This is a genomic window from Stenotrophomonas sp., from assembly GCF_050737075.1.
Taxonomy (GTDB): Bacteria; Pseudomonadota; Gammaproteobacteria; order Xanthomonadales; family Xanthomonadaceae; genus Stenotrophomonas.
Genome location: NZ_JBOHXV010000042.1, coordinates 1 through 41,065, shown reverse-complemented (window position 1 = coordinate 41,065; position 41,065 = coordinate 1). Strand labels below are relative to the sequence as shown.

Here is a 41,065-nt window from a genome sequence, read left to right as displayed (position 1 = left end):
GGGCAGCCGCCTCCATGCGATCCTGGCCGAACAGCACCAGTTCCTTGTCCGCATGGTCGCGATTGAAGGCGATGATTGCGTCCACGTCGCGCACCGGCGCCTTGTGGGTGGTCAGGTAGCGCTGCAGGCCGGCCTTGAATTCATGCAGCAGCACGGTCTGCTCGGCGTCCTCCCACTGGTCCTGGGTGGGCAGGGTGACCGGCACCACCACCGCGCCGGCATCGCGCAGCACCCCGAGGGCGTGCTCGAGGGCGGGCGCGACGCCGGGCTGCTGGTCGAGCGGCCCGTGCAGCACGCCGATGCGGGCCCCGCGCAGGCCGTTCGGGTTGAGCCGCGCGGTGTAGTCGTACACCGCGCGGCCGGGCATTGTGGCGGTGGCCGGGTCGGCGGCGTCGCGGCCGGCCATGGCGGTCAGCAGCGCCGCCGCATCGGCCACGCTGCGCGCCATCGGGCCGGCCGTGTCCTGGCTGAAGGAGATCGGGATGATGCCCTCGCGGCTGACCAGCCCCACCGTTGGCTTGAGTCCGACCACGCCGTTCACGGCCGCCGGGCAGACGATGCTGCCGTCGGTCTCGGTGCCCACCGCGGCGGCGGCCAGGTTGGCGGCCACGGCCACCGCGCTGCCGCTGCTGGAGCCGCAGGGCGAGTGGCTGAGCCGATAGGGATTACGGGTCTGCCCGCCGCGTGCGCTCCAGCCGGATACCGACTGGCTGGAGCGGAAATTGGCCCATTCGCTGAGGTTGGTCTTGCCCAGGATCACGGCCCCGGCCGCGCGCAGGCGGGTGACCAGGAAGGCGTCGTCCGGGCGGAACCTGGCCAGTGCCAGCGAGCCGCCACTGGTGCTCATCGGGCGCGCGCCGATGTTGTCCTTGATCAGCAGCGGGATGCCATGCAGCGGCCCGCGCAGCTGGCCACGGCGGCGCTCGGCGTCCAGCGCGGCGGCGTCCTTCAGGGCGTCCGGGTTGAGTTCGATCACCGCGTTCAGGCGCGGCCCGGCGCGGTCCAGGTGGGCGATCCGTTCCAGGTAGGCGCGGGTCAGGGTGACGCTGTCCAGCTCGCCGGCGGCCATCTGCGCCTGCAGGGCGCTGATATCCGTTTCGGCATAGACGAAGGGGGTGTCGCGCGGGTCGGCCGGCGCCGCGGCATGTGCCTGGCTCAGCAGCGGCACAGGCGATTGCGCGCAGCCCGCGAGCGCGATGGCGATCACCATCGATGTCAGTGGCACGCGCATGAAAGTGTTCCCGAAACCGGTGCTCAGGCTAACCAGCGCCATGCACCCTTGGCAACTCAGGCGGTTGGATCGACGGGGCGGGTGCGCTTGCGGATGTCACGGGCGAGCACGCCGACCACGATGAGATTGATCACCAGCACCGACCACGAGGCCCAGCCGGGGTGGCGGATGATGGCGTAGATGTCGAACGGCAGGTAGATGCCGGCGGTGACGCAGCCCAGCCAGGAAGCCCAGGCCTTGGCGCGCCAGAGGCCCCAGGCCTCGAAAAGATGCAGGATGCCGTAGGCGACCATCGCCGCGGCGGCGAGGTGGACGGCATCGGGGCTGATCATGTTGAGCAGCGAAGGCAGCGTGCCGTGATCCGGGTCCAGACTGAAACGCCGGATCAGGGCATTGACCGCATCGCGCAGTGGCTGCGGGCCGAGCATTTCCAGCCCGGTCGCAGCCAACAGCGCCAGAACCGCCTTGCTGGCTTCCAGCAAGGCGATCAGGTGGAGCCCCGGATGCTTGTGAGGATCCGGGTTGTAGGGGGTGTCGGTCACGAAGGTGTCCGATCAGCCGCCGCGCGACGCCTTCTTGCGGTCGCTCTCGGTCAGCCCCTTCTTGCGAAGGCGGATTTCCTTCGGGGTGATCTCGACCAGCTCGTCGTCTTCGATGAAGTCCAGGGCCTGTTCCAGCGAGTACTTGATCGCCGGGGTCAGCTGGATCGCATCGTCCTTGCCCGAAGCGCGCATGTTGGTCAGCGGCTTGGTCTTGATCGCGTTGACGGTCAGATCGTTGTCCTTGGAGTGGATGCCGATCAGCTGACCTTCGTACACGTTGTCGCCTTCAGCAGCGAACAGCTTGCCGCGTTCCTGCAGCGGCCCCAGCGAGTAGGCGGGGGTGGCGCCCGGCGCGTTGGCGATCATCACGCCGTTCTGGCGCTTGGCGATGGCGCCCTGTTCCTTCGGGCCGTAATGGTCGAACACGTGGAACAGCAGGCCCGAACCCTGGGTCAGGGTCTTGAACTCGTTCTGGAAGCCGATCAGGCCACGGGCCGGGATCTGGTATTCCAGGCGCACACGGCCCTTGCCGTCCGGCTCCATGTTCTTCAGCTGGCCCTTGCGGGTGCCCAGCTTTTCCATGACGCCGCCCTGGTGCTGTTCTTCGATGTCCACCACCAGCTGCTCGATCGGCTCCATGGCCTGGCCGTCGATCTGCTTGATGATGACTTCCGGGCGCGACACAGCCAGCTCGTAGCCTTCACGACGCATGTTCTCGATCAGCACCGACAGGTGCAGTTCGCCACGGCCGGAGACCAGGAACTTGTCGGCGTCTTCCAGCTGCTCGACCTTCAGGGCCACGTTGTGGACCTGCTCGCGGTCCAGACGGTCCTTGATCTGGCGGCTGGTCAGGAACTTGCCACCGGACAGGTCCTTGTTGCCGGCGAACGGCGAGTTGTTGACCTGGAAGGTCATCGAGATCGTCGGTTCATCGACGGTCAGCGCCGGCAGTGCTTCCGGGGTGTCCGGGTGGCACAGGGTGTCGGAGATGGTCAATTCCTGGATGCCCGAGATGGCGACGATGTCGCCGGCTTCGGCGGTGTCCTGCTCGATGCGCTCCAGGCCCAGGAAGCCCAGCACCTGCGCGACCTTGCCGTTGCGCTTCTTGCCTTCACGGTCGATCACCGCGACCTGCATGTTCTTCTTCAGGGTGCCGCGCTGGATGCGGCCGATGCCGATCACGCCCACGAAGTTGTTGTAGTCCAGCTGGCTGATGCGCATCTGGAACGGACCGTCCGGGTCCACTTCCGGCTTCGGCGCGTGCTGCATGATCGCTTCGTACAGCGGGGTCATGTCGCCGTCGCGCACGCTGTCTTCCAGGCCGGCATAGCCGTTCAGGGCCGAGGCGTAGACGATCGGGAAGTCGAGCTGCTCATTGGTGGCGCCGAGCTTGTCGAACAGGTCGAACACCTGGTCGATCACCCAATCCGGACGCGAGCCCGGGCGGTCGACCTTGTTGACCACGACGATCGGCTTGAAGCCCATCGCGAAGGCCTTCTGGGTGACGAAGCGGGTCTGCGGCATCGGGCCGTCCATGGCGTCAACCAGGATCAGCACGGTGTCCACCATCGACAGCACGCGCTCCACTTCGCCGCCGAAGTCGGCGTGTCCGGGGGTGTCGACGATGTTGATGCGGTTCTTGACGCCGGTGCGCTTGTCTTCCCAGGTGATGGCCGTGTTCTTGGCCAGGATCGTGATGCCACGCTCCTTTTCCTGATCATTGCTGTCCATGACGCGTTCAGCGAGCACGGTGCGCTCGGAAAGCGTGCCGGACTGCTTGAGCAGCTGGTCGACAAGGGTGGTCTTACCGTGGTCGACGTGGGCGACGATGGCGATGTTGCGAAGATTTTCGATAGACATGCGAAAGGGGGCCAGTCGGCGCCGGATTTGGAAAAAGAAGTCCAACATTATACGGCTTCCATGACCAAACGCGAAAACTACCTTCGGCGTATTCAGGTAATGCCGGCCGGCGCCCGGCACACGGGTACCTGAGGGCCGGCCAACGGCCGGTGCTACCGGGGCCTTTGCGACCATGGTCAGGCAGGCCCAAAACGCACCCGGGTGTATCATTGCGGGCTGACAACAACCCGAATACCAAGGATCCCCATGTCCCTCATCGCCACCTTCGACACCACCCAGGGCCCGATCAAGGTCGAGCTGTTCGCCGACAAGGCGCCCAAGACCGTCGCCAACTTCGTGAATCTGGTCAAGAAGGGCTTCTATGACGGCCTGATCTTCCACCGCGTGATCCCGGACTTCATGATCCAGGGCGGCTGCCCGAAGGGCCAGGGCACCGGCGGCCCGGGCTACAAGTTCGAGGACGAGAAGAACGGCGTGAAGCACCAGATCGGCTCGCTGTCCATGGCCAATGCCGGCCCGAACACCAACGGCAGCCAGTTCTTCATCACCCACATCAAGACCGACTGGCTGGACGGCAAGCACACCGTGTTCGGCCAGGTGCTGGACGGCCAGGCCATCGTGGACTCGGTCAAGCAGGGCGACGTGATCCACTCCATCACCCTGGAAGGCGACACCGACGCCGTGCTGTCCGCGCAGGCCGACCAGGTCGCCGAGTGGAACAAGATCCTTTCGGCCTGATCCTTTCCAGCGGCCTCCCATGACGGGAGGCCGTTTCGCGTTTACGGCCGCCCCGCCAGGTCTTTCCCCGCCCGGTGGCCACTCCCACACAGCTTCTTAGCAGAGGAAATCCCCATGAAAGCACCTGTTCGTGTTGCCGTGACCGGCGCCGCCGGCCAGATCGGCTACGCCCTGCTGTTCCGCATCGCCTCCGGCGAAATGCTGGGCAAGGACCAGCCGGTCATCCTGCAGCTGCTCGAGCTGCCGGTCGACAAGGCCCAGGCCGCCCTGCGCGGCGTGATGATGGAACTGGAAGACTGCGCGTTCCCGCTGCTGGCCGGCATGGTCGGTACCGATGACGCCGAAGTGGCATTCAAGGATGCCGACATCGCCCTGCTGGTCGGCGCGCGTCCGCGCGGCCCGGGCATGGAGCGCAAGGACCTGCTGCTGGAAAACGCCAAGATCTTCACCGCGCAGGGCGCGGCGTTGAACAAGGTCGCCAGCCGCAACGTGAAGGTGCTGGTCGTCGGCAACCCGGCCAACACCAATGCCTACATCGCCATGAAGTCGGCGCCGGACCTGAACCCGCGCAACTTCACCGCCATGCTGCGCCTGGACCACAACCGCGCGCTGAGCCAGCTGTCGTCCAAGCTGGGCAAGTCGGTCGGCGGCATCGAGAAGCTGGTCGTGTGGGGCAACCACAGCCCGACCATGTACCCGGACTACCGTTTCGCCACCGCCGACGGTGCGTCCGTTGCCGATGCGATCAACGACCAGGAATGGAATGCCGGTACCTTCATTCCGACCGTGGGCAAGCGCGGCGCGGCGATCATCGAAGCCCGTGGCTCGTCCTCGGCTGCCTCGGCCGCCAATGCCGCCATCGACCACGTGCGCGACTGGGTGCTGGGCAGCAACGGCAAGTGGGTGACCATGGGCGTGCCGTCTGACGGTTCCTACGGCATCCCGGAAGGCGTGATCTTCGGCTTCGCGGTGACCACCGAAAACGGTGAGTACACCCTGGTCAAGGATCTGCCGGTCGACGACTTCAGCCAGAAGTACATCGACAAGACCCTGGCCGAGCTGGAAGAAGAGCGCAGCGGCGTCGCCCATCTGCTGGGCTGATCCCTTGGATCGGTAGGTACCGACCGTTGGTCGGTACGCATTGAAAAACGCCGGGCTTGCCCGGCGTTTTTTTGTTCCGCTACCCGGCCCGCAACCGCCCCGCATCTTTCGCCGGCGGGGCGCCGAACACGCGCGCGTAGTCGCGGCTGAACTGCGAGGGGCTTTCGTAGCCGACGCGGAAGCCGGCGCTGGCCGCGTCCAGTGCATCGCCCACCATCAACCGGCGTGCCTCCTGCAGGCGCAGCCGGGTGCGGAATTCCAGCGGACTCAGCGTGGTGATCGCCTTGAAGTGCTGGTGGAAGCTGGAGCGGCTCATGCCGGCCACCTCGGCGACCTGTTCGATCCGGCAGGGCTGGTCGAAATTCGTCTTGATCCACGCGATGGCGCGGGCGATCTGGTTGAGCCGGCTGTCGGCCTGCGCGATGTGGCGCAGGATGCCGCCGCCGGGTCCCTGCAGCAGCCGGTACAGCAGTTCGCGCAGCGTCAGCGGCGCCAGTGCGTCGATGTCAGACGGTGCGTCCAGCAGCGCCAGCAGGCGCACCGCGGCGTCCAGCAGTTCCGGGCTGGTGCGGTTGAGCGACAGCCCGCTGGCGGGCGCTGGCGCGCGCATGGGTGCTGCAGGATGCGCGAGGGCGAGCTCGGCCAGCGTGGCCATGTCCAGGTCCAGCTGCAGGCACAGATAGGGCCGGGCAGGACTGGCCTCGATCACCGAGCCCATCACCGGCAGGTCCACCGAAGCAATCAGATAGTGCTGCGGATCGTAACGGTACGAGGTGGCGCCCAGATGCGCCTGTTTGACGCCCTGGCCGACCAGGCACACGGTGGGTTCGTAGATCACCGGCATCGGCAGCGTCGGCGACGCGGCGCGGATCAGCTTCACGCCCGGCAGTGCGACGGCATGCGTCCCGTCGGTCGGCGCGTGGCGGTCAAGCAGGGCAACGAAGGCGTCGAGTCGGTCCATGCCGCCGGATGGTACAGGCCGTCCGGCGCACCGGACGTGCAGGCTGGACGATCGTGCAAGCCTGCTGGACGGGCGGGCTACCGCCGCCTGTGGCTGCCGGCGGAAGATTTCCGGCAGTTCCCCTGACCCAAGGCCCCTGCAGATGACCACCACCGCCCTCAACCACTACCGCCTGCTCGGACGATCCGGCCTGCGCGTGTCGCCGCTCTCGCTGGGCACCATGACCTTCGGTGCCGACTGGGGCTGGGGCGCGGACGCCGCCGAGGCCGCGCGCATCTTCGATGCGTATGTCGAGCGTGGCGGCAACTTCATCGACACCGCCGTGAACTACACCAACGGCAGCGCCGAACGGATTCTTGGCGGGCTGATCAAGGACAAGCGCGAACGCATCGTGCTGGCCACCAAGTTCACCATGGCGCGCGAGGCCGGCAATCCCAATGCCGGTGGCAACCACCGGCTCAACCTGGTGTGCTCGGTGGAAACCAGCCTGCGCCAGCTCGATACCGACCGCATCGACCTGCTGTACCTGCATGCGTGGGATTTCACCACGTCGCCCGAGGAGGTGATGCGCGCGCTCGACGATCTGGTACGCGCGGGCAAGGTGCTTTACCTGGGCATCTGCAACACCCCGGCATGGCGCGTGGCGCAGATGCAGACCCTCGCCGACCTGCGCGGCTGGTCGCCGTTCGTTGCGCTGCAGATCGAGTACAGCCTGCTCGAGCGCACCGTGGAGCACGAGCTGATGCCGATGGCCGAAGCGCTTGGTCTCGGCGTGCTGCCCTGGTCGCCGCTGGGCGGCGGCGTGCTCACCGGCAAGTACAGCCGCGCGGATCTGACCGACGACAATGCTGCCGACGTATCGCCCACGCGCAAGGGCGTGATCGCGTCCACCGGACACCTGACCGGGCGTGCCCTGGACATCGCCGACGTGGTCGGTGCGATCGCCGGGGAGCTGGGCGCCACCCGCTCGCAGGTCGCCCTGGCCTGGACGCTGCGGCATCCCGCCGTGGTCTCCCCGGTCATGGGCGCGCGCACCCTGGCGCAGTTGCAGGACAATCTGGGTGCGCTGGACATCGTGTTCAGCGATGCGCAGCTGCAACGCCTGGACGCGGCCAGCGCGCCGGCACCGATCTTCCCCGCGCGTTTCATCGCACGGCCGATGGCGCAGCAGCTGATCAGCGGTGGGAGCCACATCCGGAGTCGGTAGCAGCGGGCCGTCCTACGACCAAGGTCGGACGGCCGGCCTACCGCCATCGGACTATGCTCGATCCCATGACTTTGTCTGGGAGGGCTGTCATGCGTTACGAAGATGTCTACCGGCGATCCATCGACGAACCCGAGGCGTTCTGGGCCGAGGAGGCGGAGCGGATCTACTGGCACAAGCGGCCAGAGCAGATCCTGGACTACAGCAACCCGCCGTTCCGGCGCTGGTTCGTGGGCGGGGAGACCAACCTCTGCTACAACGCCGTGGATCGCCACCTGGTCGACCGCCCCGATCAGCTGGCGCTGGTAGCCATTTCCACCGAAACCAACGGCACCCGCGAGATCACCTACCGCGAGCTCCATCGCGAAGTGAATGCCTTTGCCGCCGTGCTGCAGCGGCTGGATGTGAAGCGCGGCGACCGCGTGGTGATCTACATGCCGAACATGGCCGAGGCGGTATTCGCCATGCTGGCCTGCGCCCGCATCGGCGCCATCCACTCGGTGGTGTTCGGCGGGTTCGCCGCGCACAACCTGGCGTTGCGCATCGACGATGCCGAGCCGAAGCTGCTGATCATCGCCGACGCCGGCAAGCGCGGTGGCAAGGTCATTCCGTACAAGGCGATGGTGGACGCGGCGTGTGCCGAAGCGCAGTCGCCGCCGCCGCATGTGTTGATCGTGTCGCGCGGGCTGGACCCGGCCGAACCGAGGGTGCCGGGACGCGACCTCGACTACGCCACGCTGCGCGAGGAAGTGGGCGACCAGGACGTGCCGGTGGTGTGGCTGGAATCGAGCGAACCCAGCTATCTGCTGTACACCTCGGGCACCACCGGCAAGCCGAAGGGCGTGCAGCGCGACGTGGGCGGCTATGCGGTGGCGATGGCGCAGTCCATGGAAACCGTGTTCGACTGCAAGCCGGGCCAGGTGATGTTTTCCACCTCGGACGTGGGCTGGGCGGTAGGGCATTCCTACAACGTCTACGGCCCGCTGATCGGGGGCTGCACCTCGCTGCTGTACGAAGGGCTGCCGACCAACCCGGATCCGGGCATCTGGTGGGCGCTGTGCGAGCAGTACGGCGTGCGCACGCTGTTCTCGTCGCCCACCGCCATCCGCGTGCTCAAGAAGCACGATGTCGACTTCATCCGTCGCCATGACCTGGAGGCGCTCAAGTATGTGTTCCTGGCCGGCGAACCGCTCGACGAACCCACCGCGCACTGGATCAACGATGCGCTCGGCAAGCCGATCATCGACAACTACTGGCAGACCGAAACCGGCTGGCCCGCGCTCACCCTGTTGCCGGGCGTGGACATGAAGCCGGTGCGTTTCGGCTCGCCGGGTTTCGCCAACCTCGGCTACCGCATGAAGGTGATCGACGAGAACACCGGCGCGGAAGTCGAACCGGGGCAGAAGGGCGTGCTGGTGATGGTGCCGCCATTGCCGCCGGGTTGCATGAGCACGGTGTGGAAGGACGACGCGCGCTTCATCCAGAGCTATTTCAGCCACTTCAAGGAACTGCTGTACAGCTCGCTGGACTGGGCGATCCGCGATGAAGACGGCTACACCTTCATCCTCGGCCGCACCGACGACGTGATCAATGTGGCGGGCCACCGGCTGGGCACGCGCGAGATCGAGGAGTGCATTTCCGGCCACCCGCTGGTGGCCGAGGCGGCGGTGATCGGGGTCAAGGACGAACTCAAGGGCCAGGTGCCGCTGGTATTCGTCACCCTCAAGCAGGCGATCGACGGCGACGGCAGCGCGGTGGTGGCCGAGATGATGCAGCGGGTCACCCAGAGCCTGGGCGCGGTCGCCCGGCCGGCCCACATCCACCTGGTCAACGCGCTGCCCAAGACCCGCTCGGGCAAGCTGCTGCGCCGCTCGCTGCAGGCCCTGGCCGAACACCGCGACCCGGGCGACCTGTCCACCCTGGACGACCCGGGCGCACTGGACGAGATCCGCCGCGCGCTGGGGCGGTAGCGTATTCCCCCGGCCGGAGGACCCCACAGGGCGCCGGGATACCCGGCCGACTCGGGATGGTCGGCCACGGGCGGACTTATCGGGCGGTGGCGGAGCGGCCAGTGGAGGAACGGCCGCCCGTTGGCGGAGCGGCCTGCACCGGTAGGGTCGCATCCCGATCGACTGCCGATGCAGGTGATCAGCGCGGTGGCGGCATGACCCCTGCCGAAGCTGGTGTCCGTGTCATCGCAGAGCGCATTTCCGGTTGAAGTGCACGCCGCCATCGCACGTGGACAGTGCAGCGGCGGTCGATTGGGATGCGACCCTACCTCGTCTCCGCCGCTGAGGTCGGTTCAACGTCTGCCACGAGGCCTCGCGGAGGCAACCATCGCGCCGTACAGCAAAGACCCCCCTGTGTTGATGCTGACGATCTTCAGCAGGCTGGCGTCTGTCATCAGCAGCGCCGCTGCCGTCGCAAGTGGTCCCCAAGTGAGCAGAAAGCTGAGGGCGTGCACCAGGCAGGCGCGCATGAACCCGATGGGCTTCTCGCGATCCCGATGGCCAAGTCGCACGAACAGCCAGTCCGCCAACAACGGCGCGGGAAACTTCCTCTTTCTGTGTTCCGGGTACATGGCATCTCCTTATGCGTGCCTGTAGCGAGGGCACACCCTAATCAGGGGGGCGACCGGGTTCAAGGCAAGTCGTCGCAATCGCCCGGCCCCCGTCGGCCCGCCGTGTTGCAGCGCATTACCCGCTGCTGGAGACCTCGGGTAAGCTGCGGGGGTGATCGTGACGGGCCGGATGCGTGCCGCGCCGGGGATGGCGTGCACGGGCAGGGCCGGTGCCTGGACGATCGCAAGGGGGCGTACGTGTGCCGGTGACCGCCGGGCCGTGCGTGCAGGGGGACCAGGCAACAGGGGAAACACATGGCGTATATCCATGCCAAGACGGCCGCTGGCCGTCAGGAAATCGAAGACCGCGCGCGCCGACTGCCGCCAGGGTTGCGCTCCATTCTGCTGATGGTCGATGGTCAGCGCGATGACGACGAATTGACCGGCATGTTACCGGGGCTGCGCGCGCCCGATGATGCGCTGGAGCAGCTGGCGCAGATGGGGCTGATCGAGATCACCGGCGGCTCGCTGGCACCGGCCGCGCCGCGCGCGCTGACCGCCGGGCGCGAACAGGACCCGCAGTTGTACAAACAACTGTATGACTGGATGAGCGAATCGGTGCGCAAGCACCTTGGCCTGAAGGGCTATTTCATGCAGCTCAAGATCGAGCGCTGCACCGACGCGTCCGGCCTGGAAAAGCTGTGGCCGGAAATGGCAGCGGCAGTGTCCAAGGCCAAGAGCCCGGCGCTGGCCAACCGCTGGCTGGAAGAAACCCGCGCGCTGCTGCTCACCACACCGCAGCCGGCCTGAGCGGCGCAGCAGCGGGCAGCAACATTGGCGTACATTGGCGTCCTTTCCCGGCACCGAGGGCGAACGCATGGACGAGCAGAACACCGACATCCCCGGCGGCGACGGCACACCCGGCTGGGATGCCATCAATGCCGCGCTGGCACCGCTGTACCCGGGGCAGGAGCCGCGCCACTTCGGCACGGCGCTGCCGTATACGCTGGGTGGGCGCGATCCGCTGGATGGCATCAGTGTCTACCGTGCCGAGCTGCCACGGCCGCATTGGCACTACGTGACCTACGGCTTCTCCGAGCTGTATGGCAAGCAGAGCGATGACGCCGACAGCAGCGGCTTCGGGTTCGAGCTGACCTTCCGGCTGGCCGTGGAAGACGGCGAAGATACGCCGCCGGTGTGGCCGATGAACCTGCTGCAGAACCTGGCGCGCTACGTGTTCGCCAGCGGCAACGTCTTCGAGGCGGGCCACCACATGGATGCCAACGGCCCGATCGCGCTGGATACCGATACCTGCCTGCGCCACCTGGCTTTCATGCCCGACCCGCAGTTGCCGTCGCGTGCCACCGCCAATGGCCGGCTGACGTTCCTGCAGGTGATCGGCGTGAGCGATGCGGAAATGGCGGCGATCAAACGCTGGTCGACCGACGGCGTGCTGCAGGCACTGGAGCCGCGCATGCCGTTGTGGATCACCGACCTGCACCGCGCCTCGCTGTTGGATGATCCGGCGCTGGCGCAGCTGCTGCAGCAGGGCAGCGAACGCGAGGGGTCGAGCACCGCCGTGCTGTTCGTGGAGACGCTGGACTGGCGCGAAGAAGGCGAGGGCGTGGTACTCGTGCTGGGCGCCGGGCAGGTGCCCAACGTGCTGGAGTTGTTGCCGCTGCGTCTGGCGCATGGCCATCCGCTCACCATCGTCAGCCGCGAGCGGGAATGGGAATTTGCGCCGGGCGCGGAGGATGCCGTGCGTGCGGTTGAAGACGGCATGCGCTGCACGTTGTCCGCGCGGGGCCTGGCCACGCTGCAGCAGCAGGTGCGTGCGGAACGTGGCCGCTATCCAGTACCGGGCACGGGGCTGGTGGTGGAAGTCGTGCCGACCACCCTGCGCGATGCACAGGACAACGTGGTGCGCGAGATCGGGTGATGGCAGGCATGAAAAAGCCCGGCGTGGCCGGGCTTGTTGGTTTCGATCATTGATCAGCCAGGCATGGCCTGGCTCTACGGCACGCTTAATTCAGGCCTTCGGCCTGCAGTGCCGCCTGCACGCCGGTGTCGGCGTCCATGCGGGTCTTGTACGCGGCCAGGTTGTCCAGGCCCGACAGGTCGACCTTGGCGGCGTTGGCCCAGCGCAGGGTGATGTAGAAGTAGGGATCGGCGAAGCTGCGGAAGCCGGCCAGCCACGGCTTGTCGGCCAGCTGGCGGTCGGCGGTTTCGAACAGGCCGCGCAGGCGCTTGCGTGCGGCGGCGCGAATCGCGTCGAACTGGCTCTCGTCGGCGATGAACTTGGCCGGGCCGAACAGCGGCGAGAACGCCGGGTGCACGTCGGAATTGACGAAGGACAACCAGCGGGCCGCTTCGGCGCGCTGCTGCGGGCTGCCGTCACCGCCCAGCCCGGCCTGCGGGAAGGAATCGGCGATGTAGCCCATGATGGCCGCGTTCTGGGTCAGCACGAAGTTGCCGTCGACCAGGGCGGGCACCGCGCCGGCGGGATTGATCGCCAGGAACGCGGGCGCCTTCATGGTGTCCTTGTCCAGCAGTTCCACCTCGAAGGGCTGGCCGGTCCATTGCAGCGCGATATGGTCGGCGGTGGAACAGGCGCCGGGCTTGCTGTACAGCTTCATGGGGACTCCGTTCGGGGTCGGTGGTGGAAACCACCACTATCCCAGAGGCCCGGGGCGCGCGGCAACGGCGCGCCGGCAACAGATCGTTACGACTGGCGGGGCTTGAGGCTCTGCACCTTATAGAAGGTGTGGTCGCCAATGGTCGCCACCTGGTAGGCGTTGCGCCAGCTCGGGTTGGCGATGGCCAGTGCGGCGAAGTGGCTCGCACCGGGCACGATTTCCTTGCGCTCGCCCACCGGCAGCGCCCAGTTGCGCTCGGCGTCGAAGGCCACGGTCATCGCCTCTTCCCAGGCATCGGTATTGGCCAGCTGGGTGCCCGGCGCCACGATCGTGGGGGCGAACTGCTTGCGTGCGGTCACCACCTTGCACATCGAATCGCCCCACAGCCCGCTGTCCAGGCGGCGCAGGGCCACCTCCGCAACGGCTTGCTGGCCTCTCAGGGTCTGGTCACGCGCTTCGAGGTAGACGGTCGTGCTCAGGCACAACGAATCGGCGGCCGGCTGGGGCAACAACTGCGACAGCCAGAGAATCCAGGCCAGTTTCATAAATCTCCTTGCTCCGTGTGGGCCGCACCTGGCTGTCCACCCGCTTCGGCGGGATGGGGCAAGGCGTACGACTTGGCGTCATGGGGAGGCGACCATCGGGGCCGCCCGTTGGCGGCACCCTGGGAAGTCGGGGGCCGCGCGCTCACTCGAACTGGGTGGTGAGCGGGAAAGTTGGCGCACGATAGGGGGGGATTTCGCAACGCATCCTGAATCGAATGGCTTGACATTCAGGTTCGGAGGGCGGGCGGATAATCGTATTCAGGTGCCGGTCGCGGGCATGTGAGCGCCGCACAAAGGACATCGTTCACCGGCAGCGCCGGCCGTTGGCCGGCACTCCGATGAGCGTCTGGAACGTCGGTTAGAGGGCCGCCGCGACGCGGCTGCCCTGCTGGATCGCCCGTTTCGCATCCAGTTCCGCGGCCACGTCGGCGCCGCCGATCAGGTGCGCCTGGACACCGGCGGCCAGCAGCGCGGCATGCAGGTCGCGGCGCGGTTCCTGCCCGGCGCACACCACCACGTGGCTGACCGGCAGGGTCTGTTCCTGGCCGTCCACGCGGATGCGCAGGCCGTCATCGTCGACCCCCAGGTATTCCACGCCGCCGAGCATCTTCACGCCCTTGGCCTTGAGCGTGGCGCGGTGGATCCAGCCGGTGGTCTTGCCCAGCCGCGCGCCCGGCTTGCCGGGGCTGCGCTGCAGCAGCCAGACCTTGCGCGCGGGCGCTTCCGGCTGCGGCCTGGCCAGCGCACCGCGCGCCTCGAACGTGGGGTCCACGCCCCATTCGGCCATCCAGCGCGAAGCGTCCAGTGCCGACGACGGTCCCGCGTGATGCACCAGGAATTCGCCGACATCGAAGCCGATGCCGCCGGCGCCGATGATGGCGGCCTCGGCCCCCACCTGCACCCTGCCCAGCAGCACGTCCAGGTAGGTGACCACCTTGGGGTGGTCGGCCCCCGGGAAGGCGACCTGGCGCGGGGTGATGCCGGTGGCGACCACGACGTCGTCGAAGCCTGCCAGCGTGCCCACGTCGGCGACGGTGTCGAGCTTCACCTCGACCCCGGTCTCCTCCAGCAGGTGGCGGAAGTAACGCAGGGTCTCGTGGAACTCTTCCTTGCCGGGGATGCGCTTGGCCACGTTGAACTGGCCGCCGATCTCACTGCCGGCGTCGAACAGGGTGACCCGGTGGCCGCGCTGGGCCGCCACCGTGGCGCAGGCCAGCCCGGCCGGACCGGCGCCGACCACCGCGACCGTGCGCGGGGCGGCGGTGGGGCGGTAGACCAGCTCGGTTTCGTGCACCGCGCGCGGGTTGACCAGGCAACTGGCGGTCTTGTTCTCGAACACGTGGTCCAGGCAGGCCTGGTTGCACGCAATACAGGTATTGATCGCCTGCGGGCGGCCGGCGCGGGCCTTGTTGGCCCATTCCGGGTCGGCCAGCAACGGCCGCGCCAGCGACACCATGTCGGCGCCGCCACCGGCCAGGATCTGCTCGGCCACGTCGGGCATGTTGATGCGGTTGGTGGCGATCACCGGCACCCGCACATGCGGCTTGAGTTTGGCGGTGACGCCGGCGAAGGCCGCACGCGGCACCGAGGTGGCGATGGTCGGGATGCGTGCCTCGTGCCAGCCGATGCCGGAGTTGATCAGGGTCGCGCCGGCCGCTTCGATCGCCTTGGCCTGCTGCACGATCTCGTCCCAGTTGCTGCCGTCGTCGACCAGGTCGACCAGCGACAGCCGGTAGATGATGATGAAGTCCGGCCCGCAGGCCTCGCGGATGCGGCGCACGATTTCCACCGCGAACTGCATGCGCTGGGTCGCGTCGCCGCCCCAGCGGTCGCTGCGCAGGTTGGTGCGCGGGGCGATGAATTCGTTGATGAGATAGCCTTCCGAGCCCATCACTTCCACGCCGTCATAGCCGTCATAGCCGGCTTCGCGGGCCAGGCGCGCGCTGCGGGCGTAGTCGGCGATGTGGCGCTCCACCCCGCGCGCGGACAGGGCGCGCGGCGTGAACGGATTGATCGGCGCCTTCTTCTTCGACGGCGCCACCGACAGGGGGTGGTAGGCGTAGCGCCCGGCGTGCAGCAGCTGCAGGCAGATCTTGCCGTCGTGCGCGTGCACCGCGCCGGTCAGCTGGCGATGCGGGCCCACTTCGCACGGCCAGGACAGCTTGCCGCCGAAGGGCTTCAGCCAGCCCACCACGTTCGGCGCATAGCCGCCGGTGACGATCAGGCCCACGCCGCCGGCCGCGCGTTCGGCGAAATACGCCGCCAGGCGGGGAAAGTCGCGTGCGCGGTCTTCCAGGCCGGTGTGCATGGACCCCATCAGGATCCGGTTGCGCAGGGTGGTGAAGCCCAGGTCGAGCGGGGCGAACAGGTGGGGATAAGCAGGTGTTTCAGCGGCTGGCGACATGAAGATACGCTTGCGTACGGTTGGGGCGAAGGGTGCCGCGAATCGCCTTTGCACGCAAGAGTTACCGCATGGCGGGCGCGGGTTCCGGCTTGCGGATGCCGAACAGGGGAAGGGTGTAGCCGCAGAGCGGGCCGATGAGCAGGGCGAAGGCGAGGGTGCCCAGGCCGACGTTGCCGCCCAGCTGCCAGCCGATCACCAGCACGGTGCCTTCGATCAGGCTGCGCACCACCCAGATCGGCCAGCCGGTGCGGGCGTGCAGCCCGGTCATCAGGCCGTCGCGCGGGCCCGGGCCGAAGCGGGCGCCGATGTACAGGCCGGTGGCCACCGCCACCAGCAGCAGGCCAAGCACGAACATCGGTACCTGCCAGGCCAGGCCGTGCACCTCCGGCAGCAGCCACAGGCCGAACTGGGCGCTGGGACCGATCAGCAGCACGTTCAGCACCGTGCCCAGTCCCGGCTTCTGCCGGATCGGCCACCACAGCAGCAGCACCAGCGCGCCGATCACATTGGTGGCCACCCCGAACGACAGCGGCGTCTGCAGCGCAATGCCCTGCGACAGCACATCCCACGGCGCCACGCCGACCGCGGCACGGATCATCACCGCCGCGCCCATGCCGTACAGGAACAGGCCGATCAACAGTTGCAGCAGGCGCAGGGGCAGGGAGGTGGGCATGGCGGCGTTACCGGGGAGGGCCTTTGACTGTAGGCGGCGGCAGCGCCTGCCAACAGATACAGATGCACGCGATTGCACGCACACAGGTGGAGCCGGGCTCTGCCCGGCTGCCGTTTCGCGGCGTTACCAGCCGGCCAGCACCAGCTTGCCGATCACGCCGCCACCTTCCAGCAGGCGATGCGCCTCGCGCAGGTTCGCCGCCGTGATCGTGCCCAGCGACGTGTGCGCGGTGGAGCGCAGCTCGCCCGCATCCACCAGGCTGGCCACGCGGCTGAGAATGCGGTGCTGTTCGATCATGTCGGGGGTGCGGAATCGGGCCCGGGCGAACATGAACTCCCAATGGATGCCAATGCACTTGGCCTTGTAGGGATCGCCGATGCGCAGCGCGCCACGCGGTTCCACGATCAGCCCGACATGGCCCTGCGGCGCCAGCAGTTCGCCGATCACGTCCCAGTAGCGGTCGGTATCGGCCAGGTTGAGCACCACGTCCACCTGGGCAATGCCGAGCGCCTGCAGCTGCGCGGGCAGGGGCTGATGATGGTCGATCACGTGGTCGGCGCCCATGCGCCGACACCACTCGGCCGACGCGTCGCGCGAGGCCGTGGCGATTACCGTGAAGCCCGCATGCCGCGCAAGCTGGGTCGCGATCGAGCCGACGCCGCCGGCACCGCCGATCACCAGCAGTGTCTTCCCCACATGGCGACGCCCATCGAAGTGCAGCGGCATGCGCTGGAACAACAGTGCCCACGCCGTCAGTGCGGTCAGCGGCAGCGCCGCAGCCTCGGCGAAATCCAGCGTGGTCGGCTTGCGGCCCACCAGACGCTCGTCTACCCACTGCCATTGGGCATTGCTGCCGGGGCGGGTCACATCACCCGCGTAATACACCTCGTCGCCCGGCACGAACGCGGTGACGTCGGGACCGACGGCTTCTACGATGCCGGAAGCGTCAAAGCCAAGCACGCGCGCTGGAAGATTTTCGCCCCGTTGTGAGACACGTTGCTTGGTATCGACCGGATTGACGGAAATGGCTTGTATGCGCACCAGAAGGTCCGCGCCCTGCGGCGGGCCCGGGTCGGCAATCTCGATGTCCTGCAGCGAATCCGGGTCGTCAATCGGCAGAGCGTGGGTCAGGCCTACGGCTTTCATGGCAACTCCGTGGGGGGAATTTCCCCTCATCATACGGGCGACATCGAACCTGTTTCTGCGCTGAATCAATGTACGCCATGAATCTGCATCAAATACTGTGGCGAGCCATTGAAATCTCTGAGAAAGTGGCAAAACCCTTGTCATTGTTGGGTCTTGCGCAACTTCATCAACCTGTATAGGGTGCCTCCAGCTGGACCGGTGGAGGTCTGGTCGCCGTCTTCACATGTTACGTGACCGTTAACATCACCTTCACTCCCCTGAGCATAATGTTCGCGGCGGTGGCGTGCTGAATCGGCAGTCTGAAAACGACGCAGTAGTGCTGGCCCATGCCTCTACCGGTTTCATACCCCCGAAATAGGAGCTGTACTCAATGAACAAGAAGATCCTCACTGCCGCGCTGCTGGGCGGCCTGGCTTTTGCCCAGGCGGCTTCGGCGCAGGATTTTGATGACCGCTGGTACCTGACCGGTTCGGCCGGCTTCAACTTCCAGGATAACGACCGTCTGACCAACGACGCTCCGTTCGTTACCCTGGGCCTTGGTAAGTTCATCAGCCCCAACTGGTCGCTGGACGGCGAGCTGAACTACCAGAACCCGAACTTCGATGCCAACCAGGATCTGAACTGGAGCCAGTACGGCGCCTCGATCGACCTGCGTCGCCACTTCATCTCCGAAGGCCGTGGCTGGAACCCCTACCTGCTGATGGGCCTGGGCTACCAGAAGTCGGAAGAAGAGTTCGACAACACCCCGTCGCCGAACAGCCCGGGTGAGCGCAAGGACGGCAACTTCGCCGCCAAGGTCGGCGTCGGCCTCCAGACCACCTTCGACAAGCGCGTTGCTGTTCGCGCCGAAGTGGCCTACCGCGGTGACTTCGACGACAAGAGCTACCACGCTCCGGACGAAAGCTGGTTCGGCGACGTGCTGGCCTCGGTCGGCGTCGTGATCCCGCTGGGCCCGCCGCCGTCTGCCCCGGTTGCTGCTCCGGCTCCGGTTGCCCCGAGCTGCGCAGACCTGGATGACGACGGTGACGGCGTCAACAACTGCGACGACAAGTGCCCGGATTCGCAGCCGGGTCAGACCATCGGTCCGGACGGTTGCCCGGTGCCGGTCTCCATCGACCTGAAGGGCGTCAACTTCGACTTCGACAAGTCGACCCTGCGTCCGGACGCGCGTGCGATCCTGGCTGAAGCCACCCAGATCCTGACCCGTTACCCGGATCTGCGTGTCGAAGTCGCTGGCCACACCGACCTGTGCGGCAAGGACGACTACAACCAGAAGCTGTCCGAGCGTCGTGCGACCACCGTGTACGACTATCTGACCCAGAACGGCGTGAGTGCCAGCCGTCTGACCGGTCCGATCGGTTATGGCGAGAGCCGTCCGCTGGAGCAGACCCCGCAAACCTTCCCGGCCTGCAAGAGCGAGAAGAACCGTCGTACCGAGCTGAACGTCCAGAACTAATCCTTCTGGTAGTACAGCCTCAGAACAGGGCCCGGCATCGCCGGGCCCTGTTTTTTTTTGTGGAATCGTCAACAAATCCAACAAGTTGCCGTATTCATTGAATGTGAGACCTTGAAAGCCGTTGTGGCGCTGTTAAACTCGGCGCGTCGACCCCTTTCCTGGATGCATCCCATGCTGCGTATTGCACTGGCCGCCGCACTTGGCCTGGCCCTGGTTCCCACCGCCTACGCAGCCGTGGATTGCTCGGCATCGGCCACCAGCGTCAAGCCGCTGCCGCTGCCGGCCACCGCGATCGCCCCGGTGGCAGAAGAGCTCTACATCCGCAACGTGCAGCTGGGCATGCCCGCTGGCGTGCTGACCTCCAATTTCGACCAGCGGCAGTCGCTGGACAGCGTGCTGCAGCGCCTGCGTATCGATGGCTGCCAGAACATCGCCAAGGCGATGCCGGGCGCACCGGCGATCAAGCCGAACGACCCGGCGGCCTACAAGCCGCAGACCGAATTCGACAACACGCCGTGGCGCTTCGACATGAGCCAGAACGGCAAGCGCATGACTGCCGACGAGTTCGACGCCTGGATGAAGTCGCGCGGCGTGCGCGTGGTCAAGCCGCGCGCCGCAGCCGCACCGGCACCCGCCGTCGAAGCACCGGCTGAGACCAAGCCGGGCGGCAAGAAGTAAGCAACGCGCGCGGCACCCGATGCGTAACCGTCGACCCCCCGCCGCGCCAACCGCTCGACCACGCCGCGATCCGCGGCGTGCGTCCGCTACCGCCAGGCCAGCGGCCCAGGTCAGCGATGCGCCACGCCACGGGCTGGCGCGCGTGTTGTCCAAGGCCGGGCTGTGCTCGCGCACCGAAGCCGCGCGCTGGATCGCCGAGGGCCGCGTGACGGTCGACGGCCGCACCATCAACAATCCCGAATTCCCGATCATCGACGGCCGCCATGTGGTGCATGTCGATGGCCGGCCACTGGGTGCGCCGCGCCGCCTGCACATCGTGCTCAACAAGCCGCGCGGCCTGGTCACCACCGCGCAGGATGAGCGCGGGCGCGACACCGTGTACCGCTGCTTCGATGGGGCAGGGCTGCCATGGCTGGCGCCGGTGGGCCGCTTGGACAAGGCCAGCGAAGGGCTGCTGCTGTTCAGCAACGACCCGCAGTGGGCCGCGCAGCTGACCGATCCGGCCACCGGGCCGGACAAGACCTACCACGTCCAGATCGATGCCATACCCGATGCCGCGCAGCTCGCCGCGCTGTGCACGGGCGTGGACGATGAAGGCGAGTTCCTGCGCGCCCGCCAGGCGCGCCTGCTGCGCAGCGGCGACAAGACCGCCTGGCTGGAAGTGGTGCTGGAGGAAGGGCGCAACCGGCATATCCGTCGGCTGCTGGCCGCCTTCAACATCAACGTGCTGCGCCTGGTGCGCGTGGGCATTGGTCGCCTGCCGCTGGGCACGCTGGCCAAGGGTGCCTGGCGCGAACTGGAGCCGCACGAGCTGGAACTGCTTGCCGCCACGGCCGACGGCGCCGTGGCCGATGCGTGAGATTGGGCAAGGGATGGCCTGCAACCGAGATTCTGTCCACTACCGGGAGTAACGCCATGAATGCCCACCCCCTCACCCGTTCCCTGCTGCGCGGCGCCTGCCTGCTGCTGCCGGCCGCGCTGCTGAGCGCCTGCGGTGGCCACAAAGAAGTGGCCAAGGCCGCTCCGCCGGTGACCGACAAGATCGTGGAGATCCATGCGTCCGAACGCGACGCCCTGGGGGCCTACCGCTTCAACATGAGCGAAGGCGACAAGCGCATGAGCGCCGACGAGTTCGAGGCGTGGATGAAGTCCAACGGCATCCGCGTGGCCAAGGGCAACCCGAACGCGACGCCGGCGGCCAAGCCGGTGGTGGTGGCCACCAAGCAGGACCCGAAGGACAAAAAGAAAAAGAAATGACGCGCGTTGCGCGCGTCATTTCCCGGTAAAGCCGACGGGGTAGAGCCGACTGGGTAGAGCCGACTGGGTAGAGCCGACTGTTAGTCGGCTAAGCGCGTAGCGCGGGCTTTTGATTGCACCGCGGAGGGCAGCCGACTAACAGTCGGCTCTACCCCGTCGGCTCTACCCGCCCGAGCGCTTTGCGCGTCAGGCTTTGATCACACCCAGTTCCAGCCCGATGCGGGTGAACGCATCGATCGCGCGGTCCAGGTGCTGGCGGGTGTGCGCGGCGCTGATCTGGGTGCGGATGCGCGCCTTGCCCTGCGGCACCACCGGGAAGAAGAAGCCGATCGCATAGATGCCTTCTTCGAGCAGGCGCTCGGCGAACTTCTGCGCCAGCGGTGCGTCGTACAGCATCACCGGACTGATCGGGTGCACGCCCGGCCGCACATCGAAACCGGCGGCGGTCATCTTCTCGCGGAAGTACGCGGTGTTCTCGGCAAGCGTGTCGCGCAGGTCGTCGGCGGCGGCGAGCATGTCGAACGCCTTGATGCCGGCGGCGACCACGTGCGGCGGCAGCGAGTTGGAGAACAGGTAGGGGCGCGAGCGCTGGCGCAGCAGCTCGATCACCTCAGCGCTGGCGCAGGTGAAGCCGCCCAGTGCGCCGCCCATCGCCTTGCCCAGGGTGCCGGTGATGATGTCGATCTTCTCCAGCACGCCCTTGACCTCGGCCGAACCACGGCCGGTGGCGCCCAGGAAGCCGGTGGCGTGGCATTCGTCGATATGGACCAGCGCGTTGTACTTCTTCGCCAGCGCGGTGATCTCGTCCAGCGGCGCAATGAAGCCGTCCATCGAGAACACGCCGTCGGTGGTGATCAGCTTGGTGCGGCAGCCGGCGGCATCGGCGGCCTGCAGCTGGGCCTCCAGGTCGGCCATGTCGCAGTTGGCGTAGCGGAAGCGCTTGGCCTTGCACAGGCGCACGCCGTCGATGATCGAGGCATGGTTGAGCGCGTCGGAGATGACCGCGTCGTGTTCGCCCAGCAACGGCTCGAACAGGCCGCCGTTGGCGTCGAAGCAGGCGGCGTACAGAATGGTGTCCTGCTTGCCGAAGAACGCGGCGATCTGCCGCTCCAGCTGCTTGTGCAGGTCCTGGGTGCCACAGATGAAGCGCACCGAGGCCATGCCGAAGCCGTGGCTGTCCAGCGCGTCCTTGGCCGCCTGGATCAGGTCAGGGTGGTCGGCCAGGCCCAGGTAGTTGTTGGCGCAGAAGTTCAGCACCGTGCGGCCGTCGTCCAGGGTGATCTCGGCCGACTGCGGGCTGGTGATCACGCGCTCGGACTTGAACAGGCCCTGGGCGCGGATCGCCTCCAGTTCCTCAACGTAGTGCTGGGTGAGCGGGGCGGTCTGGGCGTCGGTCATGGCAGGCGGTCTTCGGCACGGGAAAACCGGGATTTTACCTGTCGGGGCGGGCGAGGGGGCCGTGCCGGCAACCGGCGGTCAAGCCCCGGGCACGGAAACGGTTGCGCATGAGATTGTTGCATCGCAATATCAATCAGGTTAAAAATCTGTAAACCCCGCTGCATCTGCCCCCCACGTCCCGGAGAGACCCCGCATGAACCACGCCACGCGCTGTACCGCCGCCGTTGTGCTCTGCGCCGCCTTGCTTGCCCCGTTTGCCGCCAGTGCCCAGGACGAGGCCGAGTCTCCCTTCAGCTGGAACGTCACCGGCGTGTCCGATTACGTGTTCCGCGGCGTCTCGCAGACCGATGAGGACCCGACCCTGCAGGCCGGTTTCACCTACACCTCGCCGGTCGGGCTGTACGCCGGTGTCTGGGGATCGGGCGTGGACTTCGGTGATGGCGGCCCCGATGCCGAGGTCGACTACTTCGTCGGCTATGGCGTGGACATCACCGACAGCCTCAACTTCGACGTGATGCTCAATCACTACAGCTACCCCGGTTCGAGCGAACTGGCGTACACCGAGCTGATCACCAAGACCAGCTTCGCCGAGCATTACAACGTGACCGTGGCCTACACCAACGACGTCTGGAACACCGACACCGATGGCTGGTACTTCGCGGCCGGCACCGAATGGGCGCTGCCGAAGGACTTCAACCTCACCGCCAACGTGGGCCGCAGCACGTTCAAGGATACCGTCGCCAAGGATTACACCGACTGGAACATCGGCGTGAACCGCACCTGGGGCCTGTTCACCCTGGGCCTGGGCTACTACGGCACCGACGGCAACGGCCGCGACAACTCCGGCAAGCTGGCCGACAACCGCGTGGTGTTCACGGTCGCAGTAGGGCAGTAACACGCGGATCGCCGATCAAAGAAAAAGGCACCCGATGGGTGCCTTTTTTCGTGCCGACCAACGGTCGGTACCTACCGCAATCGTGGCAGACATCGGTAGGTCACGACCGTTGGTCGTGATGCCCTCAATTCCAGCTGAGGACCACCTTGCCGGCCTTGCCCTGTTCCATCAGGTCGAAGCCCTTCTGGAAGTCGTCGATCGGCAGCTGGTGGGTAAGTACCTTGCCGAGCGGGAAGCCGGACAGCACCAGCTGGGTCATCTTGTACCAGGTCTCGTACATCTTGCGGCCGTAGATGCCCTGCACGGTCAGGCCCTTGAAGATGATCTTGTCCCAGTCGCAGCCGGCGCCCTTGGGCATGATGCCGAGCATGGCGATCTTGCCGCCGTGGTACATGCAGTCGAGCATGTCGTTGAACGCGCGCGGGTTGCCGCTCATTTCCAGGCCCACGTCGAAGCCCTCCATGTGCAGGTCCTTCATCACGTCCTTGAGCGAGGTGTTGGACACGTTCACCACACGGGTGGCGCCCATGTCGGCGGCCAGCTTCAGGCGGAAGTCGTTGACGTCGGTCACCACCACGTTGCGTGCGCCGATGTGCTTGCAGATGCCGGCGGCAATGATCCCGATCGGACCGGCGCCGGTGATCAGCACGTCTTCGCCGATGACGTTGAATTCCAGCGCGCAATGCGCGGCATTGCCATAGGGGTCGAAGAACGCGGCCAGTTCCGAGGGGATCTGGTCGGGGATCGGCCACAGGTTGCTGGCCGGCATCACCATGTATTCGGCGAAGGCGCCGTTGACGTTGACGCCGATGCCCACCGTGTTCGGGCACAGGTGCGGACGGCCACCGCGGCAGTTGCGGCAATGGCCGCAGACAATGTGGCCTTCGGCCGACACGCGCTGGCCGATCTCGTAGCCGGTGACGCCCGGGCCGATCTCGGCGATGCGGCCGACGAACTCATGGCCGATGGTCAGGCCCGGCTTGATCGTGCGCTGGCTCCACTCGTCCCACAGGTAGATGTGCAGGTCGGTACCGCAGATGGCGGTCTTCTCCAGCTTGATCAGGACCTCGTTCGGGCCCGGCACCGGCACCGGCACGTCTTCGAGCCAGATGCCCTTGGCGGCTTCGCGCTTGACCAGGGCCTTCATTGTTTGCTGCGCCATCGGGGTGGAACTCATCTGGGGGAAAGGCGGAATTATAGGCCCGGTGGGGGCCGGGGCATGTTGCGATGCGGGTAGGAATGACGGGCGCGGCGGATGCGTAGGGACACGCCATGCGTGTCTGCCCTTTGTTCAGGGATCATGGACGCCTGACGGGCGGCTTCGGTGGGTCTAAACGTCGGACGGAATGCGTCAAACGGGTAGGGCGCCGTTTCGGACGCTTGTGCCGCGCTGGGCGCGGTGTCCGGCCAACGGCCGGGGCTACGAATTGTTACGTGGCCATTGGGATGCGGATCAATCGACCATGGGCCCATTGGGGCCCCTCGTGACTTTCGGGCGTCGGGGTCGGTCTGGGGGCACGGTAGACTCGGCGGTTCTTTCGTTTTGGGGTCGCTTGATGCGCTCGAACCTGCTCGCTTTCTCCGTCGTTGCCAGCCTTGGGCTGGTCCAGGCCGCCCATGCCGCTGAGGGCATGTGGGTGCCGCAACAGCTGCCTGAAATCGCCGGGCCGCTCAAGCAGGCGGGCCTGAAGCTGTCCCCGGAACAGATCTCGGACCTGACCGGCGACCCGATGGGCGCCGTGGTCGCGCTGGGCGGCTGCACCGCCAGCTTCGTCTCCCCGCAGGGCCTGGTGGTCACCAACCACCACTGCGCCTACGGTGCGATCCAGCTGAACTCCACCGCCGAAAAGAACCTGATCAAGGACGGCTTCAATGCGCCGACCCTGAAGGACGAGCTGAGCGCCGGCCCCAACGCCCGCGTGTTCGTGCTGGACCAGATCACCGACGTCACCGACCAGGCCAAGGCCGCCATCGCCGCTGCCGGCAAGGACCCGCTGGCCCGCACCCGCGCGCTGGAAGCCTTCGACAAGGCGCAGACCGCCGCCTGCGAGGCCGACGCCGGCTTCCGCTGCCGCCTGTACAGCTTCTCCGGCGGCAACACCTACCGCCTGTTCCGCAACATGGAAATCAAGGACGTTCGCCTGGTCTACGCGCCCCCGTCCAGCGTGGGCAAGTTCGGCGGCGACGTGGACAACTGGATGTGGCCGCGCCACACCGGCGACTTCTCGTTCTACCGTGCCTACGTGGGCAAGGACGGCAAGCCGGCCGCGTTCTCGGCCGACAACGTGCCGTACCAGCCCAAGCACTTCCTGAAGTTCGCCGACCAGCCGCTGGGCGCCGACGACTTCGTGATGGTGGCCGGCTACCCGGGCCGCACCAACCGCTACGCGCTGGCCGGTGAGTTCAACGAGACCGCCGACTGGACCTACCCGACCATCGCCCGCCACTACAACGCGGTGCTGGAGATGATCGACAAGGCCGGCAAGGCCGATGCCGACGTGAAGGTGAAGTACGCCGCCACCGCCGCCAGCATGAACAACGTGGCCAAGAACTACGCCGGCCAGCTGGAAGGCTTCAAGCGCATCGACGCGGCCGGCCAGAAGCAGGCCGAGGAAGCGGCCGTGCTGGCCTGGCTGAAGAAGCAGGGCGCTGCCGGCAAGCCGGCGCTGGCCGCGCACGCGCAGCTGATCAAGCACCTGGATACCAGCAAGGCCACCCGCGAACGCGACCTGTTCGTGAGCCAGTTCAACAACACCTCGGCCGTTGCCGCGGCGCTGTCGCTGTACCGCCTGTCGATCGAACGCGCCAAGCCCGATGCCGAGCGTGAGGCAGGCTACCAGCAGCGCGACCTGCCGACGATTGAAGGCAACCTGCGCCAGATGGACCGCCGCTACGTGGCCGGGATGGATCAGCAACTGCAGCAGTACTGGCTGAACCAGTACGTGGCCCTGCCGGCCGCGCAGCGCAGCAACGAGGTGCTGAACCAGTGGCTGGCCGGCAGCGATGCCGCCGCCGTCAACGGCCTGGTTGGCAAGTTGTCCGCGACCAAGCTGGGCAGCCTGGACGAGCGCCTGACCTGGTTCAAGGCCGACCGCGCCGCGTTCGAGGCCAGCACCGACCCGGTGATCCAGTACGCCGTGGCGACCATGCCGGCCCTGCTCAAGCAGGAAGAGCAGAAGAAGACCCGCGAAGGCGAATCGCTGCTGGCCCGCCCGACCTACCTGCAGGCGCTGGCCGATTACAAGAAGAGCAAGGGCGAGTTCGTCTACCCGGACGCCAACCTGTCGCTGCGCATCACCTTCGGCAATGTGATGGGCTACGCGCCCAAGGACGGCGTGGCCTACACCCCGTTCACCACGCTGGAGGGCATCGTGGCCAAGGAAACCGGCGCCGACCCGTTCGATTCGCCCAAGCCGCTGCTCGACGCGGTCAAGGCCAAGCGTTACGGCGGGCTGGAAGACAAGCGGATCGGCTCGGTGCCGGTGAACTTCCTGTCCAACCTGGACATCACCGGCGGCAACTCCGGCTCGCCGGTCCTGGACGCGCACGGCAAGCTGGTCGGCCTGGCCTTCGACGGCAACTGGGAATCGGTCAGCTCCAACTGGGTGTTCGACCCGGTCATGACGCGCATGATCGCGGTGGACAGCCGCTACATGCAGTGGATCATGCAGGAAGTGGCCCCGGCGCCGCAGTTGCTCAAGGAGTTGAACCTCACGCGGTGACGCGTGGTTTCCGAGTGCCGGCCAGAGGCCGGCGCTACTGATACCTGACCCCGCGGCAACCCGCGGGGTTTTTCGTTGGGGGTGCGGGCGCAGGGCCGGTGCGCCGGCAAGGTATGATGGCCATTCCCCCCGATCATTCACATCATGTGAACGATTGCGACTGTCTTCCTCCTCCCCAAGGACCTCTAGTTCGCATGCGCATCCTGCTTGCCCGTCACGGCGAAACCCCGTGGAATGCCGAAGGCCGTTACCAGGGCCAGATCGATATCCCGTTGTCGCCGATCGGCGAAGCCCAGGCCCAGGCGCTCGGTGAGCGCCTGAAGTCGGTGGACATCACCCGTGCGGTGGCCTCGCCGCTGTCGCGCGCGCAGCGCACCGCGCAGTTGGCGCTGGGCGCCGGTCGCGCCGACATGCTGCTGACCGAGCCGGAGTTGCAGGAGATCGCCCACGGCGAGTGGGAAGGCCTGCTGGCCACTGAAATCCATGAAAAAGACCCGTCGCGCCTGCAAGCCTGGCGCGACGAGCCCGATACCGTGCTGATGCCCGGCGGCGAATCGCTGCGGCTGGTGCTGGACCGCAGCTGGCGCGGCCTGGCCCGCGCCGCCGAAGGGCTGGGCGAACACGACACGCTGCTCGTGGTCGCGCATGACGCCGTCAACCGGGTGATCCTGTGCCGCATCCTGGGTCTGCCGCTGTCGCGCCTGTGGACGTTCCGCCAGGCACCGACCACGCTGAATCTGCTCGAAGGCGCCGACCTGGACAGCCTGGAAGTGGTGCGGTTGAACGATTGTGCGCACCACACGCCGTTCTTTGGTGAGGCGAAGCATCGGGCGTTGTAGGTTTGAAGGAGCAGCCGACTAACAGTCGGCTCTACCCGTCGGCTCTACCAGTCCGCTCTACCATTGTTCTGCGTCCTACGAAATTTCTTTGCCATGACGAATACCCGCCCGCACTCACTCGCCGATTGGCTCACCTTCATCGAGCAGCAGCACCCGGCCACCATCGACATGGGGCTGGAGCGCGTACGTGCGGTGGCCACCGCGATGGGTCTGGGCCAGCCGGCGCCGCAGACCATCGTGGTCGGTGGCACCAACGGCAAGGGCTCCACGGTGGCGTTCATCGCGTCGATCGCGCGTGCGGCGGGCTGGAAGGTCGGCGCGTACACCTCGCCGCACCTGCTGCGCTACAACGAGCGGGTGCGCATCGACGGCGAGGACGCATCGGATGCGGCCCTGGTCGCCGCGTTCAATGCCATTGAAGACGCCCGCGGAAGCACCACGCTGACCTATTTCGAGTACGGCACGCTGGCCGCGCTGCACCTGTTCGCGCAGGCCGGGCTGGACCTGGCCGTGCTGGAAGTGGGGCTGGGCGGCCGGCTGGACGCGGTCAACATCGTCGACGCCGACGTGGCGGTGATCACCACCGTGGACATCGACCACAGCGACTGGCTGGGCGACGACCGCGAGGCCATCGGCACCGAGAAGGCCGGCATCATCCGCGGCTGGAAGCCGGTGATCCTCGGCGAGACCGACCCGCCGTCCAGCGTGCTGGCACGCGCCTACCTGGTGGGCGCCAACGCGATCCGCGGCGGCAGCGATTTCTTCGCCGATGTCATCGATGCGCAGCGCTGGCGCTGGCGCGACGTGGGCTTCCGCATCGAGTTGCCGATGCCGGCGCTGCGCGGTCCCATCCAGCTGCGCAATGCCGCCTCGGCCATCGCCGCGCTGCGCGCGCTGGACAAGCCGCTGCCGCGCGCGGCCATCGCCGAGGGCGTGGCCCAGGCGCGCATCCGCGGCCGCCTGCAGGCGTTCGATCGTGACGGCGTGGAGGTGCTGGTCGACGTGGGCCACAACCCGCAGGCCGCCCGCGAGCTCGCCGCCGCGCTGAAGGCCGCGCCGGTGGCCGGCCGTACCCTGGCCGTGTTCGCCGCGCTGCAGGACAAGGACGCGGTTGGCGTGGTGGAGGCCCTGGCCGACCGCGTCGATGCGTGGCACCTGGCCGGGCTGGAAGGGGCACGTGCCCAGAGCGCCAGCGCACTGCGCGCACGCCTGGCCGGCACGGCCGCCGCCGCCGCGCTCACCCATGCCGATGTCGACACGGCGCTGCAGCAGGCGCTGGCCGACGCGCACGCCGGTGACCGCGTGCTGGTGTTCGGCTCCTTCCACACCGCCGCGCAGGCGTTGCAGTGGCTGGATCACGCCCGCTGATGCGGGCAATGCAGCGCATCGTTCAGCCGCCTTCGACGCGCCGCACCTGCGCGCCCGTATAATCGCCGTGGCATTCCGCCGCGCCGCCCTGCCTGCCTTCCGTGGATACTCCTCTGAAACAGCGACTGATTGGTGCCATCGTCCTGGTGGCGTTGGCCGTGATTTTCCTGCCCATGCTGGTCAAGGGCCCTGCGCCCGACAGCGGCGTGGCCAATGTGCCGATCAGCGCGCCGGATGCACCGGCCGATGGCCAGTTCCAGACCCGTGAGCTGCCGCTGGTCGCCCCGACCGGCGCCGCCACCGGCCTGCAGAGCGGCGTGTCCAGCACCCAGCCGCTGCAGCAGGACGCCGCCGCGCCGGCCGAACCGGCCGTTGCGGATACCTCGCCGGCCGTCGCCGCCGGCAACTACGCCGTGAGCTTTGGCGCCTATGCCAGCCAAGCCGATGCCAATGCAGTCATTGCCTTCCTGAAGAAGGCCCAGCTGCCGGGCTTCAGCGAACCGGCCACCATCAATGGCCGCCAGGCCTGGCGCGTGCGCGTAGGGCCGTATGCCGACCGCGCGCAGGCCGAAGCCGCCCGCCTGGAGGCGGTGAAGGTACGCAACGACGTGAAGGCCGAAGTGGTGACCCTGGACGCGCGCGCCGGCAGCGCCGTGGCCGCCGCCCCGACGCCCGCGCCGACCCATGCGCCGGCACCTGCCGCTTCCAGCGCTGCCGCCGCGCCAGCGGCCGCCACGGTCAAGACCGAAGCGCTTCCGCCCGAACCGGTTGCGGCGGCCAAGCCGGCGCCCAAGCCCGAAGCCCCCAAGCCGGAGCCCAAGCCGGAGCCCAAGCCGACCCCGGCCAAGCCCGAACAGACGGCTGCCAAGCCGGTGGACGTACCGGCCACGCCGGCTGCCAGCAGCGTCGGCTTCGCCGTCCAGCTGGGCGCATTCGGCCAGGCCGCCGAGGCCAATGCCCTGCGCGACAAGGTCCGCGCTGCCGGCTTCAGCGCCTTCGTGGAGCAGGTACGCACCGACAAGGGCACGCTCAACCGCGTGCGCGTCGGCCCGGTCGCCAATCGAGCCGAGGCGGAGAACCTCAAGGCACAGGTTGCGTCCAAGGTCGGCGTGGCCGGCATGGTCCGGCCGCATCCCTGATGCGGCCCTCGCATGATTGATTTCGTGCTGCTGGCGGTGATCGGCATCTCGACCCTGCTCGGGGTGATGCGCGGTTTCGTCAGCATCGTCATCAGCACCTTCTCCTGGCTGCTGGGGGGCTGGGCCGCGCTGATGTTCGGGCGCAGCGCCGCCGCCTGGTGGTCGGCCCCGGCCGCACCGGGCACCGGGCATTACTTCGCCGGCTACCTCACCGTGTTCCTGCTGGTGATGGTCTCGGTGTGGGCCATCGGCCTAGTGATCCGCCAGGCGGTGCGCTCGACCAGCATGAACAGTGCCGACCGGGTGATGGGCGGCGGCCTGGGCCTGGCGCGTGGCGCCCTGATCGGCTGCGCGCTGCTGCTGCTGGCGTCCTACACCCCGCTGACCCGTGAGGCGACCTGGCGCGACTCGCACCTGCGCGCGCTGCTGGACCCCGGCGTGGGCTGGATGCAGGCCAAGATGCCGAACATGCCCGAGCTTCCCGAGCTGCCGGACCTGAAGCAGATGCAGGGCCTGCCGGGCATGCCGACGGCGCTGCCGGAGGTGAACATGGCGCAACTGCCGGGGGCGGAGTTGGGCAAGCCGGGCCGGACAGGCGATAATGGCGTACTTGGCCAGTTGCTGGGTGGGCGCGGATGGCCGCGACCGCTGGATGAGACCCCGCAGCAGGCGGTGGACCCCGCCGACGTGTGGGCTCCAGGCGCCCGGCCAGCCTCCCCCCAGAACATCGACCCGGCGCTCGTGCGCCCGGACGACACCGCTCCGGCACGGAACGGTTCCCCCGGCCAGGCACGGCCACCTTCACAGTAGATGGGCCCAGCCCAGCGGAGATTCGCACCATGTGTGGCATCGTCGGAATCGTCGGCAACCAGAACGTCGCCGGGCAGTTGTATGACGGCCTGACCGTCCTCCAGCATCGCGGCCAGGACGCGGCAGGCATCGCCACCGCCGACGGCACCCGCCTGCGCGTGCAGAAGGCCAACGGGCTGGTGCGCGATGTGTTCGACGCCAAGACCATGTCCACGCTGGAAGGCCGGGTCGGCATCGCTCACGTGCGCTACCCGACCGCAGGTTCGGAAGGCATGGATGAGGCGCAGCCGTTCTACGTGAATTCCCCCTACGGCATCGCGCTGGCCCACAACGGCAACCTGATCAACACCGAGGCGCTGCGCCAGCAGGTGTTCGAACAGGACCGCCGCAACGTCAACACCGATTCGGACAGCGAAGTGCTGCTGAACGTGTTCGCCTTCGAACTGGACGCGCAGCGCCAGCTGACCCCGGAAGCGGCGATCCGTGCCGTGGCCGGCGTGCACCGCCGCTGCAAGGGCGGCTATGCGGTCATCAGCGTGGTGCTGGGCCTGGGCCTGGTTGCCTTCCGCGATCCGCATGGCATCCGCCCGCTGGTGCTGGGCAAGCGCGCCCACGCCGAAGGCGATGAATACATTGTGGCTTCGGAGTCCGCCGCGCTGGACGTGCTGGGGTTCCAGCGCGTGCGCGATGTGCGCCCGGGCGAGGCGCTGGTCATCACCGCGCGCGGCGAGCTGTTCTCGGAAGTCTGCGCGGAGCCGGCAGAGCACAGCCCGTGCATTTTCGAGTACGTGTACTTCGCGCGCCCGGACTCGATGATCGACAATGTGTCGGTGCACAAGGCGCGCATGCGCATGGGCATCAAGCTGGGCGAGAAGATCCTGCGCCTGCGCCCGGACCATGACATCGACACGATCATCCCGATTCCGGACACGTCGCGCGACGCGGCGCTGGAGATCTCCAATACGCTCGGGGTGAAGTACCGCGAAGGCTTCATCAAGAACCGCTACATCGGCCGTACCTTCATCATGCCGGGGCAGGGTGAGCGGGTGAAGTCGGTGCGCCGCAAGCTCAATCCGATCCACCTGGAGTTCCGCAACCGCGTGGTGCTGCTGGTGGACGATTCGATCGTGCGCGGCACGACCAGCCAGCAGATCGTGCAGATGGCGCGCGACGCCGGCGCCCGCAAGGTCTACCTGGCCAGCGCGGCGCCGCCGGTGCGCTACCCGAACATCTATGGCATCGACATGCCGGCCGCCGAGGAACTGGTGGCGCACAACCGCAGTGTGGAAGAGATCGAGGCGCACCTGGGGTGCGACTGGTTGATCTACCAGGACATCGAAGACATGGAAGCGGCGGTGCGCGAGGGCAACCCGGAGCTGAAGTCGTTCGATTCGTCGTGCTTCAACGGGGTCTACCCGACCGGCATCGAGCCGGGCTATTTCGAGCGCATCCAGCAGTTGCGTTCGGATGACGCCAAGCACAAGCGTCGCGCCTGAGGCACGGCGGGTGAGCGCGCAGCTGCCGCTGGAGGATGCGGCCGGTGATCTGCTGCGCGCGGCGCAGTTGTGCATGGCTGAAGCGGACCCGCTGCGCAAGGCGGCGTTGACGCAGCAGTACGCGGCGCAGTTTCGCGCGGGCCAGTTGAAGGCACGCGCGGATGCGCCGCCGCCGGAGCCGATCCGCATGCCGGGCAGGCCGCCGCAACTACAACTGGTGCACCCGCGCGATGTGGCGCGGCGTGGGCTGGGCAATGCGGAAGGACGCGCGGCGTTCATTCACGCGATCGCGCATATCGAACTCAATGCAATCGACCTGGCTTGGGACGCGGTGTACCGCTTCCGCGGGCTGCCGGGGTCGTTCCATGCGGACTGGGTCAGCGTTGCCGACGACGAGTCGCGGCACTTCCAGCTGCTGCATGCGCGGCTGCAGGCGCATGGCCATGCCTATGGCGATTTTGCGGCGCACAACGGGCTGTGGGAGATGTGCGAGAAGACGGCGCATGATGGGCTGTCGCGCATGGCGCTGGTGCCGCGCGTGCTGGAGGCGCGCGGGCTGGATGTGACGCCGGGGATGATCCTGAAGCTGCGTTCGGTCAATGATCATGCGACGGCCGATGTGCTGGAGATCATTCTGCGCGAAGAGGTCGCGCATGTGGCTGCCGGTACGCGCTGGTACCGCTGGTATTGCGAGCGTGCTGGGGTTGAGCCGCGCGCGCGGTTCATCGCGTTGTTGAAGGAATACGCGAACGGGTTTTTGTATGGCCCGTTCAATCTCGAGGCACGTTTGTTGGCCGGGTTCGAGCAGGATGAGCTGGCGGATCTGATCGAGCAGGCGGGGCGTACGGGGCCCGCATCGCAATCGGCGCGATAACGTTGCCGTGGGGCCGGGCTTCGCCCGGCTTCATGCATTTGGGCGAACAGCCGGTGGCCTACGATCTTCTGGTTTGGCGGGACGGTGCGGGTTTGCGGGACACGCCGTGAATCCGTCCATGGAGGCTCGTAGAAAACATCCATGTTTTCTGCGGTCCCGCAAACCCGCCCCGACCCACCTTCGACAGGTGGCTGGTGGCCAAGGTAAAAGCGGCCCATCCCGGTAGGGTCGAATTCCAATCGACTGCCGATAACGGTGCAACACGCGGTGGCGCATGAAAACAATCGACGCCCACGAAACGCAAAACGCCGTTAAACATTCCGCAACACCACACGCTTTCCGTCTTCCGTAGGCCGGTTGATATAGAACAACCCTGGCCCCGGCCGATACGGTAATTCACGCGTCGCATCATCGGCCGCATACAACAACGCGGTGTCGCCCAACGCATCGAAATTCCAATGCGCCGATTGCATGAGGTAGCGCTGTCGCAACAGCAATTCCTGCGCACCATCGAGCGCTTGTCCTGCCACCAGTCGCGCGGCAATGGGCTGTAGTTCGTCAGGCAACGCCATTGCCGGATCCGCATCCGGCGCGCGCGCCCACACCACGCCCGCTGCGGCCGCGCGCTGGTGCATCAAGCGCAGCGCCACCAGCTGGTAGCGCCAGTCGATCTCGCGTTTGAGCACTACGGCCGCATGTGCGAACAGCACCCATTGCGGCAGCACGCTGTCGCTGCCGGCGACACGCAGCTGCTGCCAGCGGTGCCACACGTCCACCCACACGGTGTCGTCGCCCAGTCCGAGCTCGGTTTGCCAGCGCCGGCAGTCGGCCTGCGCGCGGGCGTACACCTGGGTGCTGCGCAGCAGCGCCAACGGCGGTGCGGCGGTGTCGGGCAGGTCGTGCTGGCGGATGCGCTGGCCCTGCGGACGGGTCAGCAGTTTGGGGCCCTCGATGCGCTGGTCGTAACCGCCGCCGATGTTGGCGTGCACGCCGGGCAGGGCGATCTCTTCATGCGGCGGCGCCACGCTGGTCAGCGGGAAAAAGTGGCGGTGCTCGTCGCGCGCGACGAGCTGCAGGACCTTGTCCGCGCAGCCGGCGGCCAGGCCGACCTGCGGTAGTTCGTCGTGCTGGCGGGGGTTGATCGCCACGACGGTGTCGAACAAGCCGATCATGCGTACCGGGCGCAGCGGCAGTGGGGTGGCCAGTTGCCAGCCGGTGCGGCGCAGCTGTTCCTGCAGCCAGGCGTGCCCGTCGGGACGGTTGAGCCGGTTGACGGCGTCGCGCGCGGACGCGGCGCCGCGTGAGAAGCCGAACAAGTCCAATCGCACCTGCGCGAGCACCTGCTGGGGGAACCGTCGCGACAAGGCGCGCAGCGCCTCCGGCAGGCGCTCGTCCAGTGCGCGCCGGACCTTGGCCTTCGCGCCGGTGCGGCCAATGCCGAACGCCAGGCCCATGAGGTCGTCGTCTTCGCCGGTCCGGGTGCCGGCGCCTTCGATGTAGATCGCCAGCGACAGCAGGCCCGGCACGGCTGCTGGCTGAAGGCGCTGGTCGGGGTAGAGCGCATGCAGCCGCGCGATGTTGGTCAGGCCGTTGCTGTAGCTGCTGGTGAGGCGGCTCTGGTACGGCGAGGCATCGTCGGCCAGTACCGCCGGCGCCGGCGGCCGCGGCGCCGGGGTGGTGCTGCCGGGCGGGCGCGAGGCCCGCAGCAGGTTGTCGGCGTTGTTGCGGGTGCCATCGAAAAACAGGCCGATCTGCAGCGTGACCGGCACGGTGGTGGTCGGAGTGAGCTGCCCTGCCATGGCCTCGGGTCCCCTGTCGATGCAGAGCAACGGTAGCGCGAAACCAACGCGGACGCGACGTTGCTGAACCGCTGTGGCTGCCTATCACAGTTCCGGAAGTTGATCGGCTGTCTCTATTGAATTCACGCGATCAATTGGCGCCAGATGGTCCGGCCTGCCGAGAGGGGCGGCTGCGCGAACACGTTCACTTCCGATGTTCACTCAAAGAGAGACGACACGATGTCCAGTTCGATGAGAAAGACCGCAAGTGCGATCACGTTGTTCCTGGCGGTGGCCGGTACTGCAGCCGCCGCACCCTTGTTCGAGCCGGTGACGGTGTTGAGCCGCGCCAGTGCGGCCAGCCAGCCCGCCGCGCAGGGGGTGCTGTCGGCGCCGTCCACGGCCGCCGTGCAGGAGGTTCGCGTCGATGCCGGTGCCGTGGTGGCCGCGCAGCGACAGCTGGAGTTCGAGCTGCTCGGCACGCCGGTGCAGGCGCTGCAGCAGCGCGTGGAATCGCTGCCGGATGGCGGCGCCATCTGGTACGGCAGCCTGCGTGACGCGAGCTCGAAGTTGACCCGCCAGGCCGGCACCCAGGACCCCGGCAATTCGGTGATCCTGGTGCAGAACGCCGGCACGGTGACCGGTTCGATCCGCAAGGACGGCACGCTGTATCGCCTGCGTCCGCTCAGCGACGGCCGCCACGTGCTGGTGCAGGTGGACGAGTCGCGCATGCCGGCAGAGCACCCGGCCGACTACAACGCGCTGCCGAAGATCGACATGCCGGTCAGCGACCGCGCCGGCATTGCGGCGGCGTCATCGGGAACGCCGGCCACCATTCGCGTGCTGGTGGCGGCCACCAATGCCGCGGTGACCGCGTACGGCGGCAACATGCAGTCGCTGGTGCAGCTGGCGGTGGCCGAATCCAATCAGGGCTACACCAACAGCAATGTCGGCATCACGATGCAGCTGGCCGGCTACCAGGCGGTCACGTATACCGAATCGGGCGATTTCAGCACCGACCTGGCACGCTTCCGTTCGACCAGCGACGGCTACATGGATGCCATCCACACCACCCGCAACAGCACCGCGGCGGACGTGGCGGTACTGCTGATCAACAACAGCAGCTACTGCGGCCTGGCATCGGGCATCGGGTCCACGGCATCGACCGCGTTTGCGGCGGTGTATTGGGACTGCGCGACGGGCTACTACTCGTTCGCGCACGAGATCGGCCACCTGCAGAGCGCGCGGCATGACATCTCCACCGACTCCAGCACCTCGCCGTATGCGTATGGACACGGCTACCGCTACCAGCCCGCCACCGGCGCGCGCTGGCGCACCATCATGGCCTACGACTGCACCGCCGGTTGCCCGCGCCTGAACTTCTGGTCCAACCCCAACATCAGCTACAACGGGGTACCGATGGGCATTGCATCCAGTGCGGACAACCAGCGCGTGCTGGTCAACACCAAAGCCGCGATCGCCGCGTTCCGTTGAGGGATTCCGGAGCACACGACGAACCGGAGCACACGACCAACGGTCGTGTGCTACCGGATCGCGGGTTTACGCCAGCGAATCCAGCGTCCACCCCTGCGCGGTGACACGCAGTACCGAGCCCTGTTCGTACCAGTCGCCCAGCACGATGCGCGTGCAGGCGCGGCCACCGGCCTGCAGGCTGTGGATGGCCGGGCGGTGGGTGTGGCCATGGATCAGGGTGTCCACGCCGTAACGCACGAAGGTGGCGGTCACCTCATCGGGCGCGACATCGGTGACGGTCTCGAAGGTGGCGCGGTCGCCCTGTTTCATTTCCGACTGGCGTGCCTGGCTGGCATCGCGTGCCTTCTGTGCGAAGGCGATGCGTGCGGCCAGCGGCTGTGACAGGAACTGCGCCTGGAACACCGGGTCGCGGGTCTGCGCACGGAACTGCTGGTAGGCCACATCGTCGGTGCACAGCAGGTCGCCGTGCTGCAGCAGCACCGGCGTGCCGTACAGGTCGATGACGCTGGGATCGGGAAGGATGCGGAAGCCCGCGCGGCGGGCGTAGTCCTCGCCGACCAGGAAGTCGCGGTTGCCGCGGATGAAGTACACCGGCACGCCGGCGTCGGCGACCGCCTTCAGGGCGTCGGCAACGGCATCGGCAGCGGGCGAGGGCGTGTCATCGCCAATCCAGGCCTCGAACAGGTCGCCCAGGATATACAGCGACTCGGCGTGCATCGCCTCATCGCGCAGGAACGCCAGGAACAGGTCGGTGATGGCTGGACGGCTCGGGTCCAGATGCAGATCGGAGATGAACAGCGTAGTCATGCCCGCCATTGTATTCCGTCGGCGCGCGCGCGGTGTCTGCGGTCCGATCAAACCGGCAACGGCAACCATTGCAGGCTGGCCCCGGCCAACGCGGTGGCAATCGCGGTCGCCGCCAGCACATCGCTCGGGTAATGCAGCCCCAGCACCACCCGCGACACTCCGACCGCCGCCGTGAACGGCACCAGGATAGGGGCCAGCCAGGGGTAATAGGCCAGCGCCACGATGGTGAACGACACCGCATGCAACGTGTGCCCGGAGGGGAAGCTGAATTCATCCAGCGGTGCCACCCAGGCGCGGATGCGCAGGTCGGCGGCATACGGGCGCGGGCGCCGGGTCCAGCGCTTCAGGCCCTTGTAGAGCAGCAGCGCCATCAGCCCGGTGGCGGCCATGTGCAGCGAGGCACGCAGGCCGTCGAAGCCGTCCACCAGCACCAGCACGCCCATCAGCGCATACCAGAACACGCCGTCGCCCAGCCGGCTGACCGCCGCGAACAGCCGGCGCACGCGGCGGCGCCGGCAGTAGTGGTTGGCACGGCGGCACCAGCGGGTTTCGCGCCCGCGCAGGGCGTCAAGCGGCGTGGTCGGCATGTGACCTCCGCGCGCTGGCCAGCTCGGCCAGCAGGGTCTCGAATTCGGCGACCACCTGCTGCGGGTGCAGGCGCTGCATCGCGGCAGCCGCGTTGCGGCCCAGCCGCTCGCGCGTCGCATCGTCGCCGGCGAGGCGCACGGCCGCATCGACGAATGCACTGTCGTCATCCACGGCGACGCCGCTCTCGTCCGTACGCAGGTGCTCGCGCGCCGCGCCGTAGTCGAAGGCCAATGTGGCCAGGCCGCTGGCCATCGCCTCCAGGGTCACGTTGCCGAAGGTCTCGCTGCGGCTGGGGAACAGGAACAGGTCGCCGCTGGCGAAGTGGCGGGCCAGCGCCTCGCCGCGCTGCACGCCGCAGAAAATGAAGTCGGGATTCTCATGTGCCAGCTTCTCGCGCGAGGGGCCATCGCCGACCCACACGAAACGCGCCTTGGGTCGCACCTGCTGCAGGCGACGGAAAGCCTTCACGGCCAGTGCCAGATTCTTCTCCGGCGCGATGCGGCCCACATAGATCGCCGCGAAGCCGGTGCCCTCGATGCCCCATTCCTCGCGCAGCGCCGGGTCGCGCCGCTGCGGGTCGAACTGGCTGCTGTCCACCGCGCGGGCCAGCAGGCGCACGCGGTCGAAGCCCTGGCTGGTGAGGAACTGCTGCAGTTCCTGGGTGGGCACCAAGGTCGCATCGGCCTGGTTGTGGAAGCGGCGCATCCAGCGCAGTGCCGCCGCCTGCAACCAGGCGACGCCGTAGTCGGGCAGGTACTCGTCGAAGCGGGTATGGAAGCCGCTGGCGACCGGAATGCCCAGGCGTCGCGCGGCGCGCAGCGCCGACCAGCCCAGCGGGCCTTCGGTGGCGATGTAGATCGCATCGGGGCGATGCTGCTGCCACTGCCGTGCCAGCCGCTTCGGTGCAGGCAGGCCGAAACGCAGGCCCGGGTAGCGTGGCAGTCCGGCGCCCTGGACCAGCAGGGCGCCGTCGGCGTCGTCCTCGCTGCCCTGTCGGGGGCGGACCAGGTCCACCTGGTGGCCGGCGGCGCGCAGACCCTGTTCCAGCCCCTGCACGGTCAGGGCGACGCCGTTGACTTCGGGGGGATACGTTTCGGTGACGATGGCATAGCGCATGGCGGGCCTCCGGTTTGAAGGCATGCTCGGGGTTGGCCATGTAGCCGACATGACATGACCATGACCAGCAAATGACGCGCCGTCCGGCACAAAAAACCGCGGCCCCGAAGGGCCGTGGTGGTGGTGCGTCACGCGTGCAGGGCAATTGGCGGCACGGCTCAGGCCACGAACGGGCGGAACTGGATCCCGAGGCTGGCCATGCCGTCGATCTCGCCGATCAGGTCGGCGCGCAGCAGCGGCCGGGCATCGATATAGGCCTGCGGCAGGATCAGCGACAGCCGGGTGTCGTCGGCACTGAGTTCCAGCGCCGGCATCGGGATGTCTTCGTGCGCGCGGTTGAGCAGCACCGCCAGCCGCAGCAGGGCGGTCATGCGCCGGGCCGGCAGCAGCAGGCGCTCGGGCAGGGCGTCGAACGCGGACTTGGACACATTGCGCCGGTGGCTGCGCACCAGCGCGGCCAGCAGTTGCTGTTCCTGGCGCGAGAAACCGGCGATGTCCGAATTCTCCAGCACATAGCTGCCATGCACGTGGTAGCCGCTGTGGGCGATCATCAGCCCCAGTTCGTGCAGGCGGGCGGACCAGCCCAGCATGCGGGCATCGTCCGGGTCGAGCTGCCAGCTGCCGTCGACCTGGCCCAGCAGGCTCATCGCCGTGCGTTCCACGCGCGTGGCCTGGGCGATGTCGATGCCGTAGCGCAGGGTCAGCGCCTCCACCGACTCGTCGCGCAGATCGTTCTCGCTGGCGCGGCCCAGGATGTCGTACAGGATGCCTTCGCGCATGGCCGCCTTGCTCACCAGCAGCTTCTCCAGGCCGAGCGCCTGGAAGGCCGCCTCCAGCACCAGGATGCCGCCGGCGATGATCGGGCGGCGGTCGGCCGACAGGCCGGGCAGGTTGATGTCCTCGATGCGCTTGGCCTTGAGCAGCTCGTCGCGCAGTTGCGGCAGCGCCTCGGCGGTGATCGCGCCCTTGCTCAGCTTCATGGTGGCGCAGATTTCGCTGATCGCCTTGTGCGTGCCTGACGAGCCCAGCGCTTCCTGCCAGCCCAGCGTGCGGTACTTGGTGGCGAACTGCTGGAACTCGGCGCCGATCTCGGTCAGCGCGTCTTTCCAGCGCTTGCGGCTCAGCTTGCCGCCGGGGAAGAAGCGGCGGGTGCTGGCAATGCAGCCGGCCTGCAGGCTCTCGCGTTCCAGCGTCTGCATGCCCTGGCCGATGATGAATTCGGTGGAGCCGCCGCCGATGTCGATCACCAGCCGGCGCTGGTCGGGCTTGGGCGGCTGCGCGTGCGCCACGCCCAGGTAGATCAGGCGGGCCTCTTCGCGTCCGCTGACCACTTCAATGGAATGCCCCAGCGCGGTTTCGGCCGGCATCAGGAAGGCCTGCGGCGAGCGCAGCTGGCGCACGGTATTGGTGGCCAATGCACGCACGCGGATCGGTGGCACGGCGCGGATGCGCTGACCGAAGCGGGCCAGGCATTCCAGCGCGCGCTGGCGGGCCTCGGCGGACAGTCCGCCCTTGCCATCCAGGCCGTCGGCCATGCGCACGGTCTCGCGCAGGCGGTCGACCACCCGCAGCTGCCCGAGCGTGTAACGCGCGATGACCATGTGGAAACTGTTGGAACCCAGGTCGATGGCGGCGAGCAGGTCGCCATCCTGCAGGGCGGGCGGAGTCGTGGAGGTATGCGGCATGGCCGAATGGTAGCCGAAGGGTGGGTCGCCGCGTCACCGCGCGGCCTTCACATCAGGGTGTTGC

Annotated in this window: 36 protein-coding genes; 19 read left to right on the top strand and 17 right to left on the bottom strand. The window is 67.5% G+C overall.

The window, feature by feature from the left end; all coding sequences use genetic code 11:
* The 3 genes from ACREPD_RS11860 to typA form a co-directional block, all read right to left on the bottom strand.
* Positions 1–1,210: amidase (locus tag ACREPD_RS11860; RefSeq protein WP_431599523.1), on the bottom strand; the 1,210-nt coding region annotated here is incomplete at its 3' end.
* Between the two features lie 77 nt (positions 1,211–1,287).
* A complete protein-coding gene (locus ACREPD_RS11855; RefSeq protein WP_431599520.1) occupies positions 1,288–1,773 on the bottom strand; it encodes a DUF2127 domain-containing protein in 486 nt (161 codons plus the stop codon).
* Between the two features lie 12 nt (positions 1,774–1,785).
* On the bottom strand, positions 1,786–3,633 hold the full coding sequence (gene typA / locus ACREPD_RS11850) for a translational GTPase TypA (RefSeq protein WP_431599519.1): 1,848 nt from the start codon (positions 3,631–3,633) through the stop codon (positions 1,786–1,788).
* Between the two features lie 246 nt (positions 3,634–3,879).
* On the opposite strand from typA, the gene ACREPD_RS11845 reads away from it, so the two are divergent.
* Complete coding sequence (locus tag ACREPD_RS11845; protein WP_431599518.1) at positions 3,880–4,371, top strand: peptidylprolyl isomerase; 492 nt, start codon at positions 3,880–3,882, stop codon at positions 4,369–4,371.
* Positions 4,372–4,485: 114 nt separating this feature from the next.
* Positions 4,486–5,472, top strand: coding sequence for a malate dehydrogenase (locus ACREPD_RS11840; protein WP_038690241.1), 987 nt, complete (start codon positions 4,486–4,488; stop codon positions 5,470–5,472).
* A gap of 79 nt (positions 5,473–5,551) precedes the next feature.
* Here ACREPD_RS11840 and ACREPD_RS11835 read toward each other — a convergent pair whose 3' ends face one another.
* The gene (locus ACREPD_RS11835; RefSeq protein ID WP_431599517.1) at positions 5,552–6,433 is read right to left on the bottom strand and encodes an AraC family transcriptional regulator N-terminal domain-containing protein; all 882 of its coding nucleotides are present in this window, start codon (positions 6,431–6,433) and stop codon (positions 5,552–5,554) included.
* A 142-nt stretch (positions 6,434–6,575) separates the two neighbouring features.
* Here ACREPD_RS11835 and ACREPD_RS11830 point away from each other — a divergent pair, with 142 nt between their 5' ends.
* Positions 6,576–7,640, top strand: a complete 1,065-nt coding sequence (locus ACREPD_RS11830; protein ID WP_431599516.1) for an aldo/keto reductase — start codon at positions 6,576–6,578, stop codon at positions 7,638–7,640.
* 89 nt (positions 7,641–7,729) lie between these two features.
* A complete protein-coding gene (gene prpE / locus ACREPD_RS11825) occupies positions 7,730–9,607 on the top strand; it encodes a propionate--CoA ligase (RefSeq protein WP_431599515.1) in 1,878 nt (625 codons plus the stop codon).
* A 332-nt stretch (positions 9,608–9,939) separates the two neighbouring features.
* Here the strand turns inward: prpE and ACREPD_RS11820 are convergent, their stop codons facing one another.
* Positions 9,940–10,218: a hypothetical protein gene (locus tag ACREPD_RS11820; protein WP_431599514.1), complete on the bottom strand. Its 279-nt coding sequence runs from the start codon at positions 10,216–10,218 to the stop codon at positions 9,940–9,942.
* A 294-nt stretch (positions 10,219–10,512) separates the two neighbouring features.
* Here ACREPD_RS11820 and ACREPD_RS11815 point away from each other — a divergent pair, with 294 nt between their 5' ends.
* Both ACREPD_RS11815 and ACREPD_RS11810 read left to right on the top strand, forming a co-directional pair.
* Positions 10,513–11,007 (top strand): hypothetical protein, encoded by a 495-nt coding sequence (locus tag ACREPD_RS11815; RefSeq protein ID WP_431599513.1) that lies wholly within the window; start codon positions 10,513–10,515, stop codon positions 11,005–11,007.
* Between the two features lie 67 nt (positions 11,008–11,074).
* Positions 11,075–12,136, top strand: coding sequence for a suppressor of fused domain protein (locus ACREPD_RS11810; protein WP_431599522.1), 1,062 nt, complete (start codon positions 11,075–11,077; stop codon positions 12,134–12,136).
* A gap of 85 nt (positions 12,137–12,221) precedes the next feature.
* Here the strand turns inward: ACREPD_RS11810 and ACREPD_RS11805 are convergent, their stop codons facing one another.
* From ACREPD_RS11805 to ACREPD_RS11785, 5 genes are all read right to left on the bottom strand, one after another.
* On the bottom strand, positions 12,222–12,833 hold the full coding sequence (locus ACREPD_RS11805) for a glutathione S-transferase N-terminal domain-containing protein (RefSeq protein WP_431599512.1): 612 nt from the start codon (positions 12,831–12,833) through the stop codon (positions 12,222–12,224).
* Between the two features lie 86 nt (positions 12,834–12,919).
* Positions 12,920–13,378, bottom strand: coding sequence for a cell wall hydrolase (locus ACREPD_RS11800; RefSeq protein ID WP_421570683.1), 459 nt, complete (start codon positions 13,376–13,378; stop codon positions 12,920–12,922).
* Positions 13,379–13,736: 358 nt separating this feature from the next.
* Positions 13,737–15,782 (bottom strand): FAD-dependent oxidoreductase, encoded by a 2,046-nt coding sequence (locus ACREPD_RS11795; RefSeq protein ID WP_431599511.1) that lies wholly within the window; start codon positions 15,780–15,782, stop codon positions 13,737–13,739.
* Positions 15,783–15,843: 61 nt separating this feature from the next.
* Positions 15,844–16,455, bottom strand: a complete 612-nt coding sequence (locus tag ACREPD_RS11790) for a YczE/YyaS/YitT family protein (RefSeq protein WP_421570685.1) — start codon at positions 16,453–16,455, stop codon at positions 15,844–15,846.
* Between the two features lie 123 nt (positions 16,456–16,578).
* A complete protein-coding gene (locus ACREPD_RS11785; protein ID WP_431599510.1) occupies positions 16,579–17,601 on the bottom strand; it encodes a zinc-binding alcohol dehydrogenase family protein in 1,023 nt (340 codons plus the stop codon).
* A 370-nt stretch (positions 17,602–17,971) separates the two neighbouring features.
* Between ACREPD_RS11785 and ACREPD_RS11780 the strand changes: the two genes are divergently transcribed.
* From ACREPD_RS11780 to ACREPD_RS11765, 4 genes are all read left to right on the top strand, one after another.
* Positions 17,972–19,057, top strand: a complete 1,086-nt coding sequence (locus tag ACREPD_RS11780; protein ID WP_431599509.1) for an OmpA family protein — start codon at positions 17,972–17,974, stop codon at positions 19,055–19,057.
* Between the two features lie 171 nt (positions 19,058–19,228).
* Positions 19,229–19,735, top strand: a complete 507-nt coding sequence (locus ACREPD_RS11775) for a hypothetical protein (protein WP_431599508.1) — start codon at positions 19,229–19,231, stop codon at positions 19,733–19,735.
* 19 nt (positions 19,736–19,754) lie between these two features.
* Positions 19,755–20,594, top strand: a complete 840-nt coding sequence (locus tag ACREPD_RS11770) for a pseudouridine synthase (RefSeq protein WP_431599507.1) — start codon at positions 19,755–19,757, stop codon at positions 20,592–20,594.
* A 56-nt stretch (positions 20,595–20,650) separates the two neighbouring features.
* The gene (locus tag ACREPD_RS11765; protein ID WP_431599506.1) at positions 20,651–20,992 is read left to right on the top strand and encodes a hypothetical protein; all 342 of its coding nucleotides are present in this window, start codon (positions 20,651–20,653) and stop codon (positions 20,990–20,992) included.
* A gap of 186 nt (positions 20,993–21,178) precedes the next feature.
* Here the strand turns inward: ACREPD_RS11765 and kbl are convergent, their stop codons facing one another.
* A complete protein-coding gene (kbl, locus tag ACREPD_RS11760; protein WP_431599505.1) occupies positions 21,179–22,390 on the bottom strand; it encodes a glycine C-acetyltransferase in 1,212 nt (403 codons plus the stop codon).
* A 193-nt stretch (positions 22,391–22,583) separates the two neighbouring features.
* On the opposite strand from kbl, the gene ACREPD_RS11755 reads away from it, so the two are divergent.
* On the top strand, positions 22,584–23,285 hold the full coding sequence (locus ACREPD_RS11755) for a TorF family putative porin (RefSeq protein ID WP_431599504.1): 702 nt from the start codon (positions 22,584–22,586) through the stop codon (positions 23,283–23,285).
* A 124-nt stretch (positions 23,286–23,409) separates the two neighbouring features.
* On the opposite strand, the gene tdh is transcribed toward ACREPD_RS11755, so the two are convergent.
* Positions 23,410–24,432, bottom strand: coding sequence for an L-threonine 3-dehydrogenase (gene tdh, locus ACREPD_RS11750; RefSeq protein ID WP_313348133.1), 1,023 nt, complete (start codon positions 24,430–24,432; stop codon positions 23,410–23,412).
* 409 nt (positions 24,433–24,841) lie between these two features.
* Between tdh and ACREPD_RS11745 the strand changes: the two genes are divergently transcribed.
* The 7 genes from ACREPD_RS11745 (at position 24,842) to ACREPD_RS11715 (ending at position 33,533) form a co-directional block, all read left to right on the top strand.
* A complete protein-coding gene (locus ACREPD_RS11745; RefSeq protein ID WP_431599503.1) occupies positions 24,842–27,007 on the top strand; it encodes a S46 family peptidase in 2,166 nt (721 codons plus the stop codon).
* 194 nt (positions 27,008–27,201) lie between these two features.
* Positions 27,202–27,846, top strand: a complete 645-nt coding sequence (locus ACREPD_RS11740; RefSeq protein ID WP_431599502.1) for a histidine phosphatase family protein — start codon at positions 27,202–27,204, stop codon at positions 27,844–27,846.
* Positions 27,847–27,939: 93 nt separating this feature from the next.
* Positions 27,940–29,214, top strand: a complete 1,275-nt coding sequence (folC, locus tag ACREPD_RS11735) for a bifunctional tetrahydrofolate synthase/dihydrofolate synthase (RefSeq protein ID WP_431599501.1) — start codon at positions 27,940–27,942, stop codon at positions 29,212–29,214.
* Between the two features lie 101 nt (positions 29,215–29,315).
* On the top strand, positions 29,316–30,353 hold the full coding sequence (locus ACREPD_RS11730) for an SPOR domain-containing protein (protein ID WP_431599500.1): 1,038 nt from the start codon (positions 29,316–29,318) through the stop codon (positions 30,351–30,353).
* Positions 30,354–30,365: 12 nt separating this feature from the next.
* Entirely contained in the window at positions 30,366–31,163 is a 798-nt protein-coding gene (locus tag ACREPD_RS11725; protein ID WP_431599499.1) for a CvpA family protein, read from the top strand.
* 29 nt (positions 31,164–31,192) lie between these two features.
* A complete protein-coding gene (gene purF, locus ACREPD_RS11720) occupies positions 31,193–32,659 on the top strand; it encodes an amidophosphoribosyltransferase (RefSeq protein ID WP_421570698.1) in 1,467 nt (488 codons plus the stop codon).
* 73 nt (positions 32,660–32,732) lie between these two features.
* Complete coding sequence (locus tag ACREPD_RS11715; RefSeq protein ID WP_431599521.1) at positions 32,733–33,533, top strand: ferritin-like domain-containing protein; 801 nt, start codon at positions 32,733–32,735, stop codon at positions 33,531–33,533.
* Positions 33,534–33,844: 311 nt separating this feature from the next.
* On the opposite strand, the gene ACREPD_RS11710 is transcribed toward ACREPD_RS11715, so the two are convergent.
* Positions 33,845–35,332: a T6SS phospholipase effector Tle1-like catalytic domain-containing protein gene (locus tag ACREPD_RS11710; protein WP_431599498.1), complete on the bottom strand. Its 1,488-nt coding sequence runs from the start codon at positions 35,330–35,332 to the stop codon at positions 33,845–33,847.
* Between the two features lie 219 nt (positions 35,333–35,551).
* Here ACREPD_RS11710 and ACREPD_RS11705 point away from each other — a divergent pair, with 219 nt between their 5' ends.
* Positions 35,552–36,805, top strand: coding sequence for a M12 family metallo-peptidase (locus ACREPD_RS11705; protein ID WP_431599497.1), 1,254 nt, complete (start codon positions 35,552–35,554; stop codon positions 36,803–36,805).
* Positions 36,806–36,871: 66 nt separating this feature from the next.
* Here the strand turns inward: ACREPD_RS11705 and lpxH are convergent, their stop codons facing one another.
* The 4 genes from lpxH to ppx form a co-directional block, all read right to left on the bottom strand.
* Positions 36,872–37,612: a UDP-2,3-diacylglucosamine diphosphatase gene (gene lpxH / locus ACREPD_RS11700; RefSeq protein ID WP_431599496.1), complete on the bottom strand. Its 741-nt coding sequence runs from the start codon at positions 37,610–37,612 to the stop codon at positions 36,872–36,874.
* 47 nt (positions 37,613–37,659) lie between these two features.
* A complete protein-coding gene (locus ACREPD_RS11695) occupies positions 37,660–38,199 on the bottom strand; it encodes a phosphatase PAP2 family protein (protein ID WP_431599495.1) in 540 nt (179 codons plus the stop codon).
* Positions 38,180–39,316, bottom strand: coding sequence for a glycosyltransferase family 4 protein (locus tag ACREPD_RS11690; protein ID WP_431599494.1), 1,137 nt, complete (start codon positions 39,314–39,316; stop codon positions 38,180–38,182). Before ACREPD_RS11690 ends, ACREPD_RS11695 begins: the two co-directional genes overlap by 20 nt.
* A gap of 158 nt (positions 39,317–39,474) precedes the next feature.
* Positions 39,475–41,001: an exopolyphosphatase gene (gene ppx, locus ACREPD_RS11685; protein WP_431599493.1), complete on the bottom strand. Its 1,527-nt coding sequence runs from the start codon at positions 40,999–41,001 to the stop codon at positions 39,475–39,477.
* Positions 41,002–41,065: the final 64 nt, after the last annotated feature.

Bases quoted from the DNA above. Each gene is read 5' to 3' on its own strand.
- ACREPD_RS11785 (WP_431599510.1), bottom strand. From the start codon at position 17,601: ATGAAAGCCGTAGGCCTGACCCACGCTCTGCCGATTGACGACCCGGAT.
- kbl (WP_431599505.1), bottom strand. From the start codon at position 22,390: ATGACCGACGCCCAGACCGCCCCGCTCACCCAGCACTACGTTGAGGAA.
- lpxH (WP_431599496.1), bottom strand. From the start codon at position 37,612: ATGACTACGCTGTTCATCTCCGATCTGCATCTGGACCCGAGCCGTCCA.
- ACREPD_RS11805 (WP_431599512.1), bottom strand. From the start codon at position 12,833: ATGAAGCTGTACAGCAAGCCCGGCGCCTGTTCCACCGCCGACCATATC.
- ACREPD_RS11790 (WP_421570685.1), bottom strand. From the start codon at position 16,455: ATGCCCACCTCCCTGCCCCTGCGCCTGCTGCAACTGTTGATCGGCCTG.
- typA (WP_431599519.1), bottom strand. From the start codon at position 3,633: ATGTCTATCGAAAATCTTCGCAACATCGCCATCGTCGCCCACGTCGAC.
- ACREPD_RS11695 (WP_431599495.1), bottom strand. From the start codon at position 38,199: ATGCCGACCACGCCGCTTGACGCCCTGCGCGGGCGCGAAACCCGCTGG.
- ACREPD_RS11840 (WP_038690241.1), top strand. From the start codon at position 4,486: ATGAAAGCACCTGTTCGTGTTGCCGTGACCGGCGCCGCCGGCCAGATC.
- ACREPD_RS11755 (WP_431599504.1), top strand. From the start codon at position 22,584: ATGAACCACGCCACGCGCTGTACCGCCGCCGTTGTGCTCTGCGCCGCC.
- ACREPD_RS11745 (WP_431599503.1), top strand. From the start codon at position 24,842: ATGCGCTCGAACCTGCTCGCTTTCTCCGTCGTTGCCAGCCTTGGGCTG.
- ACREPD_RS11835 (WP_431599517.1), bottom strand. From the start codon at position 6,433: ATGGACCGACTCGACGCCTTCGTTGCCCTGCTTGACCGCCACGCGCCG.
- prpE (WP_431599515.1), top strand. From the start codon at position 7,730: ATGCGTTACGAAGATGTCTACCGGCGATCCATCGACGAACCCGAGGCG.
- ACREPD_RS11815 (WP_431599513.1), top strand. From the start codon at position 10,513: ATGGCGTATATCCATGCCAAGACGGCCGCTGGCCGTCAGGAAATCGAA.
- ACREPD_RS11775 (WP_431599508.1), top strand. From the start codon at position 19,229: ATGCTGCGTATTGCACTGGCCGCCGCACTTGGCCTGGCCCTGGTTCCC.
- ACREPD_RS11780 (WP_431599509.1), top strand. From the start codon at position 17,972: ATGAACAAGAAGATCCTCACTGCCGCGCTGCTGGGCGGCCTGGCTTTT.
- ACREPD_RS11845 (WP_431599518.1), top strand. From the start codon at position 3,880: ATGTCCCTCATCGCCACCTTCGACACCACCCAGGGCCCGATCAAGGTC.
- ACREPD_RS11690 (WP_431599494.1), bottom strand. From the start codon at position 39,316: ATGCGCTATGCCATCGTCACCGAAACGTATCCCCCCGAAGTCAACGGC.
- ACREPD_RS11725 (WP_431599499.1), top strand. From the start codon at position 30,366: ATGATTGATTTCGTGCTGCTGGCGGTGATCGGCATCTCGACCCTGCTC.
- ACREPD_RS11830 (WP_431599516.1), top strand. From the start codon at position 6,576: ATGACCACCACCGCCCTCAACCACTACCGCCTGCTCGGACGATCCGGC.
- ACREPD_RS11715 (WP_431599521.1), top strand. From the start codon at position 32,733: ATGGCTGAAGCGGACCCGCTGCGCAAGGCGGCGTTGACGCAGCAGTAC.
- ACREPD_RS11820 (WP_431599514.1), bottom strand. From the start codon at position 10,218: ATGTACCCGGAACACAGAAAGAGGAAGTTTCCCGCGCCGTTGTTGGCG.
- tdh (WP_313348133.1), bottom strand. From the start codon at position 24,432: ATGAAGGCCCTGGTCAAGCGCGAAGCCGCCAAGGGCATCTGGCTCGAA.
- ACREPD_RS11800 (WP_421570683.1), bottom strand. From the start codon at position 13,378: ATGAAACTGGCCTGGATTCTCTGGCTGTCGCAGTTGTTGCCCCAGCCG.
- folC (WP_431599501.1), top strand. From the start codon at position 27,940: ATGACGAATACCCGCCCGCACTCACTCGCCGATTGGCTCACCTTCATC.
- ACREPD_RS11795 (WP_431599511.1), bottom strand. From the start codon at position 15,782: ATGTCGCCAGCCGCTGAAACACCTGCTTATCCCCACCTGTTCGCCCCG.
- ACREPD_RS11740 (WP_431599502.1), top strand. From the start codon at position 27,202: ATGCGCATCCTGCTTGCCCGTCACGGCGAAACCCCGTGGAATGCCGAA.
- ACREPD_RS11705 (WP_431599497.1), top strand. From the start codon at position 35,552: ATGTCCAGTTCGATGAGAAAGACCGCAAGTGCGATCACGTTGTTCCTG.
- ACREPD_RS11770 (WP_431599507.1), top strand. From the start codon at position 19,755: ATGCGTAACCGTCGACCCCCCGCCGCGCCAACCGCTCGACCACGCCGC.
- purF (WP_421570698.1), top strand. From the start codon at position 31,193: ATGTGTGGCATCGTCGGAATCGTCGGCAACCAGAACGTCGCCGGGCAG.
- ACREPD_RS11810 (WP_431599522.1), top strand. From the start codon at position 11,075: ATGGACGAGCAGAACACCGACATCCCCGGCGGCGACGGCACACCCGGC.
- ppx (WP_431599493.1), bottom strand. From the start codon at position 41,001: ATGCCGCATACCTCCACGACTCCGCCCGCCCTGCAGGATGGCGACCTG.
- ACREPD_RS11765 (WP_431599506.1), top strand. From the start codon at position 20,651: ATGAATGCCCACCCCCTCACCCGTTCCCTGCTGCGCGGCGCCTGCCTG.
- ACREPD_RS11710 (WP_431599498.1), bottom strand. From the start codon at position 35,332: ATGGCAGGGCAGCTCACTCCGACCACCACCGTGCCGGTCACGCTGCAG.